Source organism: Maricaulis sp. ABE4_448 (assembly GCF_056160825.1).
In genome coordinates this window covers 281,464-337,827 of the sequence record NZ_JBSWXX010000002.1, presented here as the reverse complement: position 1 = coordinate 337,827, position 56,364 = coordinate 281,464, and the positions used below count along the sequence as shown (strand labels likewise).

General features: G+C 65.3%; 54 protein-coding genes (1 of these 54 only partly in view). 19 read left to right on the top strand and 35 right to left on the bottom strand.

The window, feature by feature from the left end; translation table 11 throughout:
- Positions 1-16: 16 nt before the first annotated feature.
- The 8 genes from ACXAJV_RS08055 to ACXAJV_RS08020 all read right to left on the bottom strand — a co-directional run bounded on the left by ACXAJV_RS08055 (position 17) and on the right by ACXAJV_RS08020 (position 6,229).
- Positions 17-424 (bottom strand): DUF3168 domain-containing protein, encoded by a 408-nt coding sequence (locus tag ACXAJV_RS08055; protein ID WP_475084015.1) that lies wholly within the window; start codon positions 422-424, stop codon positions 17-19.
- Entirely contained in the window at positions 421-993 is a 573-nt protein-coding gene (locus tag ACXAJV_RS08050) for a head-tail connector protein (protein ID WP_475084013.1), read from the bottom strand. The genes ACXAJV_RS08055 and ACXAJV_RS08050 overlap by 4 nt, the downstream gene beginning before the upstream one ends.
- A 210-nt stretch (positions 994-1,203) precedes the next feature.
- Positions 1,204-2,421 carry a phage major capsid protein gene (locus ACXAJV_RS08045; RefSeq protein WP_475084011.1) on the bottom strand — a complete coding sequence of 406 codons (1,218 nt, stop codon included), beginning with the start codon at positions 2,419-2,421 and terminating at the stop codon, positions 1,204-1,206.
- Between the two features lie 26 nt (positions 2,422-2,447).
- Positions 2,448-2,873 (bottom strand): HK97 family phage prohead protease, encoded by a 426-nt coding sequence (locus ACXAJV_RS08040; protein ID WP_475084009.1) that lies wholly within the window; start codon positions 2,871-2,873, stop codon positions 2,448-2,450.
- A gap of 215 nt (positions 2,874-3,088) precedes the next feature.
- Positions 3,089-3,328, bottom strand: coding sequence for a hypothetical protein (locus tag ACXAJV_RS08035; protein WP_475084006.1), 240 nt, complete (start codon positions 3,326-3,328; stop codon positions 3,089-3,091).
- Positions 3,325-4,365, bottom strand: a complete 1,041-nt coding sequence (locus ACXAJV_RS08030) for a phage portal protein (protein ID WP_475084004.1) — start codon at positions 4,363-4,365, stop codon at positions 3,325-3,327. The genes ACXAJV_RS08035 and ACXAJV_RS08030 overlap by 4 nt, the downstream gene beginning before the upstream one ends.
- A 174-nt stretch (positions 4,366-4,539) precedes the next feature.
- The gene (locus tag ACXAJV_RS08025; protein WP_475084002.1) at positions 4,540-5,757 is read right to left on the bottom strand and encodes a DNA-packaging protein; all 1,218 of its coding nucleotides are present in this window, start codon (positions 5,755-5,757) and stop codon (positions 4,540-4,542) included.
- A complete protein-coding gene (locus ACXAJV_RS08020; protein WP_475084000.1) occupies positions 5,705-6,229 on the bottom strand; it encodes a hypothetical protein in 525 nt (174 codons plus the stop codon). The genes ACXAJV_RS08025 and ACXAJV_RS08020 overlap by 53 nt, the downstream gene beginning before the upstream one ends.
- A gap of 335 nt (positions 6,230-6,564) precedes the next feature.
- Here ACXAJV_RS08020 and ACXAJV_RS08015 point away from each other — a divergent pair, with 335 nt between their 5' ends.
- A complete protein-coding gene (locus ACXAJV_RS08015; protein ID WP_475083998.1) occupies positions 6,565-6,900 on the top strand; it encodes a GIY-YIG nuclease family protein in 336 nt (111 codons plus the stop codon).
- A gap of 203 nt (positions 6,901-7,103) precedes the next feature.
- Here the strand turns inward: ACXAJV_RS08015 and ACXAJV_RS08010 are convergent, their stop codons facing one another.
- Complete coding sequence (locus tag ACXAJV_RS08010) at positions 7,104-8,384, bottom strand: NAD(P)/FAD-dependent oxidoreductase (protein WP_475083995.1); 1,281 nt, start codon at positions 8,382-8,384, stop codon at positions 7,104-7,106.
- Positions 8,385-8,458: 74 nt separating this feature from the next.
- A complete protein-coding gene (locus tag ACXAJV_RS08005; protein WP_475083992.1) occupies positions 8,459-8,788 on the bottom strand; it encodes an ArsR/SmtB family transcription factor in 330 nt (109 codons plus the stop codon).
- Positions 8,789-8,902: 114 nt separating this feature from the next.
- Between ACXAJV_RS08005 and ACXAJV_RS08000 the strand changes: the two genes are divergently transcribed.
- Genes ACXAJV_RS08000 through ACXAJV_RS07985 form a run of 4 tightly spaced genes read left to right on the top strand, consistent with a single transcriptional unit; the run spans position 8,903 to position 13,746 of the window.
- The gene (locus tag ACXAJV_RS08000; RefSeq protein WP_475083990.1) at positions 8,903-9,259 is read left to right on the top strand and encodes a rhodanese-like domain-containing protein; all 357 of its coding nucleotides are present in this window, start codon (positions 8,903-8,905) and stop codon (positions 9,257-9,259) included.
- 19 nt (positions 9,260-9,278) lie between these two features.
- Positions 9,279-10,262 carry an efflux RND transporter periplasmic adaptor subunit gene (locus tag ACXAJV_RS07995; protein WP_475083987.1) on the top strand — a complete coding sequence of 328 codons (984 nt, stop codon included), beginning with the start codon at positions 9,279-9,281 and terminating at the stop codon, positions 10,260-10,262.
- Complete coding sequence (locus tag ACXAJV_RS07990; protein WP_475083985.1) at positions 10,259-13,546, top strand: efflux RND transporter permease subunit; 3,288 nt, start codon at positions 10,259-10,261, stop codon at positions 13,544-13,546. Before ACXAJV_RS07995 ends, ACXAJV_RS07990 begins: the two co-directional genes overlap by 4 nt.
- The gene (locus tag ACXAJV_RS07985) at positions 13,543-13,746 is read left to right on the top strand and encodes a YgaP family membrane protein (protein ID WP_271185089.1); all 204 of its coding nucleotides are present in this window, start codon (positions 13,543-13,545) and stop codon (positions 13,744-13,746) included. Before ACXAJV_RS07990 ends, ACXAJV_RS07985 begins: the two co-directional genes overlap by 4 nt.
- A gap of 160 nt (positions 13,747-13,906) precedes the next feature.
- On the opposite strand, the gene ACXAJV_RS07980 is transcribed toward ACXAJV_RS07985, so the two are convergent.
- Positions 13,907-14,359: a YcgN family cysteine cluster protein gene (locus ACXAJV_RS07980; RefSeq protein WP_475083983.1), complete on the bottom strand. Its 453-nt coding sequence runs from the start codon at positions 14,357-14,359 to the stop codon at positions 13,907-13,909.
- 116 nt (positions 14,360-14,475) lie between these two features.
- Between ACXAJV_RS07980 and ACXAJV_RS07975 the strand changes: the two genes are divergently transcribed.
- Positions 14,476-16,416 carry a transglycosylase domain-containing protein gene (locus ACXAJV_RS07975; protein WP_475083980.1) on the top strand — a complete coding sequence of 647 codons (1,941 nt, stop codon included), beginning with the start codon at positions 14,476-14,478 and terminating at the stop codon, positions 16,414-16,416.
- Here ACXAJV_RS07975 and ACXAJV_RS07970 read toward each other — a convergent pair.
- Positions 16,350-17,186 (bottom strand): ion transporter, encoded by an 837-nt coding sequence (locus ACXAJV_RS07970; RefSeq protein ID WP_475083977.1) that lies wholly within the window; start codon positions 17,184-17,186, stop codon positions 16,350-16,352. The genes ACXAJV_RS07975 and ACXAJV_RS07970 overlap by 67 nt on opposite strands.
- 201 nt (positions 17,187-17,387) lie before the next feature.
- Between ACXAJV_RS07970 and ACXAJV_RS07965 the strand changes: the two genes are divergently transcribed.
- From ACXAJV_RS07965 to ACXAJV_RS07955, 3 genes are all read left to right on the top strand, one after another.
- Positions 17,388-19,361, top strand: coding sequence for a putative bifunctional diguanylate cyclase/phosphodiesterase (locus ACXAJV_RS07965; RefSeq protein ID WP_475083974.1), 1,974 nt, complete (start codon positions 17,388-17,390; stop codon positions 19,359-19,361).
- A gap of 80 nt (positions 19,362-19,441) precedes the next feature.
- Entirely contained in the window at positions 19,442-19,753 is a 312-nt protein-coding gene (locus tag ACXAJV_RS07960) for a PAN domain-containing protein (protein WP_475083971.1), read from the top strand.
- Between the two features lie 150 nt (positions 19,754-19,903).
- Positions 19,904-20,986 (top strand): DUF2336 domain-containing protein, encoded by a 1,083-nt coding sequence (locus tag ACXAJV_RS07955; RefSeq protein WP_475083968.1) that lies wholly within the window; start codon positions 19,904-19,906, stop codon positions 20,984-20,986.
- 6 nt (positions 20,987-20,992) lie between these two features.
- Here ACXAJV_RS07955 and ACXAJV_RS07950 read toward each other — a convergent pair whose 3' ends face one another.
- The 4 genes from ACXAJV_RS07950 to ACXAJV_RS07935 form a co-directional block, all read right to left on the bottom strand.
- Positions 20,993-22,174 carry a mechanosensitive ion channel family protein gene (locus tag ACXAJV_RS07950; RefSeq protein WP_475083965.1) on the bottom strand — a complete coding sequence of 394 codons (1,182 nt, stop codon included), beginning with the start codon at positions 22,172-22,174 and terminating at the stop codon, positions 20,993-20,995.
- Entirely contained in the window at positions 22,171-23,778 is a 1,608-nt protein-coding gene (locus ACXAJV_RS07945) for a peptide chain release factor 3 (protein WP_475083963.1), read from the bottom strand. The genes ACXAJV_RS07950 and ACXAJV_RS07945 overlap by 4 nt, the downstream gene beginning before the upstream one ends.
- Positions 23,779-23,812: 34 nt before the next feature.
- Positions 23,813-24,235 (bottom strand): hypothetical protein, encoded by a 423-nt coding sequence (locus tag ACXAJV_RS07940; RefSeq protein ID WP_475083960.1) that lies wholly within the window; start codon positions 24,233-24,235, stop codon positions 23,813-23,815.
- Positions 24,236-24,302: 67 nt separating this feature from the next.
- Positions 24,303-24,644, bottom strand: coding sequence for a DUF1491 family protein (locus ACXAJV_RS07935; RefSeq protein WP_475083958.1), 342 nt, complete (start codon positions 24,642-24,644; stop codon positions 24,303-24,305).
- 58 nt (positions 24,645-24,702) lie between these two features.
- Here ACXAJV_RS07935 and ACXAJV_RS07930 point away from each other — a divergent pair, with 58 nt between their 5' ends.
- The gene (locus ACXAJV_RS07930) at positions 24,703-26,382 is read left to right on the top strand and encodes a hypothetical protein (protein ID WP_475083955.1); all 1,680 of its coding nucleotides are present in this window, start codon (positions 24,703-24,705) and stop codon (positions 26,380-26,382) included.
- A 148-nt stretch (positions 26,383-26,530) separates the two neighbouring features.
- Complete coding sequence (locus tag ACXAJV_RS07925; RefSeq protein WP_475083952.1) at positions 26,531-27,400, top strand: hypothetical protein; 870 nt, start codon at positions 26,531-26,533, stop codon at positions 27,398-27,400.
- A 155-nt stretch (positions 27,401-27,555) separates the two neighbouring features.
- On the opposite strand, the gene ACXAJV_RS07920 is transcribed toward ACXAJV_RS07925, so the two are convergent.
- Positions 27,556-29,328 (bottom strand): sensor histidine kinase, encoded by a 1,773-nt coding sequence (locus tag ACXAJV_RS07920; protein WP_475083949.1) that lies wholly within the window; start codon positions 29,326-29,328, stop codon positions 27,556-27,558.
- A gap of 198 nt (positions 29,329-29,526) precedes the next feature.
- On the opposite strand from ACXAJV_RS07920, the gene ACXAJV_RS07915 reads away from it, so the two are divergent.
- From ACXAJV_RS07915 to ACXAJV_RS07905, 3 genes are all read left to right on the top strand, one after another.
- Positions 29,527-30,558, top strand: a complete 1,032-nt coding sequence (locus ACXAJV_RS07915) for a hypothetical protein (RefSeq protein WP_475083946.1) — start codon at positions 29,527-29,529, stop codon at positions 30,556-30,558.
- A 223-nt stretch (positions 30,559-30,781) separates the two neighbouring features.
- Complete coding sequence (locus tag ACXAJV_RS07910; protein WP_475083944.1) at positions 30,782-31,051, top strand: hypothetical protein; 270 nt, start codon at positions 30,782-30,784, stop codon at positions 31,049-31,051.
- A gap of 83 nt (positions 31,052-31,134) precedes the next feature.
- Positions 31,135-31,554 (top strand): SufE family protein, encoded by a 420-nt coding sequence (locus ACXAJV_RS07905; RefSeq protein WP_475083942.1) that lies wholly within the window; start codon positions 31,135-31,137, stop codon positions 31,552-31,554.
- Positions 31,555-31,573: 19 nt separating this feature from the next.
- Here the strand turns inward: ACXAJV_RS07905 and ACXAJV_RS07900 are convergent, their stop codons facing one another.
- From ACXAJV_RS07900 to ACXAJV_RS07845, 12 genes are all read right to left on the bottom strand, one after another.
- Positions 31,574-32,266: a DUF6456 domain-containing protein gene (locus tag ACXAJV_RS07900; protein WP_475083940.1), complete on the bottom strand. Its 693-nt coding sequence runs from the start codon at positions 32,264-32,266 to the stop codon at positions 31,574-31,576.
- The gene (locus ACXAJV_RS07895) at positions 32,263-32,622 is read right to left on the bottom strand and encodes a helix-turn-helix domain-containing protein (protein ID WP_475083938.1); all 360 of its coding nucleotides are present in this window, start codon (positions 32,620-32,622) and stop codon (positions 32,263-32,265) included. Before ACXAJV_RS07895 ends, ACXAJV_RS07900 begins: the two co-directional genes overlap by 4 nt.
- A 162-nt stretch (positions 32,623-32,784) precedes the next feature.
- Complete coding sequence (locus ACXAJV_RS07890; protein ID WP_475083936.1) at positions 32,785-34,536, bottom strand: Na(+)/H(+) antiporter subunit D; 1,752 nt, start codon at positions 34,534-34,536, stop codon at positions 32,785-32,787.
- The gene (locus ACXAJV_RS07885; RefSeq protein WP_475083933.1) at positions 34,533-34,835 is read right to left on the bottom strand and encodes a hypothetical protein; all 303 of its coding nucleotides are present in this window, start codon (positions 34,833-34,835) and stop codon (positions 34,533-34,535) included. Before ACXAJV_RS07885 ends, ACXAJV_RS07890 begins: the two co-directional genes overlap by 4 nt.
- Positions 34,832-36,313 carry a proton-conducting transporter transmembrane domain-containing protein gene (locus ACXAJV_RS07880; protein ID WP_475083931.1) on the bottom strand — a complete coding sequence of 494 codons (1,482 nt, stop codon included), beginning with the start codon at positions 36,311-36,313 and terminating at the stop codon, positions 34,832-34,834. The genes ACXAJV_RS07885 and ACXAJV_RS07880 overlap by 4 nt, the downstream gene beginning before the upstream one ends.
- A gap of 4 nt (positions 36,314-36,317) precedes the next feature.
- On the bottom strand, positions 36,318-37,844 hold the full coding sequence (locus tag ACXAJV_RS07875) for a monovalent cation/H+ antiporter subunit D family protein (protein WP_475083929.1): 1,527 nt from the start codon (positions 37,842-37,844) through the stop codon (positions 36,318-36,320).
- Positions 37,845-38,384, bottom strand: coding sequence for a cation:proton antiporter subunit C (locus tag ACXAJV_RS07870; RefSeq protein ID WP_475083927.1), 540 nt, complete (start codon positions 38,382-38,384; stop codon positions 37,845-37,847). It lies immediately after the preceding gene.
- A 2-nt stretch (positions 38,385-38,386) separates the two neighbouring features.
- Entirely contained in the window at positions 38,387-38,845 is a 459-nt protein-coding gene (locus tag ACXAJV_RS07865; protein WP_475083925.1) for a Na(+)/H(+) antiporter subunit B, read from the bottom strand.
- Complete coding sequence (locus tag ACXAJV_RS07860; RefSeq protein WP_475083922.1) at positions 38,842-39,471, bottom strand: DUF4040 domain-containing protein; 630 nt, start codon at positions 39,469-39,471, stop codon at positions 38,842-38,844. Before ACXAJV_RS07860 ends, ACXAJV_RS07865 begins: the two co-directional genes overlap by 4 nt.
- Positions 39,472-39,846: a monovalent cation/H(+) antiporter subunit G gene (gene mnhG / locus ACXAJV_RS07855; RefSeq protein ID WP_475083919.1), complete on the bottom strand. Its 375-nt coding sequence runs from the start codon at positions 39,844-39,846 to the stop codon at positions 39,472-39,474.
- Complete coding sequence (locus ACXAJV_RS07850) at positions 39,843-40,160, bottom strand: MrpF/PhaF family protein (RefSeq protein ID WP_475083917.1); 318 nt, start codon at positions 40,158-40,160, stop codon at positions 39,843-39,845. The genes mnhG and ACXAJV_RS07850 overlap by 4 nt, the downstream gene beginning before the upstream one ends.
- Positions 40,160-40,666: a Na+/H+ antiporter subunit E gene (locus tag ACXAJV_RS07845; protein WP_475083914.1), complete on the bottom strand. Its 507-nt coding sequence runs from the start codon at positions 40,664-40,666 to the stop codon at positions 40,160-40,162. Before ACXAJV_RS07845 ends, ACXAJV_RS07850 begins: the two co-directional genes overlap by 1 nt.
- Before the next feature lie 366 nt (positions 40,667-41,032).
- Between ACXAJV_RS07845 and ACXAJV_RS07840 the strand changes: the two genes are divergently transcribed.
- On the top strand, positions 41,033-43,465 hold the full coding sequence (locus tag ACXAJV_RS07840; protein WP_475083911.1) for a TonB-dependent receptor plug domain-containing protein: 2,433 nt from the start codon (positions 41,033-41,035) through the stop codon (positions 43,463-43,465).
- Between the two features lie 66 nt (positions 43,466-43,531).
- Here ACXAJV_RS07840 and ACXAJV_RS07835 read toward each other — a convergent pair whose 3' ends face one another.
- Positions 43,532-43,768, bottom strand: coding sequence for a DUF2061 domain-containing protein (locus ACXAJV_RS07835; RefSeq protein ID WP_475083909.1), 237 nt, complete (start codon positions 43,766-43,768; stop codon positions 43,532-43,534).
- 121 nt (positions 43,769-43,889) lie between these two features.
- The gene (locus tag ACXAJV_RS07830) at positions 43,890-44,978 is read right to left on the bottom strand and encodes a DUF2336 domain-containing protein (protein WP_475083906.1); all 1,089 of its coding nucleotides are present in this window, start codon (positions 44,976-44,978) and stop codon (positions 43,890-43,892) included.
- A gap of 186 nt (positions 44,979-45,164) precedes the next feature.
- Here ACXAJV_RS07830 and ACXAJV_RS07825 point away from each other — a divergent pair, with 186 nt between their 5' ends.
- The 4 genes from ACXAJV_RS07825 (at position 45,165) to ACXAJV_RS07810 (ending at position 51,558) form a co-directional block, all read left to right on the top strand.
- Positions 45,165-47,447, top strand: coding sequence for a TonB-dependent receptor domain-containing protein (locus ACXAJV_RS07825; protein WP_475083903.1), 2,283 nt, complete (start codon positions 45,165-45,167; stop codon positions 47,445-47,447).
- A 114-nt stretch (positions 47,448-47,561) separates the two neighbouring features.
- The gene (locus ACXAJV_RS07820) at positions 47,562-48,878 is read left to right on the top strand and encodes an MFS transporter (protein ID WP_475083900.1); all 1,317 of its coding nucleotides are present in this window, start codon (positions 47,562-47,564) and stop codon (positions 48,876-48,878) included.
- On the top strand, positions 48,862-49,272 hold the full coding sequence (msrB, locus tag ACXAJV_RS07815; RefSeq protein ID WP_475083898.1) for a peptide-methionine (R)-S-oxide reductase MsrB: 411 nt from the start codon (positions 48,862-48,864) through the stop codon (positions 49,270-49,272). Before ACXAJV_RS07820 ends, msrB begins: the two co-directional genes overlap by 17 nt.
- Before the next feature lie 27 nt (positions 49,273-49,299).
- Positions 49,300-51,558, top strand: a complete 2,259-nt coding sequence (locus ACXAJV_RS07810; RefSeq protein WP_475083895.1) for a S9 family peptidase — start codon at positions 49,300-49,302, stop codon at positions 51,556-51,558.
- Positions 51,559-51,788: 230 nt separating this feature from the next.
- Here the strand turns inward: ACXAJV_RS07810 and ACXAJV_RS07805 are convergent, their stop codons facing one another.
- The 4 genes from ACXAJV_RS07805 to ACXAJV_RS07790 form a co-directional block, all read right to left on the bottom strand.
- Positions 51,789-52,406 carry an energy transducer TonB gene (locus tag ACXAJV_RS07805; RefSeq protein ID WP_475083892.1) on the bottom strand — a complete coding sequence of 206 codons (618 nt, stop codon included), beginning with the start codon at positions 52,404-52,406 and terminating at the stop codon, positions 51,789-51,791.
- 316 nt (positions 52,407-52,722) lie between these two features.
- A complete protein-coding gene (locus ACXAJV_RS07800; RefSeq protein ID WP_475083889.1) occupies positions 52,723-54,177 on the bottom strand; it encodes a tetratricopeptide repeat protein in 1,455 nt (484 codons plus the stop codon).
- Between the two features lie 210 nt (positions 54,178-54,387).
- A complete protein-coding gene (locus tag ACXAJV_RS07795) occupies positions 54,388-55,926 on the bottom strand; it encodes a tetratricopeptide repeat protein (RefSeq protein ID WP_475083886.1) in 1,539 nt (512 codons plus the stop codon).
- Positions 55,927-56,063: 137 nt separating this feature from the next.
- Positions 56,064-56,364, bottom strand: partial view of an energy transducer TonB gene (locus tag ACXAJV_RS07790; RefSeq protein ID WP_475083883.1) — the end only. The gene runs 317 nt beyond the window's last position; the window shows 301 of its 618 coding nt (coding positions 318-618); its start codon lies off the right edge, out of view; its stop codon occupies positions 56,064-56,066.

The window sequence follows — 56,364 nt, the reverse complement described above, 5'->3', positions numbered from 1 at the left end:
GGCGAGCGAAGGTGTCTCATCCCACCCGCCCCATCACCGCTTTCAACCGGATCAGGCCGCGGCGGATATCGGTGTCGCGTGTGGCGAAGACATCGCTGTAGGCGGGCAGGAGCGAGAGGAGTGTCCAGGGTTCCGGCAGGTCGATATCGAGCCCGGCCAGCGCGGTGCGCAGCGGGCCGAGAAGCCCGGCGGGATCGGCATCGCGGCACCAGATATCCAGGCTCAGCCGGCATTCCAGCAGCGACACGCCGTCGGCGCCGGTCTCCACCGTCTCGATCCGCCCCCAGCTGGCATTGGGATAGGGCGTGCGCCGGTCGCGCCGGGCGGTCAGCCGCACCGGATCGCCCAATACCGCCCGGATCGCCGGATCGGCCTTGAGGGCCGCATCGATCACCGCGCGCAGGCCCGCTTCCGGCCCGCTCACAGCGTCACCCGCCGATAGGGCGCCAAGAGGCTCTCCGCCACCGGCGGCAGCGCTTCGCCCCCCTCGGCCATGGCTCTCACCAGCTGCAGGATCGCCTCACGCAACGGCGCAGGCACATCGGCAGGCTGATCGCCATAACCGGCACGGAAGCGGATCTCGATCCCGCCTGCCGCCCGGCCCGGCTCGGGCCAGACCGTGTCCGGCTTCAGCGCGATGCGCCCGGGATCGGCCATCGTGTCCACGAAAAACGCCGCCGGATCGTGATCCGACGGCGTGCCGTCCGTGTCATATGTGGTGACCGCCTCCAGAGCGATCAGGGGCGGTTTGGGCAATCGAAACTGCGTGCCGAACGCCGCCAGCCGCCCGCCGCCGTCCCAGCGATCGCGCCGCTCGACCCAGGTCTGGGCAAGAAGCGCCCGCCCCGTTTCCCGCTCGACGCGCTCACGGGCCGCCGCTATCCATTGGTTGATTGCATCGTCATGCACATCATTGCCGATGCGCAGCCGCAGCTTCGCCTCAGCCAGCGTGACAGGCTCCGCGGCCGGCGGAGTGTGAAGTGTGAGGGACATTCTGGGACCTCGCAAAACGTATTGTCATCCCGGATGGATGCCCGGCCTTGAGCCGGGCGTAGGTTCGGGACCCATAACCCCGGTGATCGCCCAGCTGGCGCGGATAACGAGCCTGCTTGCGGCCAGAAGCGATGCGTATGGGTCCCGGCGCTGCGCCCCGCCTGCGCGGGGCATCCGGCCGGGATGACAAGGAAGGGTGGGCGGGCGCCTCTACGACGTCCCGAACTTCAACAGCTTGATGGCCTCGAAGTCCTGTACGCCGCCGCCGACGCGTTTGGTGGTGTAGAAGAGGACGTAGGGTTTGGCGGAATAGGGATCGCGCAGCACTTCCACGCCCTGGCGGTCGACGACGAGATAGCCCTTCTCGAAATCGCCGAAGGCAATGGCATAGGCGTCCGAGCCGATATCGGGCATGTCTTCGGCCTCGGTGACGGGATAGCCCAGCAGGGTCGAGGTGCCGGCTTCGCTGAGCGAGGGCTGCCAGAGGTAATTGCCGTCGGCATCCTTGAAGCGGCGCACGGCGGAGACGGTCTGGCGGTTCATCACGAAACGGCCGCGGGCGCGATAGGCGGTCTTGGGCGCATAGACGAGATCGATCAGCGCGTCGGCCGGATCGCCGGCATCGAAGCCGCCATCCGTCCCGGTCGCGACATAGCCCATCTCGCCCCAATCCTGGGTGCCTTCAGCGGCCTTGGTATAGTTGAGGAAGCCGCGCGGCTTGCCCGAACCATTGCCGGAAACGAAGGCCGCGCCCTCCTGGACGGCGAAGACATCCCTCACCTCCTCGGCCAGCCATTGCTCGATATCCACCATGGCATCGTCCAGCAGCTGCTGGGTGGCGGCCGGCATGGCGTAGAGCTCGGCGCAGGGGAAATCGATCAGGTCCAGCGTCGGACTGTCCGTCTCCGGCCGCGCGGCGGTCTCGGCGACCCAGCCCGTGGCGGCCCCGCCTTTCGAGACCGGCTTGCGGAACATGCCCGCCGAGGTCTGGCGCACCGAGGCGATGGCGCGGATCGGCGAGGCTTCGGTCAACAGGCGGTCGATACGCGCCTCGGTCTCCGCCGGCACGACATAGCCGCCATCGGCGTCCGAGCCCGCGCTGGCGGACTTGCCCTCATTCAGCCCCGCCGCATCGCCGCGGCGCATATAGTCGGACCAGGCCGCCGAGCCGGCATTGGCCGGAGCGCCATCAAGACCGGGACGGGCACGGTCGAGCAGGAGGCGGTCGAGGGCGGATTTCTGCTGCGTCAGGGCCGCGTCGATGCGCGCGACCTTGTCGTCCAGCAGCACGTCGGACGAGGCCTTGGCGTCGAGCTCGTCGAGGCGGGCATCATTGGCCTCCTTGAAGGCCTCGAACGCGGCCAGCACCTCGCCCAGCGCGGCCCGGGTTTCCGCCGAGACCGGCGTCATCTTGGTTTCCTTGGTCATGGATTTTCCCTTTTGAGTGAAGGAGATCAGGCGGCCACGGCAGGCCGGACGAGCCGCAGGCGGGCCTGCGGCAGCATGGGGAAGGTCACGATGGAGACCTCCCAGAGATCGATGTCGAACAGGTCGCGGCCGCGCGGCTTGCGGGCAGCGGAGCGACGGGTGCGAAAGCCGATGGACAGACCGTTCACCGCACCGCGGGCCACAAGGCCCGCCGCCGTGCGTCCGCGCGGGCCCTCGGCCAGGATCTCGCCGGTGACGAACAGCCCGCGCCGGTCCTCGCGCAGCCCGGTCCACACGCCGACCGGTTCGGCCGGATCGTGCTGGAACAGCATGGGGATCGAGGTCTTCGCCCGCAGCGTCCGGGCAAACGCGCCGCGATGCACGACATCGCCAGCCAGGTCCGCCAGCCCGAACAGGCTCGCATGACCCTCGATCAGGAGGGGGTGGGGCATGATTTGGGTTTCCTTGAATTTGCGATGTCATCCCGGCCGGATGGCCCGCGCAGGCGGGCCGCAGGGCCGGGACCCATACGCTCGCTTTTGGCCGGAAGCGGGCCCGCGCGTCGTGACAAATGACTAGGAACCGGGGGTATGGGTCCCGGATCTCCGCCCGGCCTTCGCCGGGCATACGCCCGGGATGACAAGCGGTAGCTAGTTCTGCGGAGCCCCTATTCCTCCATCCGGCGCTCGATGCGCACCAGGCTCTCGCGCGCCAGGCGCATTTCGGCTTCCAGCCGGGCCAGGCGTTCGGCGAGCGGGCCGGCGCGGTCATTGTCGTATTCCAGCTGGTCAAGGCGTTCGGCGACGCGGCCGGACCAGATCAGCGCGCCGGCGCTTTGCAGGCCGATGGCGAGGAGGACGCCGGCGGTGACCTGGCGCTGCAGCGTCCAGCGGGGCATCTCGCTCATGGTGCCGCCTCCGGATCAGGCAGCTCGGCCTCGATGGTCAGCGTCCCGCCGAACCAGGGCTGCAGCCAGACCGACAGCGCCCGCGCGGTCTTGCGCACCAGCGGCGTCACGGTCTGGCGGATGAAGGCGAGATTGGCCTCGCGGTAATTGGCGTATGTGTTGTCGCCCGGCAGGCCGAGGATGAGCGGCGGCACGCCGAAGGCCAGCGCGATCTCGCGCGCCGCCTCGCGCCGCGCCTCGATGAAGTCCATCTCCGCCGGGCTCATCGCCATCGGCTTCCAGTCCAGACCGCCCTCCAGCAGCAGCGGACGTCCGGCATTGGCAGCACCGGTATGCGTGTTGGCCAGCTCGCCCTTGAGGCGTTCGAACTGGTCCTCGGTGAGATGGCCGTCGGCGCCGTTGAAGACCAGCGCACCGGAGGGCCGCGCCGCATTGTCCAGGAGCGCCCGCGCCCAGTCCGCCCCGGCCGTGTGCAGATCGACCGCCCGGCCCGCCGGTTCCAGCGGCGAGAGGCCGTAGTGATCGTCGGCAGGATGGAAGAGCCGCATGTGGAAAACCTGTGAACGGCCTGTGGACGGATCGCGCTCGAAACGGCGTTTATAGCCCCCCGCACCATACTCCCAGCCGGTCGGCCAGCCCGTCGGATCAGCCAGCACACGCATGCGATCCGGGCGCAGGCTGAAGAGTTCGCGCGGCTCGCCGTCCAGGGTGACGAGCTCGAGATAGCCATTCCCCGCCAGCTGTAGATAACCGTAGAGTTTTTCCCACAGCTCGGGTCCGGACGTCTCGGCATTGGGCCGGTCCAGCAAGCGTTGCACGGCCGGATCGGAAGCCCGGAACGGCACGTCGGCGGCGGCTTCGGCAATCAGCCTGACGCAGCGATTGGCCACCGCATTGCGCGCATAGCCCGCCTCGATCTGCGCCGGCAGCGCCCGCGGCAGCCAGCGCGACACCCGCCCCGCCGCCAGCGAGACCAGCCGGCTCGTCGCAGCCGTCTTCACATCCCGGCCGAAAAACCGGGAAAACCAGTTGGACATGGTGTGTCCTTTCTTTTTTGAGTGTCGATCGGGCGGCACCGGGATGCCCCCCTCATCCGCCCTGCGGGCACCTTCTCCCCGCGGGAGAAGGGATTTCGTCGTGCCGGGCGCACTGAGAACTCCCTCTCCCCGGGGAGAGGGTCGAGGAGAGGGGGAAAACACCCTCGCGGAAAACTACATCCACCGCATCCGCGGGGCGCCGCGGGTGCCGACGAGGAGGTCGGTCAGGGCCCAGGCGAGGGCGTCGACGCGGTCGGGACTGGTCCCGCCCGCCTCGGGTGAACCGAAAGCGCACATCTGGTCTTCCAGGGCAGCAAAGCGGCCGGCATGCTTCACCCGTCCGGCGGCATAGAGGGCGGCGACCGGTTCGGCGCGCACATGCTTGCCGCGGGTGGCGTGGACCAGCCGGACCGGCAGGCCGGCATCGGCGGCCTTGAGCACCGAGCGCACCATTTCCCCGCCCTGATTGGCCTCGGCGATCACGCTGTCGGCGCTGAAACTGTCGAAGGCCGACGCCACACGCGCGGCCCAGTCGGCCGGCATGGCGGGCCCGAAGGACATATCCGCCAGCACGACACCGCGCCGGCCCGGCCCCTCGCCCGCCGCGCCCGCCACCACGATGCCGCACTCGTCCGAGCGCGGTCCGCCCGAGGCCGGCGGGTCGACAGCGACCACGATCCGGTCGAGATCGGGCACGGTTTCGGCAAAACACGCCTCGACCTGGCCGCGGCTCCACAGCGCGCCGGGCGGATCGTCGATCAGAATGCCCTCGATCTCCTGCCGCCCCAGCGCGGACCCGCCATAGGCGGCCGTCATCGCATCGAGAAAGCCCGGTGCCAGATTGGCGGCATTGTCGGCGGTCGGCTGGTGGCTCAGCGTCACGCCGGCCTGTTTCACCAGACGTTTCAGGGCCGGGATCGGCCGCGGCGTGGTGGTCAGCATCAACCGTGGAAGATCGCCCAGACGCAGCCCCATGCGCAGCGTGTCGATGACGCGCTGCGGGTTCGACCAGGCGGCCATTTCATCGCCCCAGGCGAAATCGAACTGCGGCCCGCGCAGCCCGTCCGCATCCTCGGCGGAGAAGGCATAGCCCACAGCCCCGCCAGGCCAGACAACGCGTTTGCGGCTGGCCTCATAGCGCGGCCGGCCCGCCTCCGGTCCGATATTCATCAGGCCGGACGGGCCCTCGATCATCACTTCGCGCACATCGTTGAAGGTCGGCGCGACCAGCGCGATCCGCTGCGCCCCGCCCTCCACCACGCCGCGCACCCATTCGGCCCCCGCGCGGGTCTTGCCCGCACCGCGGCCTCCCAGAAAAAGCCAGATCAGCCAATCACCCTCAGGCGGGATCTGTGCCCTGCTTGGTTTCCAGAGCGCCCAGTCGCGGCGCATCTGCGCCAGCTCCGCCGCGCTCAGACTGTCCGTCCAGCGCTTTTGTACGTCGCAGTCTTGCGTGCTCAGCAAGTCGCGCAAGTAGTTCGGCCCGGGCTGCGGCGGGAGAGATCTCGTCATGCTGGCCCCCTGCTGCCGGTCTTGTCGTGTTCGGTTTCATCTCGTCCTCCATGGCGTCGAGCAGCCGCCGGACCGGTTCCAGTCCGCGCGCCTGCTTGCCGGCCTCGTCGATCCGGCAACGCAGGGCATCGGACTCGATCCGTGCCGCCAGCCGGCGAAAAGCCTGCCGTCGCAGATCGGCCCGCTCCTCCGGCGCAAGCGCCGAGAACCAGGCCCAGTTGCGGTAGATCGTGTTCCGGCAACAGCCGGCCTCGGCAGCGAGCGCGCTTGCGCTTTCGCCCGCCTCGTAGCGCACCATCCAGGGATACCAGTCGACCCGGTCGCGCCGTTTTCTCGCGGTTTTCTCAAGCATGCCGAACCATAGCCCGGCGCCGGCACCGGTCTGATGTCGCAGCGTGTTTTTTCGCGAAGAGATTGGAGGAGTTGGGGAAATTTTTCCGCGATGCGGGGATAGCGGGCGGGTTATCCGCGGTTTGTGCTTTTAAGTGCCGCTGTCATCCCGGCCGAATGGCCTGCGAAGGCAGGCCGCAGGGCCGGGACCTATAAACACGGTGCATGTCCAGTGATCGCCGTCATCGAACCTGCTTCCGGTCGACAGGGAGCGTATGGGTCCCGGACTTCCGCCCCGCCTTCGCGGGGCATTCTTCCGGGATGACAACTCCAGTAATACAACTTATAATTGTGTTTATGGAAAATTGCTATTTTGTCTACCTGCTCGCCTCGCGCAGATACGGAACGCTGTATTGCGGCGTCACCAATGCGCTGCTGCGCCGGGTGTTCGAGCACAAGATCCAGCAGGTTCCCGGGTTTACGGCCAAGTACGGTGTCGACCGGCTTGTCTGGTACGAACCTCACCAGGATATCAATGAAGCGATTACAAGGGAAAAGCGCATCAAGCGCTGGCGGCGGCAATGGAAGATCAATCTGATCGAGAAAGACAATCCCGACTGGAATGATCTCTACCCGGGTCTGGGCGGAACCGATCCGGCCGAACTGGCACCGGAACACCAGCGCAATTGGTAGAGGAACATTACTTGTCATCCCGGCCGAATGGCCTGCGAAGGCAGGCCGCAGGGCCGGGACCCATACGCGCTTTTTGGGCCGGAAGAAGGCTCGATGTCAGCGACAGCTGGACGCACACCATGTTTATGGGTCCCGGACTTTCGCCCTCCCGGCCTTGAGCCGGGACGCGCGGGGCGTCCATCCGGGATGACAAGGCGTGTGGCTCAGTCCTCCTTCTTCACCTTGTGGATGCCGAGCATGTCGAACACGGCCTTCTCGTAGAAGGGTTCGGTGGCGCCGCGGCGGATCTTGCCGAGGAAATAGCTTTCGAAACCGGCCTTTGCGAGATGGACCCAGCCGCCATCGGCAGCCCAGTTCACATTGCGCGGCGGGATTTGCGGCATGGCAACGAAGGCGACGCCGCCATCGCCGAAATCGGCAATACAGACGGCATTCCAGCTCGCCACGTTATTGGCCGGCCTGCCGTCCAGATCGGCGCGGATATTTCGGGCGGTGGCAACCACCATGCTCTCGATCATGAAGCCGGTCTTGGGCACGCCGACGGGGACCGGATAGGCCTCGACCGGCGGGATAGCGACACAGACGCCGACCGAGAAAACATTGTGGTATTTCGGATTGCGCTGATGCTCGTCGATCAGCACGAAGCCGCGCGGATTGACCAGGCCCTCGACATCGCGCACCGCGGCGATACCGCGGAAAGCCGGCAGCATCATGGAGTATTTGAAGGGCAGTTCATGGGTCTTCTTCACCGACCCGTCCTCGGCCACTTCCTCGACATGCATCATGCCGTCCTCGACCTTTGTCACGCGGGCCGAGGTGATCCACTTGATATGCCGGTTGCGCATCTCGCTTTCCAGCAGGCCCTTGGTGTCGCCGACACCGTCCAGGCCAAGATGGCCGATATAGGGTTCCGACGTGACAAAGGTCATCGGCACCTTGTCGCGGATCTTGCGCTTTCTCAGATCGGTCTCGTAGATCATCGCCGTCTCGTAGGCGGGCCCGAAACAGGACGCGCCCTGCACGGCGCCGACAATGACGGGACCGGGATCCTCGACGAATGCCTGCCAGGCGGCGTTCGCCGCCTCGGCATGGTCGACATGGCAGACCGACTGGGTGAAACCGCCATGCGGGCCCAGCCCCTCGATCTCGTCGAAGGCGAGCTCCGGGCCGGTGGCGATGACCAGATAGTCGTATTCCAGCGTCTCGCCGTTCGCCAGATCGATGGCATTGGCCTCCGGGCGGACTTTCGTGGCGGCGGCGTGGATGAAGTCGATGCCCTTTTTCTTCAGCATCGGCGCCAGCTCGACCTTGATCTTTTCCGGCTTGCGCCAGTCGACCGCGACCCAGGGATTGGAGGGGGTGAAGTGGAAGGTGGGATAGTCCGAAACCACCGTGATCCGGTCGCTGGAACGCAATTCCTTGCGCGCTTCCAGGGCCATGGGAACGCCGCCCAGGCCGGCGCCGAGTACAACGATATGAGCCATGTTTTCCTCCCGACCGTCAGCGGTCTGTCCTGCGGCCCGGTCGGGATCGGCCGGACCTGCTTGTTTGAAGCGGTCTATCCGGCGACCTCATCGGCCGCGGGGCAAAACTGCGATTTCAGATTCATCAGGATGCCCAGGCAGCGCTCGTCACGGATGGAGTAGTGCACCTGCAGACCATCCTTGCGGCCCTCCACCAGGCCGTCGCTGCGCATCTTGGCCAGGTGCTGGGACATGGCCGATTGCGACAGGCCGGCGATCTCGCAGAGCTCGCCCACCGTCGCCTCGCCCATCGCCAGACGGCACAGGATCAGGAGACGTTTTTCATTGGCCAGCAATTTCAGGAAGGCGGCGGCATTGCCGGCCTGGTCCTGCAATTGCGCGATCTGCGGGTCAGTTGTCGTCACGCGGGTCACCTCGAACGCGGTGTCTGAAACATCATTGACAGCTAATATAGCTTTCACTAAATTAGTGTCAACTAATGTTTTGACCCACAGCCTGGCGCACAGGGAGACCCCGTCATGAGCCTTCGCGAACTCGACCCGAAAGATGTCTACAAGGCCCTGCAGGACAATGCGGCCGTGCTGATCGATGTGCGCGAACCGCGCGAATACGCCACCGAGCGCCTGCACGGCGCCTCGCTGCATCCGCTCTCGACCTTCGATCCGCAATCCCTGCCGCTCGACACATCCCGCGAGGTGATCCTGCATTGCGGATCCGGCAAGCGCTCGATGGACGCCCTGCAGCGCTGCCAGCAAGCCGGCGTGCCGATCACCGCCCATGTGAAGGGCGGCCTCATGGCCTGGAAATCGGCAGGCCTGCCGACCATCACCATCGATCCGGCCACCGGCGCCGTTATCGACCCCCAGAGCCGCTGAACCGGAAAGGCCTGACGCCATGCTGAAAGCCGGCCTCGTCGCGACCGCCCTTCTTGCGGTTACCGCCCCCGCCGCCCTCGCCCAGCCGGGCGAAAGCTTCACCGTCACCCAGACACGGATTGCCGACCGCAAGGCCGTGTTCGCCACGGTCGAGAGCATCGACACCGTGGCCGCCCGCGCCCGCATCTCCGGCACGATCGGCGAGTTGCGCGTGGATGAGGGCGATGCCGTGGCGGCCGGCGATGTGCTGGCCGTGGTGGTCGACGACCGGCTGGCGCCGCAGATCGGCGCCGTCAACGCCACCGCCTCGGCGCTGCAGGCCCAGCTGGACCAGGCCCGCGTGGATCTGACCCGCGCCCAGGACCTGTTCGATCGCGGCATCTTCCCCCAGGCCCGTCTGGATCAGGCCCAGACCCAGGTCGACGTGCTGGAGGGCCAGCTCGCCTCGGCCCGCCAGGAACGCGCCGTCCTCGTGCAGCAATCGCGCGAAGGCGATGTGCTCGCCCCGGCCAGCGGCCGCGTGCTCGACGTGCCGGTGACCGCCGGTTCGGTTGTGCTGCAGGGCGAACAGGTCGCCACCATTGCGTCCGACCTCTATCTCTTGCGCCTGCGCCTGCCGGAACGACATGCCCGCACAATTGCCGAAGGCGACACAGTGACCGTCGATGCGGCTGCCCTGACCGGCGATGTCGCACCCACCGGCCGCATCCGCCAGGTCTATCCGCGCATCGAGGACGGCCGCGTCGTCGCCGATGCCGTCGTCGAGGGGCTGGGCAATTACTTTGTCGGTGAACGCGTGCGCGTGCATGTCGAGGTCGATGAGCGCGATGCGGTCATCGTGCCCGAAGCCTTCCTGATCAACCGCTATGGCGTTGACTATGTCCGCCTGCGCGAGGCCGATGGCCATGTCGTGGACATTGTCGTCCAGCGCGGCCGCGAAACCGCGGACGGTGTTGAAATTCTCGGCGGCATCGCCGCCGGCGACGTGCTGGTGCAGCCATGAAGCTGGGTCTTTCCGGACATCTCGCCCAGGCGTTCATCCGTTCGCCGCTGACCCCGCTCATCCTGCTGGCCTCACTGGCCATGGGCCTGATCGCCCTGATGGTCATCCCGCGCGAGGAAGAGCCGCAAATCTCCGTGCCGATGGTGGATGTGATGGTCGCCGCGCCGGGCCTGCGCGCACCGGACGCCGTCGAGCTCGTCACCGAACCGCTCGAGACGATCATCCGCTCGATCGAGAATGTCGAACACGTCTATTCCCAGACCGAAGACGACCAGGTGATGGTCACCGCGCGCTTCGATGTCGGCACCGATGCCGACGATGCGATCCTGCGTGTGCACGAACGGATCAATGCCAATCTCGACCGCATCCCCCACGGCATCAATCCGCCGCTGATCGTCGGCCGCGGCATTGACGATGTCGCCATCGTCGCGCTGACCCTCTCGCCTGCGCCCGCCGTGGCCGGGCACTGGGACGACAACGCCCTTTACAATATCGCCGAGGAATTGCGCGCGGCGCTGATGGCGGTCGAGGATGTCGGCCTGACCTATATCACCGGCGGCCGCGCCGACCAGATCCGCGTCGAACCGGATCCGGAACGCCTGTCGCAATACGGCGTCACCCTGCAACAGCTCGCCGGCCGCATCGCCGAGGCCAACCGCGCCTTCCCCGCCGGCCAGGTGAGCGGCAATGACACCACGCGCTTCGTCACCGCCGGCCAGACACTGCAGGGCGTGCCCGATATAGGCCTTCTCCTGCTGACCGCGCGCGATGGCCGCCCGGTCTATGTGCGCGATGTGGCGGATGTCATTGTCGGCGCCGAGCCGGCCGACGCCCGCGCCTGGATGTTCACCCGCGAGGGCACCGGCGCGCATGAGGGCGAGGACGATCACGGATCGACCGCCGGCTGGGTGCGCGCACCCGCGGTCACCCTCGCCATCGCCAAGCGCGAGGGCGCCAATGCGGTCGTCGTCTCCGAACACATCCTGGAACGCCTGGAGTTGCTGCGCGGCAGCCTGATCCCCGAGGGTGTCAATGTCACCGTCACCCGCAATTACGGCGAGACCGCGAACGAGAAGGCCAACGAGCTGCTCTTCCACTTGGCGCTCGCCACCGTCTCCATCGTGCTGCTGGTCACGTTCGTGATCGGCTGGCGCGAGGGCCTGGTCGTGCTGGTCGTCATCCCGACCACGATTTTGATGACGCTGTTTGCGTCCAATCTGATGGGCTACACGATCAATCGCGTCTCCCTGTTCGCGCTGATCTTCTCCATCGGAATCCTCGTCGACGACGCCATCGTGGTGATCGAGAACATCGCCCGTCACTGGGCCATGAAGGACGGTCGCTCGCGCATCACGGCCGCCGTGGAAGCCGTCGCCGAAGTGGGCAATCCCACCATCGTCGCCACCCTCACCGTGGTCGCAGCCCTGCTGCCGATGCTGTTCGTGTCGGGCCTGATGGGTCCCTACATGGCGCCGATCCCGGTCAACGCCTCCGCCGCGATGATCTTCTCTTTCTTTGTCGCCATGGTGCTGACGCCCTGGCTGATGATGATGATCGCCGGCCGCCGCAAATCCGATGTCTCCGGCCACGCCGAAGGCCATGAGGGCATTCTCGGCAAGCTCTACCGCCGCGTCGCGACACCGGTCATCGCCGGCCGCCGCCCGGCCTGGACGCTGCTTCTGACAGTGGGCGTACTGACCCTGGTTTCCATGTCCGCCTTCTACTTCAAGGGCGTGACGGTGAAACTCCTGCCCTTCTACAACAAGTCGGAATTCCAGGTCATTATCGACCTGCCCGAAGGCGCCACGCTGGAACGCACTGACCGGGTGCTCACCGAGGCCGCCGGCCGGCTGGCCGCGATCCCGGAAGCGGTCTCGATCCAGGCCCATGCCGGCACCTCGGCGCCATTCAACTTCAACGGGCTGGTGCGCCACTATTACCTGCGCAGCCGGCCGGAACAGGGCGACCTCCAGGTCAACCTCCTGCCCAAACACCATCGCGACCGCGCCTCGCACGCGATCGCCCTTGAGGCCCGCGAACTGCTGGCCGGGATGGATTTGCCCGAAGGCACCTCCGTCCAGGTCGCGGAAATCCCGCCGGGCCCGCCCGTGCTGGCAACCCTGCTGGCGGAGATCTACGGGCCGGATGCGGAAACCCGACGCGCTGTCGCCCGCGAAGTCCGCGCCGCCTTCCAGAGCGTGCCCTATATCGTCGACGTCAATGATGGGTTCGGCGAACCGCGGCCGCGCTTGCGCATCGCCATCGACCAGGACAGCCTGGAATATTTCCGCGTCCAGCAGTCGGATGTCTACGACACGATCGGCGCGCTGATCGGCGGCACAACAGTGGGCTACTCGCACCGCGGAGAAGGCCGCAATCCGGTCGAGATCGCCGTGGAACTGCCGCGCAGCGATCGCAGCTGGACCGAGCGCCTCGCCTCCACCCCCGTCCCCGCCAACACCCTGCCGGGCGACCGCACCGTGGTGGAACTGGGCGATGTGGTCTCGATCACCGAAGAGGACGGCTCCTACCCGATCTTCCGCCGCGACGGGCGCTATGCCGAGATGGTGATGGCCGAGCTGGCCGGCGATTTCGAGGCCCCGATCTACGGCATGTTCGCCGTGCAGGACGCCCTCGCGGAACGGGATTGGAGCGAGGATATCCCCGCCCCCCAAATCCGGATGTATGGTCAGCCGCCGGGCGATGAAGAGGTCACCCTCCTGTGGGACGGCGAGTGGGAAATCACCTATGTCACCTTCCGCGACATGGGTGCGGCCTTCATGGTGGCGCTATTGGGTATTTATGTACTGGTTGTGGCGCAGTTCGGGTCGTTCCGCGTGCCGCTGATCATCCTCACCCCGATCCCGCTGACCTTTATCGGAATCATCTTCGGGCACTGGATTTTCGGCGCCGCCTTCACCGCCACCTCGATGATCGGTTTCATCGCCCTGGCCGGTATCATCGTGAGAAACTCGATCCTGCTGGTCGATTTCATCCGCCACGGCGCCGAGGAAGGCGAACCCTTGCGCGAGACCCTGCTGCGGGCCGGCGCGATCCGCTTCAAGCCGATCCTTCTGACCGCCATCGCGGCCATGATCGGCGCCTCGGTCATCCTGGGCGATCCGATCTTCCAGGGCCTGGCGATCTCGCTCCTGTTCGGCCTGGCCTCGTCCACCCTTCTTACCGTGCTGGTGATCCCGGCGATCTACATCGTCTTCAAGGACGGCGATGCGCCCTACCGGCCGGCCCATTCCGAAGTGTCTCTTGAAGGAGAAACATCATGACCCTCGGACGTGCCGTCATGCTCTTCGCCGGCTGCATGACCCTTCTCTCGGCGATCCTCGCCTGGCAGGTCAGCGAGTGGTGGCTGCTGCTCACCGCCTTCGTCGGCCTCAACCAGATCCAGACCAGCTTCACCGGTTTCTGCCCGGCCGCCATGGTCTTCAAGGCCCTCGGCGCCAAGGACAAGGCGGTGTTCAGCTAGGGCGCGTTGGGGAGGGCGAAGGCCGGTGCTTTCCCCCTCTCCCCGACCCTCTCCCCAGGGAGAGGGAGTTCCGGTTGCGCGTGTCACGAAGAAAACCCCTTCTCCCCAGGGGAGAAGGTGCCCGGAGGGCGGATGAGGGGGAAGACACTGTCTTCGGCCCTCAGTCCTCTTCGCCCGGCCATTCCACGATGTGCTGGTCCCAGTCGGGGTCGCCGTCGAAGTCGTCTTCGCTGATCACCTGGCCAGCAACACTCATCCCCGCCTTGACGGTGGAGTGCGGATCACCGGTCACCAGCGGGTGCCAGTCGAAAAGGTCCTTGCCCTCGGCGATCAGCCGGTAGGCGCAGGTCTTCGGAATCCACGGCAGGGTGCGGATATTGTCCGGCGTCAGCACGACACAGTCCGGCACCTGGGCATGCCGGTGCGGATAATTGCGGCAGCCGCCATTCTCGCAATCAAACAGCGTGCAGGCGATATCCGTCTCCAGACGCAGCCCGGTATCCTCGTCTTCCAGCTTCACCAGACAGCACTTTCCGCAATGGTCGCAAAGCGATTCCCATTCATCGCGGGACATCTGGTCCAGAGATTTCATTTTCCAGAAAGGCTGAGGCATGGTCCCGCCTGAATTCCGCCGCTATTGATAGGCTTTAGACAGGGCGAGCCTAACACGCAGCCAGGCATTCGGGGTTGGCAAAAAGCATGTACCAGGAGCCGTTTCGCGCGGATCACATGATGGAACGCGATCGGCGCGAACAGCGCCGCCGTCTGATCGTGGGCGGATCGCTGGCGCTGATCGCGGTCATGCTCGTCTCCTTTGCCTTCGCTGGCTGGCACTGGGCCTTCCACGATTTGCCGTCTGCGCCGCAGGGCGCCGCCGAGCTGTGGAATGTCCGCCGCGAGCCCGCCGTCACCCTGGCCGACCGCGAGGGCCGGGTCCTCGCTGTGCGCGGTCCGCTCTATGCCCGCGCCGTCGCTCTGGAGAGCCTGCCGGAACATGTCCCCCAGGCCTTTCTCGCCATCGAGGACCAGCGCTTCTATCAGCATACCGGCGTCGATTTCCGCGGCGTCGCCCGGGCGCTCTGGCGGAACTTCCGGGCCGGCGCCACGGTCGAGGGCGGTTCGACCATCACCATGCAGCTGGTTAAAAATCTGATGCTCTCGCCCGACCGCGAGCTGCGTCGCAAGATCCAGGAAATGCGGCTGGCGCGAGCGCTCGAACGCGAGCTGTCCAAGACCGAAATTCTCGAGCTCTACCTCAACCGCATCTATCTGGGCGCCCGTGCCTACGGCATCGAAGCCGCCGCCGAACGCTATTTCGACAAGTCCGCCACCGAGCTCACCCTGGCTGAAGCCGCCCTCCTGGCCGCTCTGCCCAAGGCGCCGAGCCGGCTCGACCCGACCGTCAATCTCGATGCCGCCCGCGCCCGCGCCGCCCAGGTGCTCGCCGCGATGGAGGACGCCGGTTACATCACGGCGACCGAGCACGCCGAGGCGCTCGCCGATCCGGCAGAACCCGTCGCCGACACCTCCGATCCCAACGCCACATCGAACTGGGGCCATGCCTTTGACATGGCCCTGGCCGAGGCCCAGCGCCTGGTCCCGGGCGACATCCCCGACCTGATCATCCGCACCACGCTGGCCCCGGCCCTGGCCCGCGCCGCCAACGAGACCGTCGAGCGCGTCCTGTCCGAACAGGGCGACGCCGCCAATGCCGGCGAGGCCGCTATCGTGCTGCTGGCACCGGACGGGGCGATCCGCGCCTTCGCCGGCGGCCGGGATTATCGCGACAGCCAGTTCAACCGCGCCCTCCAGGCCCAGCGCCAGCCGGGCTCGGCCTTCAAACCCATCGTCTTCGCCGCCGCGCTGGAAGCGGGCTACGACCCGTCATCGGCAGTGTGGGACGAACCGGTCGATCTGGAGGGCTGGACGCCGCAGAATTTCTCCGGATCCTATCGCGGCCTGGTGACCCTGCAGGAAGCCCTCAAGCGCTCGATCAACACGGTTGCCGTGCAGGTCGCCGACGAGGTCGGGATCGGACGTATCGTGGAAATGGGCCACCGGCTGGGCATCCGGTCCGAACTGCCCGAACTGCCCGCCATCGCGCTCGGCGCCGCAGAAGTGAATCTGGTCGAACTGACCGCCGCCTATTCAGTGTTCGCGAATGACGGTGAGCGGCGCGCACCCTACTTCATCCTCTCGATCACGAATTCCCGCGGCGATGTGCTGTACGAGCATCGCGATCCCGGCGCCGAACGGGCGCTGGAGGCAGAAACGGCCCAGGCCATGTCGACCATGCTGCAGGATGTGGTGATGACCGGCACCGGCCGCCGGGCCGCCCTGCCCGGCCGGGCCTCGGCTGGCAAGACCGGCACCAGCCAGTCCTTCCGCGACGCCTGGTTCATCGGCTACACCGCCGACTACACGGCGGGCGTCTGGGTTGGCAATGATGATGACAGCCCGATGGAGAATGTGACGGGTGGTGGCATGCCGGCCCAGATCTGGCGCGACTTCATGGTGCGGGTACACGAAGGCCTGCCGGCCCGTGCGCTGAGCGCTCCGGCCCCGCGCACGCGGTCGGAACGCGAAGAACGCCTGGCAGCTTTTTATTCCGACCTGTCGTCCGCGTTTTCCGAACTACTCGAAGACGGCGCCTCGCCCAGCGAGCGCTGAACGGCCGCAGTCAGGGCCGCAATCTCGGCACGCAGGCCGGCGATTTCAGTGTGCAGGATTTCCCGGTCGGCATCAGCCTCGGCATCGCGGGCCTCTTCATCGTCGAAATGCTTGGACTGCAGGCTGTCCACGATGATGGCAATGAACAGGTTCAGCACGGCGAAACTGGTCAGCACGATGAAGACGACAAAGAAAATCCAGGCCCAGGGATGGGTCTCCATCACCGGAATGGCGACATCGGATGCCCAGCCTTCCAGAGTCATCACCTGGAACAGGGCGAAGGCGCTGTCGCCCAGCGTGCCGAAACGCTCCGGCACGGCTTCGCCGTAAAGCTTCGTCGCCATCACGGCGGAGACGTAGAACATCAGGCCCAGCACCGCGATTACGGCCCCCATGCCCGGGATGGCGTTGAGCAGGGCTTCCACGACCTTGCGAAGGTCCGGCATCACCGAGAACAGGCGGAAGGCCCGCACGATCCGCAGCGCCCGCAGGACGGAGAACCCGCCGGCCGCCGGGATGACGGACACCGTGATCACGAACAGGTCGAACCAGTTCCATCCCGACAGGAAGAAGCGATGGCGGTAGGCGATCAGCTTGAGCGCGATCTCGACGACGAAAACGCCGACGATGACACGGTCCAGCATCGGCAACCAGGTTGTGAACCACTCACCTTCATAGGGATAGGTTTCCAGCCCCAGCGTGATCGCGTTGATCACGATCAGCGTCATGATGAAGTTGCGGAAATGCGAACTCTCGACGAAAGCCTTCACACTGTATCCCCTCTGCTTCCGCAGGCGATCGCCCCCAGAATGCACACCCGCCTGCTCCTAAAGGCAGGGTGGAAGGATTTCAATCACCACGAATGAGCGAAAACGGGGAGAAATCATCAATTCAATCAAATTTTATGCAGCCGTTTAGACCGCATTTAACGGCCCACGGGTTATTGCACGGGAAACACGGATACGTTTTCCATGCGCCCAACGGACACAGACATCACAAGCTCCGGAGCAACACCTCGGGGCAAGCCCGGCCACGATGCCATCGCGATCGCCTATCAGCCGATCCTGCGCGGTGCTTCGGTCGCCGTGATGAGCTATTTCCTGTTTGACATCGCCATGCGGTTGATTTCGCCTGGTGAAGAGTATCACGGCGTCATGCTGTTGTCGGTGGCCTGCGCTGCCGCCGTCTGCCTTGCTGTTCGTCACTACCTCAAACAACCCCGGGACGGTCACCAACTGGAGCTCAGCGGCGCGCTGGTCTGCTTGTCGATGTACTGGAACTCGAACCTGCAGCAGACACTCTATTTCGAGACCGAGAATCTCGTCTACGCCATCCTCATGATGCCGCTGTTTGCGGCGATCCTGCCACGCCGCCGCAGCATTGCCGTGGCTGTTCTTCTCAACTATGCGAGCATTATCTTCCTCGTCTGGCGGAACATACCAGACCAGCTGATGGACTATACATGGGTGTCAGTGGGCGGGGTTGCTTCGGCCGCAGCGATCGCGCTGATCCTGCGGACCGCGGTGCTCAACACCGTCATCGCCCGGCTGGAAGCTGACCGGGATCGCGAAAAGGCAGAGTTTCTCGCGCACGAAGCCCGGCACCTCGCCGAGTGCGATGCGCTGACGGGACTACCCAATCGCCGCAACTTCTTCGTGGAACTCAACCATCGGGTTGAAGAACTGCGGAACAGCGAGACGCCCTTCATTCTGGGACTTGTCGACCTGGACGGTTTCAAACCGGTCAACGACACCTACGGACATGCGGCCGGCGACGAAATGCTCAAAGCCGTCGCCGAACGGCTGCGCGAGACGATCGGTCCGGCAGCAATTGCCGCCCGGCTCGGCGGTGACGAGTTTGCGTTCATCGCACCCGCGATTCCCAACACCGCGGAGACGGCGCTCACCCTCGGACATCGCATCGAAGCGAAACTCTCCGAGCGGTATCGGCTGGGCGACTATACCTGCAAGGGGTCTGGGTCGGTCGGTCTGCTGATTTGCGACCGGCCAGAGCTCGATACGGGAGACCTCATGGAGCGCGCCGACCATGCGCTCTATTTCGCCAAAAGCGCCGTGCAGGGCAAAGCCGTGCTGTTCAACGCTGCGCTGGAGCAGGCGATGGCGAATTCCAGCCAGGTCGACAAGGCACTGCGCCGCTGTGACTATGACAGCGAATTCCAGCTGCATTTCCAGCCGCAGTTCGATCTCGCGAAAGGCCGGATCATCGGATTCGAGGCCCTCGCCCGCTGGAACTCGCCGGAACTGGGCGCCGTCACGCCCGACATCTTCATCCCGGCCGCCGAACGGGCCGGCCTGATCCGGCCGCTGACCCAGGTTCTGCTGGGCAAGGCACTCGCCGCAATGGCGAGCTGGCCGGATGATCTGACACTGGCCTTCAACCTCTCGACCCACGATCTGATGTCGCCGCATGCGATGGAGAGCGCATTGGCTACCGTCCGCGACAGCGGTATCGCGCCGTCTCGCATCGAGTTCGAGATCACCGAGACGGCGATGATGAGCGACTTCAACCAGGCGCGCCGGGCGATCGACCAGATCAGCGAAGCCGGACACCGTGTATCGCTGGACGATTTCGGAATCGGCTATTCCTCGCTGCAATACCTGCAGCTCCTGCCGGTCAGCAAGCTGAAGATCGACCATTCCTTCGTGCGCAACATTCTGGAAGATACCGCTGCCTTCAAGATCGTGCGCACCCTGCTCTCCCTGTCCCGCACGCTGGGCCTGGGTTGCGTTGTGGAAGGCGTGGAGACCGAAGCGCAGATGCACATCCTGCGGACCATGGGCGCCCGCCACATCCAGGGCTATCTGATCGGTGCCCCGATGCCGGCCAGCGCCATCCCCGCGGCCCTCGACAAGACCTATGACTTCACGCCTGCCCGCTGCCGGACCGAACCGGCCGAGGCTATTCACCGGGCCAGCATCCAGTGATGCGCTCCGCGATCTTGCTGCAAGCAGCCGTCCTGTTTGCGCTTCTCCCCGCACTTGGCCAAGCCAGGGCAGACGACGTCATGGACGGCTGGTCACGTCGCGGCGCGGTCTATGGCTTAATCGCCATGGATGCCGGCACGCCCGCCAGCTGTGCGGCCGTGTGCAGTCGCGATGGAAACTGCCAGTCCTGGGTCTGGACAGTCGCCGGGCTCGATGGCCCGGACACCCAATGCGCCCTGCTCTCCGCCGCGCCCACCCCGTTCCGCGCACCGGGCCGGGTGACCGGGCTGTCAGCCGGTCTGGTTCAACGGATCGAGGCCGCTGCGGTACGGCCGCCAAGCCCGCGCGAAGTGAACGCCCTGCAATCGATGCAGCACGGTGAGTATGACTAGCCAGTCTTGCAACGCGATCGCCTCCGGACGGGCTGGCCATCTGCTCGCGCTCATAAAAAACACACTATATCCGACAATTTGCGTGCCCCGGCTGACGCTTTGTTTACCCGCGTGCGTCAACCTGCAGGCCCTGATCGGTGGGAGTGGGCAATGGCCGTCGTCAGCAAGCTGAACAATCTGGTCGAACTGGCTAAGGAGAAGTCCTCGGAACGCCGGCGGACCCTGCTGCGTGAAGTCACGGATCTCTTCTTCGAGGAGACGCCGGAAAGCGGCAGTGCCACTTCGCACAAGTTTGACGAACTCCTCTCTTCTCTGGCCGAGCAGACCGCCCGGGATGCGCGTGAAGAACTGTCCCAGCGCTTCGCCGATGCGCCGCAGGCCCCGCGCGGCCTGGTGTTGCAACTGGCGCAGGATGCGATCGAAGTGGCCGCGCCGATGCTGGCCCGCTCCAGAGTGCTCACCGACAACGACCTGCTCTCCATCGCCGAAACCGCCGAACAGGGCCACCTCAAGGCCATGTCGCGCCGCGAAGAGGTTTGCGAGCGCCTGTCGGACACGATTGTCCGCCGCGGCGATGACGAGACCGTCGCCCAGCTGATCCGCAATGACGGCGCCCGCCTGTCGCGCGAAACCTTCGAGACCGTCACCGAACGCGCCGAAACCTCGCCGGTCCTGCAAGGCCCGCTGGTCGAGCGCGGCGACACGCCGAACGATCTCCTGGCGGACCTGATGCTCACCGTCGGCAACAGCCTGCGCGAGCGGATCATGGAGCGGTTCGACGCGGTCGACCCGGCTGTGCTCGAGCATGCCATGGCGACCTCTAAAGCCCGGCTGGCCCAGCGCATGGCGGAGGACCGTGATATCGCGGCTGCAGAGAAATTCGTGCAGACCATGGCGCTGCGCAAACAGCTGACCGGCAATCTGCTCGCGCGGCTTCTGCGCGAACGCGAATATACAAAATTCTATGCCGCCTTCGCCGAGATGACCGGGGTCGATTATGTCGCCGCCCGGCGCGCGATCCGGCAGGAATCGATCGATCCGCTGGCGCTGATCTGCAAGTCCGCAGGATTCGACAAGGCGCTCTTCGTGACGCTGGCCGTGCTGCGCCACGCCGCGGGCGAGGACGCCTTCCGGGATGCCCGAGAACTGGGTCAGCTCTACGACGCGATCACCGCCGACGACGCCGCCCGCGCCATGCGCTTCTGGCGCATGCGCAAGAACATGGCGGCCTGAGACCGGTCAGGCCTTGCTGGCGGCGGCCACTGCACCCGCCGCGTCGTCCTGCGGCGGCTGGAACACTTCGGCCCCGCCTTCCAGATAGACGGAGGTCGAGGGGAAGGCGAACTCCGTACCGGCCTCTTCCACCGTCTGCTTGACGAAAAGCGCCAGTTCTTCCTTCAGCCGCAGCCACTCGCCCCAATTGGTGGTCTTGGTGAAGCAGTAGAGCAGGAAGTCGATCGAGGACGGGCCAAAAGCATCGACGCGCATGAAGGTGGCGACTTCCGGCGGAGCGGCAAATTCCGGATTTTCCGACACATAGGCGAGCACCTTGTCGCGGATCTCGCGCAATTGCTCTGACGTCGTGTCGTAGCGCACGCCGATCGCCCATTTGATGCGGCGATGGGTCATGCGGGAAAAATTGGTCACCGCATTGTCCGACAGTTTCGAGTTCGGGACATAGACCGGACCCTTGTCGAAGCGCCGCACCAGGGTCGAGCGGAAATTGATTTCCTCTACTGTACCCTCAACCACACCATCAACGAAAACCCAGTCGCCCGGCAGGAAGCGCTTCTCGGTCAGGATCAGGATGCCTGCAATCAGGTTCTTGAACAGATCCTGGGCGCCCAGGCCGATTGCGACGCCAAACAGGCCCAGACCTGCAATAACCCCCGCGACAGGGATGTCCCAGACCTGCAGAACGGCGGCCGCGCCGACGATGATAAAGACGATCCGCAGCGCCTTCGTCAGCCAGTCGATCATGACCGGCGTGAGTGCATTGCGAAGCCCCTGAAGTGCAAAGGCAAAGGGGCCGACAGCGTTATGCAGGGCCCAGAACAGGGCGATGACGACCAGCGACTGGACGAACTGATGCCCGCGCAACGCCCCGTCGCCCCCCAGCTGGACGATATTGATGGCGAAGAAGAGCGCGATGATCACCGGGACCAGCTTCATCGGCCCGGCAAGCGCTTCGACGACCGCATCGTCAAACTCGGTCTCCGACCGCTTGGCCAGACGCTGCAGCACCGCCAGCAGCCATTTCGCGATCAGACCTCGAATGCCGATACCGATCAGGACCACCAGAATGGCCAGCAGACCCTGGCCGACGCTGATGCCGAGAAAGGACGTCTCCCAGACCTCCTCCACAATGCCCCAGAACTCCTGGAGCTGTTCGGGAATGCTGTCAGTCACGGTAGCACTCATGCGGCACGCTCCTTGGCCCGGTGGAAGGACACGTCGGGGAATTTTTCTTCGGAATAGGAGACTTCCCAGGCGCTCTTGGCCAGAAAGACCGGATCGCCATTGATATCCACGGCCATCGCCGATTTATGCCGGTCGGCGAAAGCCTCGATCTTGTCGCGGTCCCCCTCGATCCAGCGCGCGGTCTCATAAGGCGCCGCCTCGAAATCGACTTCCAGCCCGTATTCGGCGGCAACACGTTCGCGCATCACGTCGATCTGCAGCGCACCAACGGCGCCGACGATGAAGTCACCGCCCAGCGTCGGCCGGAAGAGCTGCGTCACGCCCTCCTCGGCCAGGCTCTCCAGCGCCTTCTTGAGGTGTTTCGCCTTCAGCGGATCAGCCAGGCGGGCGCGGCGCAGGATTTCCGGTGCAAAATTGGGGATGCCGGTGAAGCGCAGCTTGCCACTCTCAGACAGGCTGTCACCGACGCGCAATGTGCCGTGGTTGGGCACACCCATCACATCGCCGGCGAAGGCCTCGTCGGCGATCTCGCGATCCTGGGCGAAGAACAGGATGGGCGAGGAGACCGTCAGCTGCTTGCCCGCCTCGGTCTTCAGTTTCATGCCGCGTTTGAACTTGCCCGAACACAGGCGCACGAAGGCCACCCGGTCGCGGTGGTTGGGGTCCATGTTCGCCTGCACCTTGAAGACAAAGCCCGCGACTTCCTTGCCGCCGGGTTCGATCTCGACAGGATTGCCATTGGCTGCGGCCGTGACCGATGCCGGACCTGGAATGATATCGGCGAGCCCCTCCAGCAATTCGCGCACACCGAAGCCGCGCAACGCCGATCCGAAGAAGACCGGTGTGAGATGACCTTCCAGGAAACTCTGGTGATTGAAGGGTGGACAGAGCTCCTTGGCGACATCCGCACCTTCGCGCAGCTCGTCAGCCTCTTCCTCGCTCAGCACCTCGCTGATCGCGTTGCCGTCCAGGGCAACGCGTTCGGCGGGCTCTTGCGGGTCGCGGTCCTCGCCCGGCTTCTGAAAACGCAGCAGATCATCGGTGGCAATGTCGAGCACGCCCTTGAAGCGCTTGCCCGATCCCGACGGCCACTGCATCGGCGTGGCATCAAGAGCCAGTTTGTCCTGGATGTCTTCGAGGAGGTCGACCGGGTCCAGCGCCTCGCGGTCCATCTTGTTGATGAAGGTCACGATCGGGATGTCGCGCAGGCGGCAGACCTCGACCAGTTTCAGCGTGCGGGGCTCAACACCCTTGGCGGCATCCAGCACCATGATGGCGCTGTCAGCAGCGGTCAGCGTGCGATAGGTGTCCTCGGAGAAGTCCTCGTGGCCCGGCGTATCGAGCAGGTTGAACAGGAGACCACGGTGTTCGAACGTCATGACAGACGCCGAGACCGAGATGCCGCGTTCCTGCTCGATCTTCATCCAGTCCGACTGGGTGCGGCGGCTTTCACCGCGCGCGCGCACCTGTCCGGCCAGACGGATCGCACCGGCTGACAGCAGCAGGGTTTCCGTCAGCGTGGTCTTACCGGCGTCCGGGTGTGAGATGATGGCGAAGGACCGGCGGCGCGCCCATTCCGGCGCGTCTGTCGAATTGGAAGTCATCAATAAGGCTCGCAAGACAATGCAAGCCGGGGGGTTACCCCGTTCCCGTGGCCGGAGGCAAGGGCTCACTGCCCGCCATCCAGACCACATTGTTTGCACGGGACGCCGTGAGGCCACCTTCCTGCTGTTCCCTCCAGAGGTAGGCCAGCGTCGTGATCGGCACATTGGCATAGCGCAGCCCAACCGCATGCCAGCTCGCCGCCCCCTCAGGACGCACTGCCAGCAGCGCGTTTGCTCCGGGCTCGACATAGCAGATCAGCGCACACAGATGCCGGATATGCTCGGGCTTGCTGCGCGCGACATCCGGATCGGCAAACACGGCTTCGCGAACCAGCGCGTTGAGCTGGCTGGCGGTCAGTGTCTGGATCTGGGCGGGTGTGAGCGGCATTTTGCCATCTCTCAGCACCGACTTCAAATCACCCAGGTCGAACACGACATCGTTGAAGAGGAACAACATCGTCCGTCTCGTTACGAAATGAGCATTTTGGCGTCATCGAGTATTGCGGAACGACGTTAAGGTTTTTCTACCGCTCCGCAGACTCGACCGGCTCGGTCAGGAAATGGCGCCCGCCCCGGTCCTCGATCTCCACCAGCCAGATGTCCGGATCATCGTCGATACGCCGCCGGCAATAGGCGTCGATATCGGCTTCGCCAGACGGAACCCGGCGGAACAGCGTCCACACCCGCTTCCCCTCACCGTCCCGCGCCGGGACATAAAGCTGTGCCAGGTCGCGCGCGAGCACCACCTTTACGAGCACAGCACCCGCATCTTCGTCTCCCCGGCGAATCACATAGGCAGACGCCAGACCCGTATCAGCGCGCCTGACAAGGGCATCGACCCAGAATCTCGTCTTCAGTTCGCTCATTTCCGTTGATGGCCGCTCAATTGCTTAATAAACTGTTAATCGGGTGAGGGAGCATTCCATGATTGTTCGTGTTGTGTCGGCGGCCATTTTCGCATGGTCCGCGTGTGTGTCCGGTGCCCAATCGTCTTCGATACAGGAGGCTGCGCCAGTCGAACAGCATGCAGCCGAACGCGTGAACACCGAGGAACGTGCCCTCGCCGATCTCGACGGCCACGGCGACGCTTTCGTTCTCTCCACCTCACAGCCGGCGGCCGATATCCGTTTCAACCTGCCGCCGCATGTTGTCAGCTCGGAAGCCTCGCTGCGTCTGGCCGCTCGCCCGGCCAGCGACGGTACGGATGGACGTATCCAGGTCAGCGTCAATGGCGGCGATCCGATTGTCATTCGCCCGCAAGCCCGCGCGATGGAAGCCCGTTTCGCGCTCTTCTCCGCTGATTTCCGCCCGGGCGAGAACACGCTCACCATCAGCTATGCCACCGAGACCGCCGCCACCGGCTGGATCGTCGATGCGCGCCGCTCGCGCCTTCGCCTGACGCTGGAGCCTGTCGCGCCGCTGTCGACACTGGGCGAGCTCGAACAGGCGCTGGGATCGGACTTTGCCGCGCCGCGCCGCATCGCACTGGATACGGAAGCCGGTCGTGAGCGGACCACGCTGGAAAGCCTGGTCGCCCAGGGCGTCGCCCTCCGCGCCGGCGAAGTGCCGCTATTCTCCGGCGACACGGACAATGCCGATCTGGTTGTGCGCATCGCCGAACTAGCTCGCCTGGACGATGCAGACCGGGCCGCGTTGCGCTCGGAAAACAGCCAGGGCCCCGAAATCGCCTTCTACAATGACGGCCAGCCGCGCCTCGTTGTCACCGGACGCAATATCGACGAAGCGACCGCTGCAGCCCGCCTGATGGGCGCCCGCTCCTTTGCCGGTCATGGCGCGACCTTCCTCGCGGCCGACGCCATCCGGGCAGAGCGTCTGGGCCGTCCCGCCATCGAGCTTGATACGTCTCTCGCCGAAACGGCGGACCTGCGCACTTTCGCGGCCTCGGGCCTGCCTTTCAGTGCCGACCAGGGCGCCCGCACCGCAGTGCAATTCTCCACCCGCTTCGACAGCGACCGCTATGGCGCCCTGTCGGTGCTCGCCCGCGCCGCCCTGATCGGCGGCGAAGCCTGGCTCTATGCCTGGTATGGCGATGCCGGGGAAGAGGCGCCCGCCAATCACAATCTTCTGGTCGTCGGCCCCAACTCGACCCAGTTCGAAATTATCGACCGCAATGCGCCGGACGAGCTGCGCGCCGCCCTGCGCGCCGCCGAACGCTCGCGCGGCCAGCGCGGCCTGATGCGCCTGGCTGCGGCTGCCTATGCCGATGACAGCGACAGTGACGGCGAAACGACCACGCCCCGTGAAGGGGCGGAACTGGGCGTGGGTGTCGCCTCGCTCTTCCAGGACCGACGCAATGCCGGCCGCTGGATCGGAACGCTGACGGCGCCGGATATCGCCTCTTTCGAAAGTGCCGGCCGCCAGCTGGCCCGCTCCAATCTCTGGTCCGCGCTGGAAGGCCGGGCCGCAGTCTGGAGCGCGCGCGGTGTGACCCCGCTGGACTTCTCGGTGCAGCCGCCGAGCCTGTTCGAGCGCGTGCAGGAACTGGCCGTGGATCACACTCGCGATGCCGCCTTCCTGTTGTTCGGCGCGGCGCTCCTCCTGCTGCTGCGCGGCGCCATGCGCCGCCGCAAGGCCGCCGCGTGAGACGAGGGTTTCATTTTACTCAATGCCTTAGCCAGGCATTAACCCATCTTCTTCACGCGGCATAAAAGCGTCCCTGCTAAACCCGGACCTGTAGGGAACGGGACGAAACATGTGCTTTTCAACCAGACGCCGGATCGCAGCCGCCGGATTGGCCGCCGCACTGACGGCCGCCAGCGGACCGGCCATCGCCAATGAGGCGACCGGCCTGATCTTCGGCGAGCGCCAGCTCGCCCTGGATCTCGACACGCGCTGCGGCCTGTTTACCGCCGAACAGCGCGACGCGCTGAATGCCGCCCGGCTGCAAGCCCGCGGCACGCTGCTGCGCGACGGCGTCTCGACCCACGCCCTGGACGACTATGCCGCCGAGATTGAGGCCCAGGCCGGCGCGACAGACTGCAGCTGGCCGGAAGTGGCCGAGCTGCGTTACCGCGTCGCCGACGCCTTCATCGGCTGGCAGCGGCTGCGCGACATGCAGTACGATGGTCTGGATTTCGGCTGGACCGCAACCCGCTCATTCATCGCCGGTCAACCGGGCTGGGCGGCGCTTCAGGATACAGGCATGCTGCGTGTCGGCCTCAGCCGCACCGATCAGCGCATCCGCTTTTCCGCCGCCATGCCCGCAACGCCGGAAGCGGTCTCCGCTGTTCTCGTCCTGCGCGACATGCGCCGGGAGCCGGATCTTTACGACCCGACGCTGGACGGGCACTTCCCCGCTCCGGCGGGTGCTCAATGGGCGGACTGGACACCGCCGGACTATGCCCGCGCGCTGGTCTGGGCCAGCGGCCGCGGCAATGCCGCCGAGCAGGCTGCCCTGAGCGCCGATGGGACCGGTCTGGTCTTCCATTTCCCCGCAAGCGCTGTCGAGGCCATCATCGCCCGCGACCCGCGCGAGACAGCCCGTATCGAGTTGATCGACGGGCATGGCGATACGATCGGTCACTACTATTTCGAAATCGGGGATTTCGGTGCCGCACGCGCCTTCGTGCGCTCGGGAAATCTGTCGGTTCCGCGGAGCTAGAGCATTTTCAGCAAAAGTGGGCACCGGTTTTGCGGTTTGGAAATGCGACCGCTCAGGACCCGGCATTTTCAGGAAAAGTGAGCACCGGTTTTTGCGGTTCGAAAATGAGGCTGGCAAAAAGCCGGAGCTCTCAAGGCGCTGAAAATGCTCCGGCGTCAGGATTCCGTGCCTGTGCGGCCGACGACCGGTGCCGCCGTGATGTCCTGCGACGCGGCCTGGGCGCGCTCGATCTGCTGACGGACATCCAGCCCGGTCACTGTACCGGCCGGCCAGGTTTCCACATCACCGCGCTTGTCGGCGAGGATCGGCAGGGTCACCGTCACGGTCGTACCGACACCCTTGCGCGAGGCGATCGACATGTGCCCCCCATGCAGTTCGGCCAGGGCGCGTACCAGCGATAGACCCAGCCCGGTGCCGCGCTTTTCGATGTCGCGGGCATTGGCGGCCTGCTGATAGGGCTGACCCAGGCGCTCGGCCTCTTCCGGGTCGATACCGACGCCGCTATCGCCCACAGCCAGAACCAGCTGACCGCCGGACGGACGGGCCATCACGACAATCGCCCCGCCTTCCGGCGTGAACTTCACAGCGTTCGACAACAGGTTCAGCAGGATCTGGCGCAGCGCCTTTCGGTCGCCCATGACCGGCACGGCAACATCATTGCGCTTCACCGACAGGGTGATACCGGCCTCTTCCGCCTGCAGGCGCATCATCTTGGCGACCAGGCCGACAATCTCGTCGATATCGAACCGCTCGCGAACCAGCTCATAACGCTCGGCCTCGATCTTCGACATGTCGAGCACGTCGCCGATCAGCTCCATCAGGTGCTGACCGCTTTCGTGGATCAGATCGGCATATTCCGCATAGCGCGCCGGCATTGGTCCGAAGAGCCGCGCCTTCATGACGTCGGAGAAGCCGATAATGGCGTTCAGCGGCGTGCGCAGTTCATGGCTCACAGACGCCAGGAACTGGGACTTGGCGCGCGCTTCCTCTTCCGCGGCCTCGCGCGCCCGCTCGGCCTCGCGGACACGGGCTTCAAGGGCTGGCCCTTGATCATCGGCAAACAGCGCAACCGCGCCGCCACCGGGAAGCGGCCGGCTGTGGAAACGGACGTCGGCTTCATGGCCGCTCGGGCCCCGCAGAACGAGATGTCCGGTCGACGGCGCGAGCGCGGCCTTGCGGGCGCGGGCAGCCAGATCGGCGCGGCTTTCATCGTCGAAACCCAGATCGCACAGCGGCAGACCGGCCAGTTCGCGCGGCAGGCCCGGCGACAGTTCGCGCAGCGCCTCCGATGCGGCAAGGATGTTGCCATCGCCATCGCACGCGACAATGGCCGCCGGCGCATGATCGAAGGCCTTCGAGCGCACGCGGCCCCGTTCGGCTTCGGCCCGCACCGCGTCGGCTTCACGCACAGCACGCAGGGCGCCCAGGCCGAAGCCGGTTGCCAGCATCAGCGCGCAGCCCAGAACGAAGGGAAGGTGCAGCTCGACAGCCATCGGCGCCGGCGCGACGAAGCCCGTAATCTGAAGCGCCGCGACGACCAGCGCCGCCAGGCCGGACAGGGAGGCTGCCTTGACGACGCCGTCACGCAGGCCACTGGCCGCGGCGACAGCCGGTGCCAGCAGGAAGGCGAGCGCACCGATGCCGGTGACACCGCCACCGGTGACGGCGATCCCGGCCGCAAAGGCCGTCCAGATCATCGCCAGGAGAAAGCGTTCGAAAGGATGCACAAGACGCGGCAGCAGGAGGAGACCGGCGATGGCCGGCAGGGCAAGTGCCGTCAGACCCAGCGCGCGCATCCATTCCGCGCCGCCGAGCAGAGGCCAGACCTGCGGCGCCGCAGCCGCCAGCGTGCCAATCCATACGAGATTGACAATTACGCCACCGCGGCGGGCGATCCAGGCCGTGATATCGTCGCTGTTAGGGTCCATCTCTCAACCGGTACGGACTGCCACCTGATTCCTACACGCCGGAATCTTCGCCTTTATCGTTAACAAATGCTGAATCTTAAGATCGGTTCATTTACATTTCTGAACAAACCGGTCTTCGTATGATTCATCATGCATGGACACTTGGCGCTGTTCGCCGGACAAGGCAATATGTTTGCGGGACGTGTCAGGAGTCTTTGAATGTTTGTCAGTTCGCTCACGGCGCTCGTCCTCACGATGTCTGTCGCGCAGGACACGACAGAGCCGGCGCCGGAAACGGCCGCCAGCAGCGCCCCCGCCCCGCAGCTCCAGCTCGGCATTGCGCCGCCGCAGACCGAGGGCATGGTCCGCCGCTCTGCCGGACAGTATGCCGCCTATCACGGCGTGGTCGCCGATCTGCGGGAAGCGCCGATCGGGTCGGGCGACGATCTCGACATGGCGATGGACCGTCTCTCCGCCTTTTACGGCGAAGACAGGCTGGCGCCCGGCTGGATCGCCTACGCCTCGATTATCGCCGCGCATCACCCGGACTATATCGACCAGGTCCGCGAGCTGGCCGACTATTACGGGCCCAATGCCGCCATGTCCGGCCTGATGAATGACCCGGCCTTCGCAACCAGTTTCCCGGCGGCCGGCGACGCCCAGGATTCGGTGATTGATGCCGTGGGTCGCGACAATGCCGAGATCCGCGAAGTGTCCGAGCGCTACCGCTCTGCCGCCTACTCGCTGCAGTCCGAGCGCTGGGCCAACCGGGTCTATCGCGACCGGGCCGCCCGCCTGGCGGCGATCTCCGAGCTGACCGAAAGCCCGCTGACGCTTCCGGACACGCTGCGCCTGTCGTCCGGCAGCAACCTCGGCGCTGCGGTCCCGGCCTCGGCCCTGTTCGAGCGGGTGACGCCACTGGACGTGGCCACACCTGTGGATGATGCGCTGACGCCGCAGCTTTCGCTGACCGTCGGCGAAGCGGTTCCGGATCCCGACCGTTCCCGCGTCGGCCGTATTCTTTCGGTCGCGGCCCTGCAATCGCTGCAGGACACCGGCGCCGATACCGATGCCGCGATCGACAGCCTGCTCAGCGATCCGATGGTCGAGCGTTGCCTCGCCTGGGTCCGGCTGGATCTGCAGCAATGCGTTGCCGCCGGGCATTTCAAGTATGAGGACAGTTTCTGCATCGCCGAGCATGCCCTGCTCGATGTCAGCCGCTGCCTCGATACCGCGGATACGTCCGAATAGACCGCATTTGAGCGGCTCGAAAGGTGACGTATTAACAAAAAGTGTCTCGATCAGGGACAAGATAAAATTGCGGGCAAATTTTACAAAAAGACGCTGATCCATATTTGCACGACATTCTTGGTTAACGGCGGATTCGCTCGCTATACTTCGCACCTTCGACTAGCCTCGATCCTGCATTGAGGAGGTTCTCGCCTCTTGAGTGCCAATAAGAAGGAGGTCGATCATGATGTTCTTGCTGCGCGCAGCCCTCTGGCTTGCCGTCGTCAGCGTGTTTGTCCCCCGCGATTTCGCGGGAGATGCCTTCGACCTGCCGCAGAATCTGGCTGAAACCCGGATTGATGCCGGCGAGCCCGTCAGCGCTTGGTGCGACGATAACGCCGCCCTGTGCGATGCCGGCCGCGAGGCCGCCCGGCTTGGCGGTTTCCTGACGGACATGGCCGCCACCCGGATCGAAGCCGCGCTTGTCGAGCACGAAGCCGAACGCAATTCCTGACACTTCCCCCACCACGGGAATGCTGTCCAATACCGCACCGGATGCTTGCCTTGCCGCCACGGCCGCACTACGTCGGCCCTGACATGACGGCACACAGCGACATCCATTCCGAGATCGAAGACATCGTCGACGAGTTCGACCTCCTGGGCGACTGGGAGGAGCGGTACAAGTATCTCATCGATATGGGCAAGGCCCTGCCCGACATGCCCGAGAGCGACCGCACCGACACCAACAAGGTGAAGGGGTGTGTCAGCCAGGTCTGGCTGGTCACCGAACCGGGCGAAAACACCCTCACCTTCCGTGCCGACAGCGACGCGCATATCGTGCGCGGTCTGGCCGCCCTGCTGCTGCGGGTCTATTCCGGCCGGACGCCGGAAGACATCCTGTCGGTCGATGCGCGCGAAGTGCTCAAGCGGATCGGCCTGTCCGAACACCTCTCCCCGCAACGCTCCAACGGCCTGACCTCGATGATCGGCCGGATTCGCGGGGCGGCGGGAGCCTGACGTCCAAACGGGCACGCCCTCACCCCGAGCCATAGATTTCCGCCAGCCGCCCCAGGGCGAGCTTGACCGCCGTGCCACCGGAACGCTGGCCCCAGCCGAACCGTCGTTCCATGGCAGCCAGGCTTTCCTCGCGGATCAGCGCCGCCTCGACGATCTTCGAGAATTGCGGTCCCAGCATATCCAGCGCCTTGAAAACACGGTCCTTTGCGGCGACGGCGCCGAGCGTGGCGTCCTCCGGTCCCCGGCGCGGCCCCTCGCCGCGGCGCGGGGCTGTGGGGGACCAGTTACGGGTGGTGCGCTGGGTCAGGCTGGAGCGGTGATAATCGGCCAGGAAGCGTTCTGCAGCATTGCGCTCGGCGGGGCCCAGAAGGCCGGACCATTTGCCCAGCGGGCCTTCCAGCGCATTGGCCATGACCGTCTCGATACGCCCGCTTTCGTGCATCACAGGACGCTCAATGAGGTGAGATTGCTGCACCATGGGTGACCCATTGGTGTCACATAGTGCCACATGACCGGCCGCCGAGAGCGTGTAGCCGCCGCCACAGCGGGCGAGCCAGCCGCCGGTCTCGGCCTCGCGCATGTCGGCGGGTGTGAGCCGGGCGAGCGGCCGGCGTCGGCGATCGGGGCCGGCGAAGACGGCGTGCGAGCCGGCATGGGGCAGAAGGATGGCGCCGCGGCGCGACAGCGCCCGCATCCAGCGCGGTGCGCTCATGCCCCCTCCTCCCCGCTGGATTGTACGAGGATGCGCGGTGTGCCGCGCAGGCTTTCCTCCAGCGCATCCATCCAGGCGTCGAAATCGCGATCGTCGCGCCGGTCCTCGATACGGTGACAGGCATGAGCGGCAGTGGAGCGGTCGCGGCCGAAGGCCTGGGCGACGCGGGTCAGCGGCAGTTCGAAGGCGACATGGGCGAGATACATCGCCACCTGCCGCGCCAGCGCAGCCTCCCGCGAATGCCGTGTCGGCGCCTCGAGATCCTGCTGCGGCACCCCGAACGCATAGGCCGCGGCGCTCTGCGCCAGGCGGGCCCGGGCCACATCGTCGGCCAGTCTTTCCATCGCTCGTACCATCCTGCACTCCCGGTCTCGCGCGGCCTCGAATGGCGGCCGCGGCGTGAGTGAAAGGCTAGGTGGACTACGCCCGGTGGGGATAATATTCCTATTAACGTTGTAAAGAAAGAGGGCGCCACCCTTGCGTGTGACGCCCTCGCTTCCGCTCTAACCCCTTGGTGCCTAAGGGGCGATATAGGCGATAATCAGGACGATCGCCAAAAGCGCACTGGTCCAGATGGCCAGCATGCCAGAGGGGATATCCCGGCTGATTGCGCCCATAGGACTGAATGCCTGGAACAGCCGGCCGCCCATCCGGGTGCGTGCCGCAGCCAGGACATTGCCGATCGACGCCCACAGCCGGCCGAACATGGCGTGACCCCAGCGGGCCGTGCCGTCGAAGGCCCGGCGATAGACCCAGTCGAAGTCGAGATTGATCGAGCGCTTCTCGTCCGGATACCACTTCATCCGCACCAGGAAGGCGAAGGCGAAGAGCGCGGCGAGCAGGAGCTGCATCTGCCCGACGACGTGGTCGAAGGTCCACATGGGATATTCGTTCGCCACCTCCGGGAAGGGCGTGAGATTGTAGAGCGCGCGATAACCGCCCGGGATGCCGAACATGTCGGGCCAGCCCAGATAGACGCACATCAGCGCGGCAATCCCCATCGCCATCAGCATGTTCACCGGCGCCTCGCGGACGCGGTGGCCCTTGTCGTGGGCGAAGAAGGCGAAATACGGGATCTTGATGCCCGAGTGCTCCAGCACGCCGGCCGATGCGAACAGCAGGACGAACCAGACGATATAGTGCCCCTCGTGCGCCACCGCCGCCAGCGTCATCGCCTTGGCGACAAAGCCGGAGAAGAGCGGGAAGGCCGAGATCGAGGCGGCGCCGATGATGCAGAAGATCGCGGTCGCCGGCATGGTCTTGAACAGACCGCCCAGTTCGGACGCCTTCACGGTGCCGACGCGGTAGAGCACGGCTCCCATGCTCATGAACAAAAGCGCCTTGTAGATGATGTGCACGAAGGCGTGGGCCGCGGCGCCATTGATGGCGAGCTCGGTGCCGACACCGATGCCGACCACCATGAAGCCCAGCTGGTTGTTCAGCGAGTAGGACAGCACCTTCCTGAGATCGTTCTCGACCACGGCGAAGAAGACCGGGAAGGCGGTCATGATCGCGCCGATCCAGATCAGCATGTCGGTCCCGGCATAGCCGCGCGCCAGGGCGTAAACGGCCAGCTTGGTGGTGAAGGCCGAGAGCACGACAGCGCCCGTGACCGTCGCCTTGGGATAGGCGTCCTGCAGCCAGTTGTGCAGGAAGGGGAAGGCGCACTTGATGCCGAAGGCGAGGAAGATCAGGAAACCGCCCAGCGTGTTCACCGAGAGGCTCTCGTCAAACGCCCAGCTGCCGGTATCGGCGGAGTGGATCACGGCACCGGCCAGCAGCATCACGCCGGACAAGACATGGATCGCCAGATAGCGCAGCCCCGCCTTGTAGGCTTCATTGGTCTTGGAGCCCCAGATCAGGAAGACCGAGGAAATCGCCGTCAGCTCCCAGAAGAAAAAGAGCGAGAGGAGATCGCCGGCGAAGACGGCGCCGAGGCCGGCACCGGCATAGATCAGGCCGGAGGCATCGCCGACACGGTCTTTGGAATGCAGACCGTAGAGCGCATTGATGAAGGCCGCGATGATGAAGATCAGGCCCCAGATGCGGGACAGGCCGTCATAGCGGAAGGTTTCCAGCGTGAACCCGCCCAGTTCGATAATACCGCCGGTGTGAACGCCGGAAGGCACGTTGAACCAGAGGAAGCCCGCCAGCACCGGTGCGAGCAGGGCCAGGCCCTTGCGCACATAATGGTTCGGCACGGCGGCCGCGATCAGGCCGGCGATGATGACCGGCCAGGCCGGGGAGACGTCGTAGAGGGCCTCGATCATTGGTCGCCCTCCTCGTCCCAATAGTCTTCCTCACGGCCCAGAAGGCCGCGGATCACGAACCAGCCGATCATGACGGCCAGCACGAAGGAGCCGAAACCCCACAGGGCATAAAAGCCCGGTGTCTCGGCCAGGTGCACGTATTCATGGCGATGATGGAAGAGGTCGATCGCCGCAAAGCCGACGGCGAGGACCAGCAGGATCCACAGCATCGAGGATTTCAGCCATTTCGCGTCCAGCCACAGGAAGGGCCGGGCCGCGGGATGCACGAGTTCATCGTGTTTGCCGGATTGATCGCTCACAGGGCGGCCTCCGCAGCAAGGGACGAGGACAGGAAGACCGGCGCGAGATAATCGCGCAGCGGCCCGATCAGGAAGAAGAGCACCAGCACGCCCGCAGCCGTGATGACCGGCGGCAGGATGACCAGCATGGGCGGCTTCTTCTTCAGCTTGGCCTCTTCCGGCGCGGAGAAGAAACCGCGCGCCGAAAGCGGCAGCAGATAGGCGACATTGAGGATGGACGAGGCCACCAGCGCCACGATCAGCAGACCGTGACCGCTCTCCCAGGCGCCCTGCATCAGGAAGAGTTTGGGCCAGGTGCCGCCCAGCGGCGGCAAGCCGATGATCGACAGCGCGCCGACCGTGTAGGCGATGAAAAGCCAGGGCATGTAGCGGCCCAGCCCTGCCATCTGCGAGATCTCGGTCTTCTTGGTGGCGGTATAGATGGCGCCCGCGCTCATGAAGAGGGTGATCTTGCCCCAGGCGTGCATGACGATCTGCAGCGCCCCGCCCAGCATGGCCAGCGGCGAGGCCAGCATCACGCCCAGCGTGACATAGGAGAGCTGGGAGACGGTGGAGAAGGCCAGCCGGGCCTTCAGATTATCCTTGGTCATCGCGACGACCGAAGACAGCACGATGGAGATACCGGCGATCCAGGCCAAGGCGTCCGAGGTCGGCGTGGCGGCGATCAGGGCGGGACCGAAGATGTAGGTGCCCACTTTCAGCATGGCGAACACGCCGGCCTTCACAACGGCCACGGCGTGCAGCAGGGCCGAGACCGGCGTCGGTGCGACCATGGCGTTGGGCAGCCAGGGGTGGACCGGCATCAGCGCCGCCTTGCCGATCCCGAAGGCGAACAGCACCAGCAGCACGCCGGCGATGGCGGGCGTCACCTCGTTGACGGCCAAGAGGCCGCCGGCGACGAAATCGGTCGAACCGGCGAGATAATGCGTGGCGATCACGGCGGGCAGCAAGAGGCCGATCGAGGTGCCCAGCAGGATGGACAGATAGATCTTGCCGCCGCGCTTGGCGTTCGCATCACCCTTGTGCGTGACCAGCGGATAGGTCGACAGGGTGAGCACTTCGTAGAAAAGGAACATCGTCAAGAGGTTGCCGGACAGGGCCACGCCCATGGCGGCCCCGATGGCGATGCAGAAACAGACATAGAAGCGCGTCTGGTTCTTCTCGTTATTCCCGCGCATATAGCCGATGGAATACAGCGAGTTGACGATCCACAGGCCCGAGGCCACCGCGGCGAACAGCGCGCCCAGCGGTTCCAGGCGGAAGACCAGGTGCAGGCCTGGCGCCAGATTGGCCAGTTCCAGAACCGGACGGCCCGGCGCAATCTCGACCAGATAGGCGACATTCAGCGCCAGCAGGACGGCCGAGACCAGCGTCGCGCCTTCGCGCAGATTGGGATACTTGCCCAGCAGCGCCACGGCGACACCGCCGATGGCCGGGATGGCCAGCGCCAGGGCGAGGGAGAGTTCAGGCGTCCACATCGGCTCAGTTTCCTCCCATCACGGCATTGGCGGCCGCGCGGGCCAGGCCGACCAGCGGGTCGGCGTGGAAGAAGAAGTAGATATTGGCGAAGGCCAGCAGGCTCATCGGGGCCAGCACCATCCACGGCGCCAGGCGGCGGCCCGGCGCAATACCCGCCTTGCCGGCCGGCGGCGTTTCCATCCAGATCGCCGACAGGAGCCGGGCGACATAGGCCAGCGCCAGCAGCGAGGAGATCATCAGTGCGGCAACCGCCCACCACCAGCCGCGTTCGAGCGCGGCGGTGACCAGATACCATTTCGAGGTGAAGCCCACCGTCAGCGGCACACCGACCAGCGACAGGCTGGCAATGGTGAAGGCGGCCGAGGAGGCCGGCATGGTCTGACCGAGACCGGCGAGATCCTTGACCCGGCGCACACCGAAATTCAGCGCAAAGGCGCCCAGCGCCATGAACAGCGCGCCCTTCATCAGGGCGTGGTTCATCAGGTGCAGCATGCTGGCCGACAGGCCGGCTGCGGTGCCCATGCCCAGACCCAGCATCATGTAGCCGACCTGCGCCACCGAAGAGTAGGCCAGAAGGCGCCGGGCGTCGGTCTGGAAGACCGCCTGCACCGAAGCCACCATCATGGCGATGACACCGACCACGGCGAACAGCCAGGTGAAGGACATCGCGACAAAGCTTACGTCCGGGTGGAAGACCGAGAAGACGAAGCGGATCAGCGCGTAGAAGGCCACCTTGGTGGCCGTGGAGGCCAGGAAGGCGGTGACGAAGTTCGGCGCGAAAGCGTAGGCGTTGGGCAGCCAGACATGCAGCGGGAACATCGCGGCCTTCAGGCCCAGCCCCACCACGATGAAGGCGAAGGCAGCCTGGGTGACGCGGTCATGCCCGTTCTGTTCCAGCACGGCGGCCATGTCGGCGATGTTGAGCGTGCCGGTGGCCATGTAAAGGAAGCCGACGCCGATCACGAAGAAGGTCGCGCCGATTGTGCCGAGCACCAGATAATTATAGCTGGCGGTCAGGGCGCGGCGATCCTTGCCGGCGCCCATGGCGATGATCGTGTAGGTGGAGATCGAGGAGATTTCCAGGAAGACGAAGACGTTGAACGCATCGCCCGTAATCGTCACGCCCAGAAGGCCGGCAAAGCAGACCAGGAAGGCGGAATAAAAGAGCGATTGCTGCTTCTTGGCGATCTCGTCAGCGACCGACGGGAGGGCGTAGATGACGCACAGGAGGCCGACAATGCCCACCAGGAGCAGGAGCGGCACGTTGAGCATGTCGACGCGCAGTTCGATGCCGGCCGGCGGCGCCCAGCCGCCCATGGCGTAGGAAATCACCCCGCCGGTCGAGACCTGGCCGAGAATGTTCAGCGACAGCACCGCCACGGCGATCGCCGTGACGAGGGTCACGCCCCAGGCCCACAGGCCCTTCGGCATGAAGGCCGCCACGGCCGCCATGATCAGCGGAATGACGACAATCAGCGCAGGCGCGTGCACGGCAAGGCCTGCCGGCAGGAAAGAGGCCAGCATGTCCATTTATTCGGCGCTCCCGGTCTCAAGGGAATAATCGGCCGCATTGAGCGCATCATCCTCGATCGTGCCATAGGCCTCGCGGATGCGGACGACGAGCGCCAGGCCGACGGCCAGGGTCGCCACGCCGACGACGATCGCGGTCAGGATCAGGACGTGCGGAAGCGGGTTGGAATAGATCACTTCGGCAGCGCTGTGTGCGCTGTCGGCAACGCGGTTGGGCACATCCTCGCCCAGCCCCGGCGCATTGGCCGGCGCGTGCCCGGCCGCAACATCGCTGGCGTGTTCCACCGCCGAAGCGGCGGCATGGCCGGCATCGGCGCCATGACCGGCGTCTTCGCCATGATGGTCACCGACAATGATCGGCGGCTGGCCGCCAAAGACCTTGCCCATGGTGATGTAGAGCAGGAAGACCGAGGTCTGGAACAGCGACAGGCCGACCAGGCGTTTCACCAGATTGCCGGTAGCGATCACCACATACAGGCCTGTCATCATCAGGATGATGATCGGGATATAGTTGAAGCGTTCGAGGATGATTTCCAGCATGCTCACCACTCCTCTTCCGGAATGTCCGGCACGCGGCCGGCGAAGGCGTAGAAGATGGCCAGCATCACCGAGGTCACCGTGGTCAGCACGCCCAGCTCGACCAGGATAATGCCGTAATGCTGGCCGGAATGGTGGCTCTGGTCGGGATGCAGCGCGTCATAGTCGAGGAAGTTCAGCGGTTCGCCGGCCCCGTTCATGAACAGGGTTGCGATGCCGGTACCGGCATAGATCAGCACGCCCAGCGCGGCGCCATAGCGCACGACAACCGGCGGCACGGCCTTGCGGGCCTCTTCCATCCCGAAAATCAGGGCATAGAGGATCACGGCAACGGCGATGATGACGCCGGCCTGGAAGCCCCCGCCCGGTCCGAAATCACCGTGGAAATGCACGTAGAAGCCGAACACGACGATCATCGGGATCAGCAGTTTGGAGACGACGCGCAGGATCAGGTGCGGGCTCATGCCTTGTCCTCCATCTTGCCGGACACGGGTTCGCCAGGTTTGACCTTGGTCTCGCCCCCGTCAGAATCTTCGTCGTCCTCGCGGCGGCCGGTGCCGAAGCCCAGCAGCAGCATCACGCCGAGCGCGGCGGTGAAGATCACGACGGTCTCGCCGAACGTGTCATAGCCCCGGTAGGACGCCAGAACCGCCGTGACCACGTTGGGAATGGCGATCTCGTCCGGCGTAGACGTCATGTAATCCATGCCGACATAGGAATTGGCGGGCGAATCGGGATCGCCATAGACCGGCATGTCGGGAATGGCGAAGAACAGCGCCGCGCCTGCCGCCACCACGACCGCCAGGGCCGCCCAGTGGCGCTTGGCGCCGGCCGGCTCGCTCTCGCGGGCGGTCAGCAGCATGGCGCCCAGCATCAGCACGGTGGAAATGCCCGCGCCGACAGCCGCTTCGGTGAAGGCCACATCGACCGCGTCGAGCGAGACGAACCAGGCCGCGGAAAGCAGCGAATAGACGCCGGTCAGCATGACCACGGCGAACAGGTTGCGCAGGCGGACAATGGCAAAGCCTACCGCCAGCAGCATGGCGATCAGCACATAGTCCAGATACTGGGTGAGATCGGCGTGGTCCATTTAGTGGCCCTCCCCGCTCGCCTTGCCGGCCTCGCTCGGATGCGGCGGGTGGAAGCGCGACAGGCGCGGCTTGTGTCCGGCCCGGTGCGCGGCATTGGCGATGGCATGCGATGCGGTCGGGCTGGTCAGGAAGACCAGGAGACCGACCAGAAGCAGTTTTGCGACAGTCTGCCAGTCCTGCGCCTGCAGGATCAGGCCGAGGGTTATCAGCTCGGCGCCCAGCGTGTCGGTGACGCCGGCGGCGTGCATGCGGGTGTAGAAGTCCGGCAGGCGGATGACGCCCGTCGCACCGGCGAGCACGAAAACCAGGCCCGTCGTCATCGCGGCGACGGAGCCGGCGAACAGCGCGTACTGAAGGATCTCGCCCCAGTTCATTTCTCGTACTCCCCGTCGAGCGCCTTGCGCAGGGACATCTGCGCCAGGGCGATTTCCAGCGAGCGGTAGCGGAAGAATTTCAGGATCGCGATGGTCGCGACGAAATTGATCAGCGCGTAGAGAATGGCGATATCGATCGCGTCCTGGCGGCCGGAAATGGCGGAGAAAACCAGCAGGAAAAGCACGGTCTTGGTGCCGAAGGAGTTCACGGCGAGAACGCGGTCATACAGGGTCGGCCCGGCGAACAGGCGCGCCAGCATGATGGCCATGGCGGCGGCAACGCCGAGCGCGATGACGAAATTCACCCACTCCATCACTTCACCTCCTTGCGGCGGCCATCGGTGGCGCTGTCGGCGCGGGCGCCCATTTCGGCAAACCCGGCCGGGTCGGTGAAGGACGTGTCCAGCGCGTGCACCAGAAAGCCGTCATCCTCGATATCGACCGTCACCGTGCCCGGCGTCAGCGTGATCGAGTTGGCAAAGACGCACAGGCCCAGGCCCGAGCGCTGCTGCGCCGGCACGCGCACCAGGCGCGGCTCGATGTCGATTTCCGGCTTCAACACCAGGCGGGTGACCGCGAGATTGGCCTTGACGATCTCGCCGCCCAGCCAGGACCAGTAACCGAACAGGGCCGGCGCCGGTGCAACCGGCACGGTCTCGCGGTCGACGATCCGCATGCGAAAGGTCAGGGCGACGGCGATCACGATCGAGATCACACCCAATCCCATGATGATGGGATGGTCGCCGCTCAGGGTATAGCTCCCCGAAAGGGTGAGCCAGAGCGCCACCAGAATGGCGGTGAGGCTGACGCCGTAGAACATGGATTCTCCCCGCGCGTTAACGCTTCACCCGGTTATTAGCGGCCGGAAACGGGCTTGACCAGAAGAACCGGGCGACCAGTTGCACACACTTTCAGTGCGGTCATCAAGGGGGCAGGCATGTGCATAAAACAGGTGCACGCGCGCGCGGATATAAACAGGTGCCGGCGGCCGCCTGTCCACCGCGCCAAGAATTGCAGTCGCGGTCCGCGGCGCCGGGCCGGAGTGTGACATTTGGCCCACAGAGTCATGTCAAACTCCCGTCATATTCTTGCATCGGTTGCATGACGCCCCAAATCGCGAGTGACCCCGCCCCCAACGGATGGTCCGCACCCCACCCGACACCCCCGGATATGTAAGGGAATTTTCATGAAACACCTGCTTCTCGGCGCCGCCCTGGGCGCCCTGACCGCAGCGTCAGCCGTCGCCCAGTCGGCGGAGGACGTCATCGTCGTCACCGGTACGCGTGCCGAAGGCCGCACCGCCCTGGAGAGCACGGCGCCCGTCGATGTGATCTCGGCCGGCACGCTGGAAAACAATGGCTCGACCGAGCTGAATGTGGCCCTGTCCTACGCCCTGCCCTCCTTCAACTTCCCGCAGCCGGCGATCACTGACGGCACCGACCATGTGCGCCCGGCCACGCTGCGCGGCCTGGGTCCGGACCAGACGCTGGTGCTGGTGAATTCCCGCCGCCGCCACGCCTCGGCCCTGGTCAATCTGAACGGTTCGGTCGGACGCGGCTCCTCGGCCGTCGACCTCAACACCATCCCGGTCTCCGCCATCGGCCGCGTGGAAGTTCTGCGCGACGGAGCCTCGGCCCAGTACGGTTCCGACGCCATCGCCGGCGTGATCAATGTCGGCCTGCGTGAAGCGCGCGAGGGCGGCCAGGTGACGGCCAGCTTCGGCCAATACGCCACAGACATCCCGCTCGTCGACCAGCCGCGCTCGGCCTCGGACGGCGACACGACCAGCCTGTCCGGCTGGGTCGGCCTGCCGCTCGGCGCGGAAGGCTTCCTGACCCTGTCGGCAGAATACCGCGATCGCGAACCCACCAATCGCGCCGGCCCGGACACTCGCCAGCAATACCCCTCCCTCACCGGCGGCGGTCTCGATCCGCGCGAGCAGAGCTTCGACCGGATCAATCACCGTTTCGGCCTGTCCGCCTCCGAAGCGATCAGCCTGTTCGCCAATGCCGGCCTGCCGATCAATGCCGATGCCGAACTCTATGGCTGGGCGAGCTATCAGCAGCGCGACGGCCAGGGCGCCGGCTTCTATCGCCGCGCCCAGGATTCCCGCAATGTCCCGTCGATCTATCCGGACGGTTTCCTGCCCTACATCACCACGGATGTCGAAGACATTTCCGTGCTGGGCGGCGTGCGTGGCGACTGGGCCGAATGGGGCTATGATTTCAGCCTGGGCTATGGCCGCAACGAGCTGGGCTATGGCGTGGAGAACTCCGTCAACACCTCGATGGGCGCCGCCAGCCCGACGCGCTTCGACGCCGGCGCGCTGATCTATGACCAGCTGACCGCCAATGCCGACTTCCAGCGCAATTACGCCGTTGACGCCTTCGCCGGTCCGCTGAGTGTCGCTGTCGGCCTGGAATACCGGCTGGAAAGCTATGAGATCGAGGCGGGCGAACCGGCCTCCTACATCAATGGCGGCGTGACCGGTCCCAATGGCGAGATTCTCGCCACCGGCAGCCAGGTCTTCCCGGGCTTCCAGCCGTCCAACGCGATCGACGAGGACCGCGATTCCATCGCCGCCTATATCGATCTGGAAACCGATGTCACCGACCGCTTCACCGTCTCCGCCGCCGCGCGGGCGGAAAGCTATTCCGACTTCGGCGAAACCGTCACCGGCAAGCTGGCAGCGCGCTACCAGCTGACCGATGCGCTGGCGCTGCGCGGTGCCGTGTCGAACGGTTTCCGGGCGCCCTCGCTGCAACAGGCCTATTTCACTTCCACATCGACCGTGTTCACCGGCACGCCGCCGGTTCCGGTCGAGGTCGGCACCTTCCCGGCCACCAGCCCGGTCGCAGCCGCGCTGGGCGGTGAGCCGCTGGAAGCCGAGGAATCGCTGAACATTTCCGGCGGTCTCGTCTTCACCCAGGGCGGGTTCACGCTGACGGTGGATGCCTATGCCATCGACATCGAGGACCGCATCGTGTTGTCGGAAAACCTTTCCGGCCCGGATGTGGAAGCCCTGCTGGTCAATGCCGGCATCACCAACATCACCAGCGCCCGCTTCTTCATCAATGGTGTGGAAACGGAAACCCGCGGTGTTGACCTGGTTGCCAGCTATGGTTTCGAGACGGCCGACTGGGGTGATTTCGACCTGACCTTCGGTGCCAACATCACCGAGACCGAAGTTACCGACGCCCCGACCTCGGAAGTCCTGCCGGGGGTCTCCCTCTTCGCGCGGCGCGAAATTGCCCGCTTCGAGGTCGGTCAGCCGGAGAACAAGCTGATCGGGTCGGTCGACTGGTCGCGCGGTCCGTTCGCCGGCTATGTTCGTGCAACGCGCTTCGGCGAAACGGTTGATCCGGGCACGGCGGCCGACGGTTCCGGCGACGAGGTGCTCTCGCCGAAAACCATCGTCGATGCGGAATTCTCTGCCGATGTCACCGAGGGGCTGAATGTTGCCTTCGGAGCGAACAATCTGTTCGACGAGTATCCGGACGTCACCGCGGAAACCCCGGCGCTGGACGGCACGTTCAGCCGGATCTTCCCCTTCTCCGGCTTCTCGCCCTTCGGCTTCTCCGGCCGCTATGTCTACGGCCGGATCCGCTACAGCTGGTAGGCTGGCAGCGGCAATCGCACAAGGAAATGCCCGGCTCCGGCCGGGCATTTTTCTTTCGCGCTTTCCTCACAGCCCGTCGCGGGCCCAGACGCGCTCATGCATGGAATAGGCGAAAGTCTGCACCAGGGGCTCGATCAGGCCGATGGCCAGTGCGGCATGCCAGTTACGCGTCAGGGCGAACGCGACCGCCATGGCGACAACAAGGTGCATCAACGCATAGCTCACAGTCTTGAGAGCACCACGCGGTACGCGCAGGCTGCCCCAGTCGAGAGGTACGGCACAGCAACGGACAAGAGCGGACATGACAGAACCTCAGTGCAGAATTGCGAATAATTCTCAATTGCACTTTGGCATTGTGGTAGCGGGTTTGCCAATGAAAACTTTCAATCGCAGCGATTGACGCGCCCTATTCCGCAGAGCGAAGTCAGCCCTTGTCCTCGGCCGACAGGTTCCAGTAGCGCAGCACCGTCTGGGCCTTTTCCACCGACAGGCTGTCATAGACCCGCCGCGCCTGTTCGACCGGATCGCTCTGCTCGGAGCGGCCCAGCCCGCGCCACATATGCAGGAAGAAGGGCCATTTCAGGCCGGTCGCCTTGCACAGAACGGCCAGCGGCTCACCCGCCATATCGTCGATCATGCGCACGACCAGCCGGCGGTCGACGGCGGCCAGCCGGCTGATCTCCGCGATAATGTCCGCGGTCGCCCCCTCGCCTGGCATCGCCTCGCACACGCCCTCCAGCGATCCGTAGGGGCTGGTCTCGGCGGCTTCGCGATTGCGCTGGCGGCGGTCGATATAGCGCAGGATGCGGGCGACCATCGGATCGGACCAGCCTTCCTTTGCGGCGGCGGGAAAAATGTCTTCCGAAGCCTCCAGCAAGATGGTGCGGTCGACGGCGAAGCGGTCGAGGATCTGGAAGCGGTCGATATGCTCGCAGCTCCAGAACAGGCGGAAGGCCTGGGCCGGTCGCATCTCCTCCCGGCGGATCAGCAGCGCGGCATAGGAAGCCTCTTCGGTCGCGGCTCCGACGAGGTGATCGAGCGTAGGCGCAGCGAGATGGGCGGTCTTGTTGCGCAGGAGACGTTCCACCACAGGCGGCTCGCCATAGGCCGCCAGGGCTGCTGCAACCGTCTCCGACAACGCCTCGCGGCGCGCGATGGTCATGCGGTGCTGCAGCGTGCCGGAATTGATGACTTCCATCATGTCGAAATCGGTCAGGGCGGTGCAGCGTTCCAGGATCGGCTGGGCCACGTCGAAATCATCGCTCGCCAGCGTGCGCAGGAGCCGGTGCGGCGCCTCGCTGAGCGCGGCCAGGCGTTCTGCACAGCGCCGGCGCAGCTCGAGATCCGAGGCGCGGATGACGTCATACAGGAGATCGCCGACAATCCAGCGCTCACGCGGCGTGATGCGGCTGGACGGCAGGCCGACAATATCCGCAAGCCGGCGCGCCAGCAGCGCCCGCGTCTTCGGCGTGGCGACCGGTTCGGTCAGATCATAGGGCTTGGCCTCGGCCATGGGGACGCGTCCTGCCAGACTGGAATCAGCGCCCAGAATGCCGCGACGGCGTTAATGAATGGTGCTCCGGGCCGCGGCCGCGGCACCGCATGACCAGACTTTAATGACGGCCGCGCACACGCCCTCTTGACGATACGTTATAACATATTAATCCGGGCGCCGGGATCAGTAAAGGAATCGACCCGTATGTCCAGTCATCACACCACTATGCGCCAGGCCTTCCTGGCAACGGTCGCGGGGTTTGCCCTGCTTCCCGGCACGGCCCTGGCACAATCCGCCTCCGCCGATATGGCGGAGAGCCCTGCAACCCCGGAAACGGATGCCGGACGCGCGACCGACGACGAGATGGATGCCATTCTGGTCGAAGGCCTGGCCATCGGCCGGACTGCGACACCCCTGCCCGTACAGGTCCTCTCCGGGGCCGAGCTGGCCCATCGCCGTCTCGGCACGCTGGGCGAGACCCTCGCCGGCCTGCCCGGCGTCCACCTGGACAATTATGGCGGCGGCGCCTCGCGCCCCGTGGTGCGCGGCCAGACCCTGCCGCGGCTGGAAGTCCTGTCCAACGGCGCCAATCTCTACGATGTGTCCTCGGTTTCGCCGGACCACGCGGTCGCCGGCGACCCGCTCCTGCTGGATGCGATCGAAGTGGTGCGCGGGCCGGCCTCGGCGATCTATGGCGGCAGCGCCATGAACGGCGCCATCAACCTGATCGACAGCCGGGTGCCGCGCGCCATGCCGGAAAACGGCCTCTCCGGCGCCACCGAGACGCGCTACAGCACGGGCGATGAAGGCCTGGCCAGCGCGGCGCGGGCCACGATCGGCCTGGGCTCGTCCTTTGCCCTGCACATCGAGGGCTCGACCAGCGATGCCGATAATTACGCCGTGCCCGGCGACCACGGCACCGACCGGCTGAAGGATTCCTTCTCGCAATCCTCCAGCTATGCGATCGGCGCCTCCTGGATCACGGAACGGGGCTATATCGGCGCCGCCTATTCGCGCGAGGACAGCGATTACGGCCTGCCGGGGCATAATCACACCAACGCCGTCTGCCACACCCATGGCCGCGACCTGCACTGTAGCGCCCACGGTCCCTATACCGACCCGTTCGCCGGATCCGACGAGGATCACACCGCCTCGATCGGCCTGCGCAATGAGCGCATCGATGTACGCGCCGATTTCGAGGACCTGCTGCCGGGGATCACGCATACACGCCTGCGTCTCTCGCACACCGACTACAGCCACAACGAAGTCGATGGCGACTTCCTGTTCGCGCAATACCGCAACGAGGTCGAGGATGCCCGGCTGGAGATGGTGCACGCCCCGCTCTTCGGCTTCACCGGCACGTTCGGCGTTCACTACATGAACGGCACATTCAGCGGGCTGAACCACAATTCCGCCCACGAAGACGAGCCCAGTCTCGGCTGGGTCTACCCGAACGACTATACCACGGAGAGTGTCGGCATTTTCATGTCCCAGCGGCGCAGTTTCGGCGATGTCGAGCTTGAGATTGCCGTCCGCAAGGACTGGCGGGACATGGTCGCCGAAGTGCCGCGATACAATATCTCCGACGACTTCCTTGAGCGGTTGTGGAATGCGCTTGGCATGACGCGAGAAGACTGGATGGAGCTGGTGATCCCGGAGTTCCAGAGCGCGCACCCTCCGGCCGAACATGAGCCGGTCTCCGTCTCGCTCGGGCTGACCTGGGATGCCGGACGGGGCTATTCCGCGGCGCTGTCCCTGGCCCATACCCAGCGGGCGCCCAGCGTGCGCGAACTCTATGCCTACGGCAATAATCTGGCGACCAACAGTTATGAAGTCGGGCTGGCCCAGACCCGGCGCGCCTCATCCACCTTCCCCGAATCCCGGGCCGACATCACCGAGACGGCGCAAACGATCAACCTCACCCTGCGCAAAACTGGCGGTCCGCTTGAGTACGAGGTCGGTTTCTATCACCAGGATATCGAGGACTATGTCTTCGCCGATCTGATCGAGGTCGACAGCGAGACCGGCCTGCCGCATCTCTACCTGGTCTATGTCGCCGCCGATGCCACTTTCACGGGCCTGGATGGCGAGGTCAGCTACCGCTTCGCGCCGCACTCGCAAGTGACGGTGTTCGGCGACTATGTGCGCACCGAGCTGAGCGGCGAGGACGACAACCTGCCGCGCATCCCGCCGGGCCGGCTGGGCGCGCGTTATGACTGGGATACCGGCGCGCTGACGGGGAATGTGGAATACTACCACACCTTCGAGCAGGACCGCGTCGCCTCCTACGAAACCGAGACCGAAGGCTATGACATGGTCAATGCCACCGTCTCCTATGCCACCGAGCTGGGCGGACGGCCGATCGAGCTCTATGCCCGCGGCACCAACCTGCTCGACGAGCTGGCCTATGTGCACACCTCATTCGTGAAGACGCAGTCGCCCCTGCGCGGCCGCAATATCGTCTTCGGCATCCGTCACGAATTCTGATGACGGTTGGCCGGCAAGGAGTTGCGTCACGCCCACAAGTTGGTAGACAGGGTGGATTGCACCTCCTTGCCCGGCCGGGCCGGGGGACGGTCTCAACAAGCGCGTCATTCCCTCTTGCCCGTATTTCGCCCCCTCGCCGGCAATCGCCGCCTTCGACTGCCGCCCTTCGGCGGTTATCTGGTTCTGGTGGCTGGCTGGTTCTTCGGCTTCGGGCTGCAGACCACCATCTTCCCCGGTGTCATCACCTTCACCCTGGGCGAAAGTGCCGAGCGGCTGGGCATTGCCCAGGCCGCACTGACCGCGCCGATGATGCTGCTCCTGCCCTTTGCCGGCGTGCTGGCCGAGCGCAAGGACCGGCGCGGCATCATCTTCTATTTCTACATTTTCGCCGGTCTGGCCGCGGCCGCGCTGGGCGCGCTGTTGATGACCGATCACCTGTCCTACTGGATCATGGTCGCCTTCGCGCTGATGATCGGCGTGGCGGGCGGTTTCGTGATGCCGGCCCGCGACAGCGCGATCAATCCGGTGGTGCGGATTTCCGGCCGCACCCGTCATGGCGGGATCGATTTGCAGCGGGCTGTGGTGATGGCGTCCGCCGTGCAGTTCGGCGCCCAGATCCTGGGCATGGGGCTGGGCTATATCGCCGCCTATACCGGACCGGGCGCGCTGTTCGTTTGCCAGGGGATCGGCCTCTTCATCGGCGGGTTGTCCGCTGCCTTCCTGCCGCGCCTGGGCTCGACCCGCAACACATCCACCGCCCACCCCATGGCCGACCTGGCCGAGGGGGTGCGCGCCGTCTTCCGCTCGCCCGTGTTGATGCCGATGACGGTGATCATGATCGCCATCGGCCTCCTGGTCGTGGGCGGTTCCTTCCTGGTGCTGATCCCGCTCCTGATCCGCGAAACCTATGGCGGCGGCTTCCCCGAGATCGCCAGCCTGATGGTGGCCTTCTGGGTCGGCGCCTTCCTGGCCAATGTCGCGCTGGCGAGCTTCCCGCAGATCGAGCGCCCCGGCCGCGCCCTGATCATCGCCCAGGGCGTGACCGTGCTGGCGACCGGCGCCTTTGCGCTGCCCCTGCCCTTCTGGTCGCTCTACATCCTCGTCTTCGTGTGGGGGCTGGGCGCCGGCGTGGCAATCTCGCTGTCGCGTTCGGTGGTGCAGGAACAGGCCCCGCCGGACAAGCTGGCGCGGGTCATGTCGGTCTACCAGCTCGGCCTGTTCGGCGGCATGCCGGCCGGGGCGGTGCTGATGGGCTTCATGATCGGCTTCCTGGGACCGCAAGTCTCGGCACTGGTGCCCATGATCGGCCTGGGGCTGGTTCTCGTGGTAATTTCCCTGACGACGCCCATATTGTCGGTCCGGCGCGGCCCTACCCATCCGGCCGCCCTGCCGCCGAACGAGGACGCGCGCGACCATGCCGAAACTGACTGACGCCGAAATCGACGCCCTGAAGGCCCGGCTTGATCCGGAGACCTATGCCATTGCCTTCGAGGAGGGCACCGAGCGCGCCTTCACCCATCCGCTCAATGCGGAAAAGCGCGGCGGCGCCTATCACTGCAAGGTGTGCGGCGAGGCGCTGTTCGCGGCCGAGCATAAATATGAGAGCGGGTCGGGCTGGCCCTCATTCTATGATGTAATGGCATCGGACGCCGTGGAGACGAAAACCGATTTCAAGCTGCGCCTGGCGCGCACCGAGATCCACTGCGCCAATTGCGGCGCCCATCTGGGCCATGTGTTCCCCGACGGTCCCAGACCGACGGGTCAGCGTTACTGTACAAACGGGACCGTGCTGGATTTCCGGCCGGAGGAGACGGGCGGCGATTAAGGCCGGCCCTTGCACGAGGGGAAGACGATGACATCACGAAAACTTGCCGGACGGATCGGCGCGGGGCTGACCGCCCTCGCGCTGGCCGCCTGCAGCCAGGAGACTGACATGACCGCCGACACCGACGCAGCCGCGCCGCAGACCTCGGCCCTGATCGAACGGGCCCGCGGGCTGGAAGCGCCACGCGCCGAACAGCGCCCCGTGGAAATCGAGCAGCTGGGCTTTACCCGCGTCGACGAATACCAGTGGATCAAGGACGATAACTGGCAGCAGGTGATGCGCGAGCCGGACGTTCTGGACAGCGATATCCGCGAACTGCTGGATGCCGAGAACGCCTATCTGGACGCGGTGATGGAGCCGACCGCCAATCTGCAGGAGCGGATTTTCCAGGAGATCCGCGGCCGCATCAAGGAAGACGACAGCTCGGTGCCCGAGCGCGATGGCGGCTATCAATACTTCACCCGCTACCGCGAAGGCGGCCAGTATCCGATCTATGCCCGCCGCCCGATCGATCCGGAGACCGGCGAGCCGGCCGGCGAAGAAGAAGTGCTGGTCGATGGCGACGCCGAAGCGGCCGATTTCGACTATCTTGACTTCTCCTCGATGGAACACTCGCCGGACCACCAGTACGTCGCTTTCGGCGTCGATATCCGCGGTTCCGAATACTACGAGATCCGCATCCGCGAGATCGCGACCGGCGCCATCGTCGCCACGCTGACGGATGAAAGCTCGGGCGATTTTGTCTGGGCGAATGACTCCGAGACGCTGTACTGGGTGTGGCGCGACGAGAACTCCCGCTCCAAGCGCGTCTACCGCCAATCGCGCAGCGGCGGTGCCAGCGAGCTGATCTATGAGGAGCCGGATGACGGTTTCTTCGTCTCGGTCGGCACCTCGGACGGTGACAATTACATCGTCATCAATGCCGGCGGTCACACCTCCAACGAGCTGCGCCTGATCGACGCCAGCGATCCGACGGCCCAGCCGCAGCTGATCGCGCCGCGCGAGGAGAATGTCGAATACTATCTCACCGAGGCCCGCGACCGCTTCTACTTCCTGACCAATGCCGACGGCGCGGTGGACTTCAAGATCGTCGCCGCCCCGATCGACAATCCGGGCCGGGAGAACTGGGAAGAGATCGTCGCCCACCGTCCGGGCACGCTGATCAATGCCGTGATCGGCTTTGCCGACTGGCAGGTGCGCATGGAGCGCCAGAACGCCCTGCCGCGCATCGTGGTGCACAATTACGAGAGCGGCGAGGAATACGACATCGCCTTCGACGAGGAAGCCTACTCGCTGGGCATCTCGCAGGGCTATGAGTTCGAGACCGACACGCTGCGCTTCTCCTATGAAAGCCCGTCGACGCCGGAAGAGACCTATGATTTCGACATGGCCACGCGCGAGCGTGTGCTGCTGAAGCGCCAGGAAGTCCCCTCCGGTCACAATGCCGAGGACTATGTCGTGCGCCGCGTCATGGCGCCCGGCCATGACGGTGTGGAGATCCCGGTCACCATCCTGCACCACCGCGACACGCCGGTGGACGGATCGGCGCCGCTGCTGCTCTACGGCTATGGCTCTTACGGCATCACCATTCCGGCCGCCTTCCGCGTCACGCCGCTCTCGCTCGTCGATCGCGGCATGGTCTATGCTGTCGCCCATATTCGCGGCGGCATGGCGAACGGATACCAGTGGTATCTGGACGGCAAGCTGGAGCAGAAGATCAACACCTTCCGCGACTTCGTCTCGGCCGGTGAGGCCCTGGCCAGCGAAGGTTATACGTCGCGCGGCAATATCGTCGCCTATGGCGGTTCGGCCGGCGGCCTGCTGGTCGGTGCCGCGATCAATCTTCAACCCGACCTGTTTGCCGGTGCCATCGCCGCCGTGCCCTTCGTGGACGTGATCAACACCATGTCGGACGCGGAACTGCCGCTCACCCCGCCGGAATGGCCCGAATGGGGCAATCCGATCGAGAGCGCGGAAGACTATGAGACGATGTTTGCCTACAGCCCCTATGACCAGATCCAGGAGATGGACTATCCCCACGTCCTGGCAACGGGCGGGCTGACCGATCCGCGCGTCACCTACTGGGAGCCGACCAAATTCGTCGCCCGCCTGCGCGACCGGCGGACCGATGACGGGCTGACCCTGTTGAAGATGAATATGGGGGCCGGCCATGGCGGCGCCTCCGGCCGCTTCGACAGCCTGCGCGAAACCGCCCTCAACTGGGCCTTCGCCCTGATGGTGGTCGGCCTGGCCGACGAAGAAGTCGAGGCGATCGCGGCCGAATAGGCTGCCCGCGAGCAGACAGAATGACGAAGGGCGCGCCCAGGCTGGACGCGCCCTTTTTCTGTCTTGCTTGCACCCGGGCTCGCCCCGCTTGCGGGGGAGCTGTCAGCGAAGCGGACTGAGGGGGCGGTGCAAAGCACCGTAGAGCGCAAAGCGCGCATCGACTTACCCCCTTCTACCTCACCGGGCCCACGGGCCAGGCTCGGCCACTTCCCCCGCTTCGCAGAGGAAGCCTATTCCTCGAGCGAGAAGACGAGCTGGGTGGTGGCGCCGCGATAGGCCACGGGCTCGCCATCGCGAACCTGCGGATCATAGCGCCAGCCGGAGACCGCATTAATGGTCGCCCGCTCGAAAGCCGGGCTCGTACAGTCGCGGGCCTGGATATTGGCCGTGCGGCCCTCCGCCGTGATGTCGAACACGACATTGCACACACCATTGCGGCCACGCGACGCCTCATTGGCCGGGTAGACCGGCTGCACGCGCACGCGCGGCGACGGCTGTCGGTCGATATTGACGAGGCCTCCGCCCGTGCGGATCTCGGCCGCCTCGATCGGCGGCAGGGCCCAGCGCGACCCGTCCGGTACGGCTTCCACGGCGGCACGATCTGTCTCGAGAACCGGCGGCCGCGGCGGCGGTTCGAGTTCCGTGATCTCCGTCATTTCGACACGGTCCTCGATCTCGACGGGATCGACGTCGAACCGGATCTGCAGGGGCGGCAATGCCTCGACCGGTTCGGGCACGTAAGGCCCGATATCGATCAATTGCCGCATCAGCAGGAAAAGGCCGACGGTAACGGCGCCGGCGACCGGCAACACCAGCGGTGTGCGGATCGGATGAAAGGTGGCTGTCATGATTACAGGCTCCCCAATGCGGGCGGTCCTGCATGGCCCCGACAGTTCTGCCCCTGACCGGCCAGGCCCCCGGCGGCGGTCATCGCCGCCGGGAAGGCCGGTGCGGACGGGCACGCCACAACACGGCGCGACCCCTTTCAGGGACCACAACTCAGCCCCTTGCCGCGCGATCATGAGACACCGCCCGTCCGGCAAAACCGGGGCGCAAAATAGGTCAAATATGGCGGTCCCGGGGAAAATTGCGGGCGACGCTCAGCGGGCCCGTCCACCTGATGGTCGGGCCCGGCAGCCGGCTTGTCCGGCAAGAAAGCCTGCGTCAGGCCCGCTCGTATTCCGGTTTCAGACGGCCATTGACGTCGAAATAGGGCGCGCATTCAGCCGAGAGATCGAAGATGCGAACGCCCTCGCTGTCCAGCTGATCCTCGGAAATCACCGGGCCGCGCCGCATGCGTTCGATCTCCAGCTCGCACGCCTCGATCGTGGTGAGCCGGGCAAAGCGTTCACCATCGCGCTGGATGGCGATCTTCATTTCGATGAAGCCGATCCAGCCCTGGGCGGTGGCGCGGGAATACTCCCACTCCAGCCCCCGCTCGAACGCGTCGATGGCGCCGAGCAGATCGTCCTGCTCGACCCGCGTGTTGCCGACCAGCGTCCAGGTGTCCCCCGGGCGGTTGAGCCCGCCGCGCGACAGCGCCTGTACGAACATGGCCTCGGCTTCGGAGAACGCACCGGCGCGGTAGAGTGCCTCGCCGAGCCGCTCATAGTCCGGCCCGGCACCGGTCAGGGTCGCGACCCGCTGCAGCACCGGCCGCGCGCGCTCCCACTCGCGCGCCTGGCGCCACAAATCGGCCAGGAGACGGAAGTGGTCCGCCTCCGGCTCGACGCGCCCGGCATTGAGCTCACGCTCCAGCATGGACGCCCCGCCGAACGGATATTCATAATATGAGTAGTAGCGCGCCAGACGGATCAGCTCGTCGCTGTCTGTCAGCATGCCGTTGAGATAAAGGATGCGGTTCACCTCGAAGGCATCGGCCTCGCGCCCGGTCCGCGCCAGTAGCGAAGCATAGCTGGTCCAGTAGGCTTTCTCGTCCGGCCAGCGCCCCACCATCCGGCCCAGAAGACCCGCCTGTTCGGGCAGCATGTCGAGCTGCTGGTAGAAGAAGAGCAGCAGCGAGAAGTGCGGCCGGCCCGGCATTTCAGCCAGATCGAAAGCCTGGCGGGCATAGTTGAGACCGGGGCCATAGGCCTCCAGCTGGCCATAGCCCTGGGCCAGGCGCATGGCGAGATCCGGGCCCAGCGGCACACCGCGGGCGATGGCCGTCTCCATCAGATCGATCCCGGCCCGGAACTCGCCCTCGGCCAGCAAGAGCTGGCCGGTATTGATGCGCAACGTATTGGCATCTTCGTCCGGCAGCGCGTTGAGCGCGATGGCCGCTCGCCAGGCCGCGATCGCTTCGCGCGTATTGTCCAGCTCCCAGGCACTGCGCCCGGCCAGCTGCAACAGCATGGCGCGCTCATAGGGGGTGAGGCCTTGCGTCTCGAGCATGTCACGATAGCCCGCCAGTGCGGCAGCGTAGTCACCGGCGCCCTCGCTCTCCAACAGCACCAGAATGCGCTCTCCGACACGCTGAGAAAGCGTTCGCTCGACAGCGTCCGGCGTCCTGCCCGGTGCGGCTTGCTGTGCGGCGGACGACGCGCCGATTGTTGTGAATGCGATGACGAGCGCGGCCAGACCGCCAGCCGCACCGGTGGTGAGTTTCCGGTATCCCATGTGCACCTCCCCGGCACATGACGCGAACTCCCCAGCCCCGGTGCAACGTCATGATGCGGAAAGCTTGCTGTCACAATCGGGCGGGAATGGGGCATCTGCGATTGAAACCGGCCGGACGTCGCGCGCAGGTTGGACATAGCCAATGCCGGCAAAGAAAAACGCCCCGGCCTGAAGACCGGGGCGTTGATCATGTCGCCGATATCGGAGCGCCTAGCCGGCGTCGGACTCGGTATCTTCCGCTGCGCCTTCGGCCGGAGCCTCGTCGCCTGCGGCGACATCCTGGTTCAGACGTTCGCCGTACTGGTTGTAGAGGTCGCTACAATTGTTCGGCACATCGACCACGATACGGCCGTTCTCATCGACATCACCCAGCAGGGTTGCGGTTTCACGCAGGTCTTCGATGGCAAAGCGGCACTCGTCGAGACGAACGCGTTCGCGGATCCGGACCCGGTCCGCCGCAGCAGCCCGCTGGTTGGTGATGAAGGTGATCCAGCCATTCGCCGTTGTGCGCGAATAGGGATAGCGCGCGCCTTCGCGGAAGGCGGCCAGGGCAGAGTCGGTGCGACCCAGTTCCTGACGCACATTGCCCAGCAGCGTCCAGGCCGTCCCCGGGCGATCGAGACCGCCCCGGTTCAGTGCTTCCTGGAAGGCATCTTCGGCTTCCGCCAGCTCACGCCGCTGATACAGCGCTTCGGCCAGCTTCAGATAGTCGTCCCCGTCGCCGGTCATCTGGGCCAGCTGGCGCAGGACCGGGATGGCGCGCTCCCATTCGCGTGCCTGCCGCCACATGTTCGACAGGAGCTGCAGGTTGTCGCGTGTACGCTCGACCACGCCGGCATTGAGCTCGCGCTCCAGGATCACAGCACCCCGATAGGGATATTCGTAGTAGCTGTAATACTGCGCCACCGCCACGATCTCGCGGCTCTCGGTGAGCATACCGTTGATGTACATGATCTTGTTGGCTTCGAACGCATCTTCCTCTCGGCCGGTCTGGGCCAGGAGAGAGGCGTAAGAGCGCCAGTTATTCTTCTCGGTCGGCCAGCGCGCAACCATGCCTTCAATGATGCGGAACTGGTTCGGCACATCGTCGAGCTGCTGGTAGTAGAACAGCATCAGCGAATAATCGCCGCGGGTCCGTTCGGACGCCGGGCGAAGTTCCCAGAAGCGTTCGGCCCAGCGCAGACCGTCCCGATAACGCTCGGCCTGGCCATAGGCCTGGGCCAGCATACGGGCCACGCCGACATTGACGGCCCCTTCGCCGCCCATTTCGACGGCCTGTTCGAGCGAACGGATACCTTCATTGTACCGCTCGTTCGCAATCAGCAGCTGACCGATATTGATGCGAAGGTTGACGATTTCCTCAGGCAGCATTGCGCCCGTGGCGATCGCCCCCTGCCAGTCCTGGACGGCCTGGTTGGTGCGTTCGGTCTCGTAGTAGGCCCGGCCGCGCAGCTGAAGACAGATCGACCGTTCGTACGGATTGATGTCGCCGATCGCCAGCGCACGGTTCAGGGTCTCGATAGAGGCCGCGAACTGGTCGTTACTCTGCTGTTCCTGGGCTTCCAGCACGATCTCGCCGACCCGGGCGGTGAATGTCCGGTCTGCACCGTCATTCTCCTCTTCCTGATCGCGATTGCGGCGCTGGGCATCGGCGTCGGCGAGCACGACCGTGGTCATGGCCGCAGCCAGGGCAAGCGTCGCGACGGAGCGCAACAGGCCCGATGTATCGAAACCGTTAAAACGGATCATCGATGGCTCCTTCATACCGGCCCAACTCCCCGAACCGGCTTTGACAATTCCTCCGGAACCATTCCAGCCCGCAGGCTTTCCGGTCCCGTCCCGCGGGAGGGCCGGACGGATGTCATCGACACCCGCCCGTCATCCCATTAATCGGACAGCTGGAAGTCGAAGCGTGTTTCCACGCCACGACGTGCCACCGGCACCCCGTCCTCGACCTTCGGATTGTAGCGCCAACGCTCCACCGCCCGGATCGACGCACGCTCGAAGAGCGAGCTGTCGCACTGGTAGATGTTGATATTGGTCGGCGTACCGTCCGGGGTCACATCGAAGCGGACCCAGCAGCTGCCTTCGACACCACGCTCCGCAGCCCGCATCGGATATTGCGGCTCGATCCGGACCAGCGGCTGCGCGTCACGGTCGGAGACCGAGAAGTTCACGCTGTCACTG

Bases quoted from the DNA above. Each gene is read 5' to 3' on its own strand.
- ACXAJV_RS07910 (WP_475083944.1), top strand. From the start codon at position 30,782: ATGATGTTCTTGCTGCGCGCAGCCCTCTGGCTTGCCGTCGTCAGCGTG.
- ACXAJV_RS07860 (WP_475083922.1), bottom strand. From the start codon at position 39,471: ATGGACCACGCCGATCTCACCCAGTATCTGGACTATGTGCTGATCGCC.
- ACXAJV_RS07930 (WP_475083955.1), top strand. From the start codon at position 24,703: ATGATTGTTCGTGTTGTGTCGGCGGCCATTTTCGCATGGTCCGCGTGT.
- ACXAJV_RS08050 (WP_475084013.1), bottom strand. From the start codon at position 993: ATGTCCCTCACACTTCACACTCCGCCGGCCGCGGAGCCTGTCACGCTG.
- ACXAJV_RS07825 (WP_475083903.1), top strand. From the start codon at position 45,165: ATGTCCAGTCATCACACCACTATGCGCCAGGCCTTCCTGGCAACGGTC.
- ACXAJV_RS07940 (WP_475083960.1), bottom strand. From the start codon at position 24,235: ATGTTGTTCCTCTTCAACGATGTCGTGTTCGACCTGGGTGATTTGAAG.
- ACXAJV_RS07965 (WP_475083974.1), top strand. From the start codon at position 17,388: ATGCGCCCAACGGACACAGACATCACAAGCTCCGGAGCAACACCTCGG.
- mnhG (WP_475083919.1), bottom strand. From the start codon at position 39,846: ATGAACTGGGGCGAGATCCTTCAGTACGCGCTGTTCGCCGGCTCCGTC.
- msrB (WP_475083898.1), top strand. From the start codon at position 48,862: ATGCCGAAACTGACTGACGCCGAAATCGACGCCCTGAAGGCCCGGCTT.
- ACXAJV_RS07875 (WP_475083929.1), bottom strand. From the start codon at position 37,844: ATGGACATGCTGGCCTCTTTCCTGCCGGCAGGCCTTGCCGTGCACGCG.
- ACXAJV_RS07900 (WP_475083940.1), bottom strand. From the start codon at position 32,266: ATGAGCGCACCGCGCTGGATGCGGGCGCTGTCGCGCCGCGGCGCCATC.
- ACXAJV_RS08045 (WP_475084011.1), bottom strand. From the start codon at position 2,421: ATGACCAAGGAAACCAAGATGACGCCGGTCTCGGCGGAAACCCGGGCC.
- ACXAJV_RS07805 (WP_475083892.1), bottom strand. From the start codon at position 52,406: ATGACAGCCACCTTTCATCCGATCCGCACACCGCTGGTGTTGCCGGTC.
- ACXAJV_RS07960 (WP_475083971.1), top strand. From the start codon at position 19,442: ATGGACGGCTGGTCACGTCGCGGCGCGGTCTATGGCTTAATCGCCATG.
- ACXAJV_RS08000 (WP_475083990.1), top strand. From the start codon at position 8,903: ATGAGCCTTCGCGAACTCGACCCGAAAGATGTCTACAAGGCCCTGCAG.
- ACXAJV_RS07795 (WP_475083886.1), bottom strand. From the start codon at position 55,926: ATGATCCGTTTTAACGGTTTCGATACATCGGGCCTGTTGCGCTCCGTC.
- ACXAJV_RS07975 (WP_475083980.1), top strand. From the start codon at position 14,476: ATGATGGAACGCGATCGGCGCGAACAGCGCCGCCGTCTGATCGTGGGC.
- ACXAJV_RS07980 (WP_475083983.1), bottom strand. From the start codon at position 14,359: ATGCCTCAGCCTTTCTGGAAAATGAAATCTCTGGACCAGATGTCCCGC.
- ACXAJV_RS07845 (WP_475083914.1), bottom strand. From the start codon at position 40,666: ATGTTCTACGGCGTCAGCCTCACCGCCATTCTGGTGGCGCTCTGGCTC.
- ACXAJV_RS07905 (WP_475083942.1), top strand. From the start codon at position 31,135: ATGACGGCACACAGCGACATCCATTCCGAGATCGAAGACATCGTCGAC.
- ACXAJV_RS07835 (WP_475083909.1), bottom strand. From the start codon at position 43,768: ATGTCCGCTCTTGTCCGTTGCTGTGCCGTACCTCTCGACTGGGGCAGC.
- ACXAJV_RS08025 (WP_475084002.1), bottom strand. From the start codon at position 5,757: ATGCGCCGCGACTGGGCGCTCTGGAAACCAAGCAGGGCACAGATCCCG.
- ACXAJV_RS07895 (WP_475083938.1), bottom strand. From the start codon at position 32,622: ATGGTACGAGCGATGGAAAGACTGGCCGACGATGTGGCCCGGGCCCGC.
- ACXAJV_RS07870 (WP_475083927.1), bottom strand. From the start codon at position 38,384: ATGCTGGAAATCATCCTCGAACGCTTCAACTATATCCCGATCATCATC.
- ACXAJV_RS08015 (WP_475083998.1), top strand. From the start codon at position 6,565: ATGGAAAATTGCTATTTTGTCTACCTGCTCGCCTCGCGCAGATACGGA.
- ACXAJV_RS07850 (WP_475083917.1), bottom strand. From the start codon at position 40,160: ATGGAGTGGGTGAATTTCGTCATCGCGCTCGGCGTTGCCGCCGCCATG.
- ACXAJV_RS07990 (WP_475083985.1), top strand. From the start codon at position 10,259: ATGAAGCTGGGTCTTTCCGGACATCTCGCCCAGGCGTTCATCCGTTCG.
- ACXAJV_RS08030 (WP_475084004.1), bottom strand. From the start codon at position 4,365: ATGTCCAACTGGTTTTCCCGGTTTTTCGGCCGGGATGTGAAGACGGCT.
- ACXAJV_RS07880 (WP_475083931.1), bottom strand. From the start codon at position 36,313: ATGTGGACGCCTGAACTCTCCCTCGCCCTGGCGCTGGCCATCCCGGCC.
- ACXAJV_RS08020 (WP_475084000.1), bottom strand. From the start codon at position 6,229: ATGCTTGAGAAAACCGCGAGAAAACGGCGCGACCGGGTCGACTGGTAT.
- ACXAJV_RS07955 (WP_475083968.1), top strand. From the start codon at position 19,904: ATGGCCGTCGTCAGCAAGCTGAACAATCTGGTCGAACTGGCTAAGGAG.
- ACXAJV_RS07830 (WP_475083906.1), bottom strand. From the start codon at position 44,978: ATGGCCGAGGCCAAGCCCTATGATCTGACCGAACCGGTCGCCACGCCG.
- ACXAJV_RS07865 (WP_475083925.1), bottom strand. From the start codon at position 38,845: ATGAGCCCGCACCTGATCCTGCGCGTCGTCTCCAAACTGCTGATCCCG.
- ACXAJV_RS07985 (WP_271185089.1), top strand. From the start codon at position 13,543: ATGACCCTCGGACGTGCCGTCATGCTCTTCGCCGGCTGCATGACCCTT.
- ACXAJV_RS07945 (WP_475083963.1), bottom strand. From the start codon at position 23,778: ATGACTTCCAATTCGACAGACGCGCCGGAATGGGCGCGCCGCCGGTCC.
- ACXAJV_RS08035 (WP_475084006.1), bottom strand. From the start codon at position 3,328: ATGAGCGAGATGCCCCGCTGGACGCTGCAGCGCCAGGTCACCGCCGGC.
- ACXAJV_RS07950 (WP_475083965.1), bottom strand. From the start codon at position 22,174: ATGAGTGCTACCGTGACTGACAGCATTCCCGAACAGCTCCAGGAGTTC.
- ACXAJV_RS07840 (WP_475083911.1), top strand. From the start codon at position 41,033: ATGAAACACCTGCTTCTCGGCGCCGCCCTGGGCGCCCTGACCGCAGCG.
- ACXAJV_RS07915 (WP_475083946.1), top strand. From the start codon at position 29,527: ATGTTTGTCAGTTCGCTCACGGCGCTCGTCCTCACGATGTCTGTCGCG.
- ACXAJV_RS08040 (WP_475084009.1), bottom strand. From the start codon at position 2,873: ATGCCCCACCCCCTCCTGATCGAGGGTCATGCGAGCCTGTTCGGGCTG.
- ACXAJV_RS07890 (WP_475083936.1), bottom strand. From the start codon at position 34,536: ATGATCGAGGCCCTCTACGACGTCTCCCCGGCCTGGCCGGTCATCATC.
- ACXAJV_RS07920 (WP_475083949.1), bottom strand. From the start codon at position 29,328: ATGGACCCTAACAGCGACGATATCACGGCCTGGATCGCCCGCCGCGGT.
- ACXAJV_RS07935 (WP_475083958.1), bottom strand. From the start codon at position 24,644: ATGAGCGAACTGAAGACGAGATTCTGGGTCGATGCCCTTGTCAGGCGC.
- ACXAJV_RS08010 (WP_475083995.1), bottom strand. From the start codon at position 8,384: ATGGCTCATATCGTTGTACTCGGCGCCGGCCTGGGCGGCGTTCCCATG.
- ACXAJV_RS07800 (WP_475083889.1), bottom strand. From the start codon at position 54,177: ATGGGATACCGGAAACTCACCACCGGTGCGGCTGGCGGTCTGGCCGCG.
- ACXAJV_RS07995 (WP_475083987.1), top strand. From the start codon at position 9,279: ATGCTGAAAGCCGGCCTCGTCGCGACCGCCCTTCTTGCGGTTACCGCC.
- ACXAJV_RS07810 (WP_475083895.1), top strand. From the start codon at position 49,300: ATGACATCACGAAAACTTGCCGGACGGATCGGCGCGGGGCTGACCGCC.